Source organism: Paraburkholderia podalyriae (assembly GCF_014397785.1).
In the GTDB taxonomy this organism is placed as follows: domain Bacteria; phylum Pseudomonadota; class Gammaproteobacteria; order Burkholderiales; family Burkholderiaceae; genus Paraburkholderia; species Paraburkholderia podalyriae.
Map to the genome: position 1 here is coordinate 1 of NZ_VZQQ01000002.1, position 57,671 is coordinate 57,671.

47 protein-coding genes and 4 pseudogenes (1 of these 51 running past the window's edge) are annotated in these 57,671 nt (G+C 60.5%); 13 read left to right on the forward strand and 38 right to left on the reverse strand.

The genetic code is table 11. The features are described 5' to 3' along the window. Positions 1–566 precede the first annotated feature (566 nt). Positions 567–945 (reverse strand): annotated as a pseudogene (locus tag F6X42_RS46370) (transposase); the annotation flags it as partial. 61 nt (positions 946–1,006) lie between these two features. Here F6X42_RS46370 and F6X42_RS02330 point away from each other — a divergent pair. The 3 genes and pseudogenes from F6X42_RS02330 to F6X42_RS02340 form a co-directional block, all read left to right on the forward strand. After that, positions 1,007–1,297 (forward strand): annotated as a pseudogene (locus F6X42_RS02330) (IS1634 family transposase); the annotation flags it as partial. An 873-nt stretch (positions 1,298–2,170) separates the two neighbouring features. After that, positions 2,171–3,328: an iron-containing alcohol dehydrogenase gene (locus F6X42_RS02335; RefSeq protein ID WP_187632669.1), complete on the forward strand. Its 1,158-nt coding sequence runs from the start codon at positions 2,171–2,173 to the stop codon at positions 3,326–3,328. A gap of 155 nt (positions 3,329–3,483) precedes the next feature. Then, the gene (locus F6X42_RS02340) at positions 3,484–4,995 is read left to right on the forward strand and encodes a CoA-acylating methylmalonate-semialdehyde dehydrogenase (RefSeq protein ID WP_187632933.1); all 1,512 of its coding nucleotides are present in this window, start codon (positions 3,484–3,486) and stop codon (positions 4,993–4,995) included. A gap of 113 nt (positions 4,996–5,108) precedes the next feature. Here F6X42_RS02340 and acuI read toward each other — a convergent pair whose 3' ends face one another. The 8 genes and pseudogenes from acuI to F6X42_RS02380 all read right to left on the reverse strand — a co-directional run. Next, positions 5,109–6,050 carry an acrylyl-CoA reductase (NADPH) gene (gene acuI, locus F6X42_RS02345; protein WP_281393909.1) on the reverse strand — a complete coding sequence of 314 codons (942 nt, stop codon included), beginning with the start codon at positions 6,048–6,050 and terminating at the stop codon, positions 5,109–5,111. A gap of 212 nt (positions 6,051–6,262) precedes the next feature. After that, positions 6,263–7,102, reverse strand: a complete 840-nt coding sequence (locus F6X42_RS02350; protein ID WP_187632671.1) for an ABC transporter permease — start codon at positions 7,100–7,102, stop codon at positions 6,263–6,265. A 4-nt stretch (positions 7,103–7,106) separates the two neighbouring features. After that, positions 7,107–8,369, reverse strand: a complete 1,263-nt coding sequence (locus F6X42_RS02355) for an ABC transporter permease (protein WP_187632672.1) — start codon at positions 8,367–8,369, stop codon at positions 7,107–7,109. 52 nt (positions 8,370–8,421) lie between these two features. Then, positions 8,422–9,459: a polyamine ABC transporter substrate-binding protein gene (locus F6X42_RS02360; RefSeq protein WP_187632673.1), complete on the reverse strand. Its 1,038-nt coding sequence runs from the start codon at positions 9,457–9,459 to the stop codon at positions 8,422–8,424. Positions 9,460–9,498: 39 nt separating this feature from the next. Further along, positions 9,499–10,590 (reverse strand): ABC transporter ATP-binding protein, encoded by a 1,092-nt coding sequence (locus F6X42_RS02365; RefSeq protein ID WP_187632674.1) that lies wholly within the window; start codon positions 10,588–10,590, stop codon positions 9,499–9,501. Positions 10,591–10,967: 377 nt separating this feature from the next. Then, positions 10,968–13,466, reverse strand: coding sequence for a CoA transferase (locus tag F6X42_RS02370; RefSeq protein ID WP_187632675.1), 2,499 nt, complete (start codon positions 13,464–13,466; stop codon positions 10,968–10,970). Positions 13,467–13,753: 287 nt separating this feature from the next. Then, positions 13,754–14,662, reverse strand: coding sequence for a transcriptional regulator GcvA (gene gcvA / locus F6X42_RS02375; protein ID WP_184010116.1), 909 nt, complete (start codon positions 14,660–14,662; stop codon positions 13,754–13,756). Between the two features lie 286 nt (positions 14,663–14,948). After that, positions 14,949–15,259, reverse strand: a pseudogene (locus F6X42_RS02380) (IS66 family transposase); the annotation flags it as partial. Between the two features lie 508 nt (positions 15,260–15,767). Here F6X42_RS02380 and F6X42_RS02385 point away from each other — a divergent pair. From F6X42_RS02385 to F6X42_RS02395, 3 genes are read left to right on the forward strand one after another with little or no spacing between them, the layout of a single operon-like run. Beyond that, on the forward strand, positions 15,768–16,634 hold the full coding sequence (locus F6X42_RS02385) for a DUF932 domain-containing protein (protein ID WP_187632676.1): 867 nt from the start codon (positions 15,768–15,770) through the stop codon (positions 16,632–16,634). After that, the gene (locus F6X42_RS02390) at positions 16,571–18,571 is read left to right on the forward strand and encodes a ParB/RepB/Spo0J family partition protein (RefSeq protein ID WP_187632677.1); all 2,001 of its coding nucleotides are present in this window, start codon (positions 16,571–16,573) and stop codon (positions 18,569–18,571) included. The genes F6X42_RS02385 and F6X42_RS02390 overlap by 64 nt, the downstream gene beginning before the upstream one ends. Continuing rightward, entirely contained in the window at positions 18,568–18,813 is a 246-nt protein-coding gene (locus F6X42_RS02395; RefSeq protein WP_187632678.1) for a hypothetical protein, read from the forward strand. The genes F6X42_RS02390 and F6X42_RS02395 overlap by 4 nt, the downstream gene beginning before the upstream one ends. Here the strand turns inward: F6X42_RS02395 and F6X42_RS02400 are convergent. The 17 genes from F6X42_RS02400 to F6X42_RS02480 all read right to left on the reverse strand — a co-directional run bounded on the left by F6X42_RS02400 (position 18,714) and on the right by F6X42_RS02480 (position 38,553). Beyond that, complete coding sequence (locus F6X42_RS02400) at positions 18,714–19,487, reverse strand: hypothetical protein (RefSeq protein ID WP_187632679.1); 774 nt, start codon at positions 19,485–19,487, stop codon at positions 18,714–18,716. The genes F6X42_RS02395 and F6X42_RS02400 overlap by 100 nt on opposite strands. Continuing rightward, entirely contained in the window at positions 19,480–20,172 is a 693-nt protein-coding gene (locus tag F6X42_RS02405) for a nucleotide-binding protein (protein ID WP_187632680.1), read from the reverse strand. The genes F6X42_RS02400 and F6X42_RS02405 overlap by 8 nt, the downstream gene beginning before the upstream one ends. Positions 20,173–20,181: 9 nt before the next feature. After that, the gene (locus tag F6X42_RS02410) at positions 20,182–20,646 is read right to left on the reverse strand and encodes a hypothetical protein (protein ID WP_187632681.1); all 465 of its coding nucleotides are present in this window, start codon (positions 20,644–20,646) and stop codon (positions 20,182–20,184) included. Between the two features lie 1,371 nt (positions 20,647–22,017). Then, entirely contained in the window at positions 22,018–23,349 is a 1,332-nt protein-coding gene (locus F6X42_RS02415) for an MFS transporter (protein ID WP_187632682.1), read from the reverse strand. Positions 23,350–23,399: 50 nt separating this feature from the next. After that, positions 23,400–23,927: a heme-degrading domain-containing protein gene (locus F6X42_RS02420; protein ID WP_187632683.1), complete on the reverse strand. Its 528-nt coding sequence runs from the start codon at positions 23,925–23,927 to the stop codon at positions 23,400–23,402. Positions 23,928–23,974: 47 nt separating this feature from the next. Continuing rightward, positions 23,975–25,147 carry a dihydrodipicolinate synthase family protein gene (locus F6X42_RS02425; RefSeq protein ID WP_187632684.1) on the reverse strand — a complete coding sequence of 391 codons (1,173 nt, stop codon included), beginning with the start codon at positions 25,145–25,147 and terminating at the stop codon, positions 23,975–23,977. A gap of 9 nt (positions 25,148–25,156) precedes the next feature. After that, the gene (locus F6X42_RS02430) at positions 25,157–26,839 is read right to left on the reverse strand and encodes a GMC family oxidoreductase (protein WP_187632685.1); all 1,683 of its coding nucleotides are present in this window, start codon (positions 26,837–26,839) and stop codon (positions 25,157–25,159) included. Between the two features lie 11 nt (positions 26,840–26,850). Beyond that, entirely contained in the window at positions 26,851–27,630 is a 780-nt protein-coding gene (locus tag F6X42_RS02435) for a 3-ketoacyl-ACP reductase (protein ID WP_187632686.1), read from the reverse strand. Then, the gene (locus F6X42_RS02440; protein ID WP_187632687.1) at positions 27,623–29,176 is read right to left on the reverse strand and encodes an FAD-dependent oxidoreductase; all 1,554 of its coding nucleotides are present in this window, start codon (positions 29,174–29,176) and stop codon (positions 27,623–27,625) included. The genes F6X42_RS02435 and F6X42_RS02440 overlap by 8 nt, the downstream gene beginning before the upstream one ends. Next, on the reverse strand, positions 29,176–30,282 hold the full coding sequence (locus tag F6X42_RS02445; protein WP_187632688.1) for an ABC transporter ATP-binding protein: 1,107 nt from the start codon (positions 30,280–30,282) through the stop codon (positions 29,176–29,178). The genes F6X42_RS02440 and F6X42_RS02445 overlap by 1 nt, the downstream gene beginning before the upstream one ends. 4 nt (positions 30,283–30,286) lie before the next feature. Then, on the reverse strand, positions 30,287–31,144 hold the full coding sequence (locus F6X42_RS02450) for a carbohydrate ABC transporter permease (RefSeq protein ID WP_376776311.1): 858 nt from the start codon (positions 31,142–31,144) through the stop codon (positions 30,287–30,289). A 54-nt stretch (positions 31,145–31,198) separates the two neighbouring features. After that, the gene (locus tag F6X42_RS02455) at positions 31,199–32,167 is read right to left on the reverse strand and encodes a carbohydrate ABC transporter permease (RefSeq protein WP_187632690.1); all 969 of its coding nucleotides are present in this window, start codon (positions 32,165–32,167) and stop codon (positions 31,199–31,201) included. An 83-nt stretch (positions 32,168–32,250) separates the two neighbouring features. Then, a complete protein-coding gene (locus F6X42_RS02460) occupies positions 32,251–33,507 on the reverse strand; it encodes an ABC transporter substrate-binding protein (RefSeq protein WP_187632691.1) in 1,257 nt (418 codons plus the stop codon). 91 nt (positions 33,508–33,598) lie between these two features. Continuing rightward, positions 33,599–35,125 (reverse strand): aldehyde dehydrogenase family protein, encoded by a 1,527-nt coding sequence (locus F6X42_RS02465; RefSeq protein ID WP_187632692.1) that lies wholly within the window; start codon positions 35,123–35,125, stop codon positions 33,599–33,601. Positions 35,126–35,141: 16 nt separating this feature from the next. Continuing rightward, positions 35,142–35,924: an enoyl-CoA hydratase/isomerase family protein gene (locus F6X42_RS02470; RefSeq protein WP_187632693.1), complete on the reverse strand. Its 783-nt coding sequence runs from the start codon at positions 35,922–35,924 to the stop codon at positions 35,142–35,144. Beyond that, positions 35,917–37,488 (reverse strand): acyl CoA:acetate/3-ketoacid CoA transferase, encoded by a 1,572-nt coding sequence (locus F6X42_RS02475; RefSeq protein WP_187632934.1) that lies wholly within the window; start codon positions 37,486–37,488, stop codon positions 35,917–35,919. Before F6X42_RS02475 ends, F6X42_RS02470 begins: the two co-directional genes overlap by 8 nt. Positions 37,489–37,533: 45 nt before the next feature. Then, positions 37,534–38,553 (reverse strand): Gfo/Idh/MocA family protein, encoded by a 1,020-nt coding sequence (locus tag F6X42_RS02480; protein ID WP_187632694.1) that lies wholly within the window; start codon positions 38,551–38,553, stop codon positions 37,534–37,536. A 117-nt stretch (positions 38,554–38,670) separates the two neighbouring features. Between F6X42_RS02480 and F6X42_RS02485 the strand changes: the two genes are divergently transcribed. Next, positions 38,671–39,756, forward strand: coding sequence for a LacI family DNA-binding transcriptional regulator (locus F6X42_RS02485; RefSeq protein ID WP_187632695.1), 1,086 nt, complete (start codon positions 38,671–38,673; stop codon positions 39,754–39,756). A gap of 138 nt (positions 39,757–39,894) precedes the next feature. Here F6X42_RS02485 and F6X42_RS02490 read toward each other — a convergent pair whose 3' ends face one another. Further along, entirely contained in the window at positions 39,895–41,142 is a 1,248-nt protein-coding gene (locus F6X42_RS02490) for a DUF1479 domain-containing protein (RefSeq protein ID WP_187632696.1), read from the reverse strand. A 95-nt stretch (positions 41,143–41,237) separates the two neighbouring features. On the opposite strand from F6X42_RS02490, the gene F6X42_RS02495 reads away from it, so the two are divergent. Further along, positions 41,238–42,170, forward strand: a complete 933-nt coding sequence (locus F6X42_RS02495) for a helix-turn-helix domain-containing protein (RefSeq protein ID WP_187632697.1) — start codon at positions 41,238–41,240, stop codon at positions 42,168–42,170. 21 nt (positions 42,171–42,191) lie between these two features. Here the strand turns inward: F6X42_RS02495 and F6X42_RS02500 are convergent, their stop codons facing one another. After that, positions 42,192–43,004 (reverse strand): IclR family transcriptional regulator, encoded by an 813-nt coding sequence (locus F6X42_RS02500; protein WP_187632698.1) that lies wholly within the window; start codon positions 43,002–43,004, stop codon positions 42,192–42,194. A gap of 43 nt (positions 43,005–43,047) precedes the next feature. Next, positions 43,048–43,614, reverse strand: coding sequence for a VOC family protein (locus F6X42_RS02505; RefSeq protein WP_187632699.1), 567 nt, complete (start codon positions 43,612–43,614; stop codon positions 43,048–43,050). Positions 43,615–43,760: 146 nt separating this feature from the next. On the opposite strand from F6X42_RS02505, the gene F6X42_RS02510 reads away from it, so the two are divergent. The 4 genes from F6X42_RS02510 (at position 43,761) to F6X42_RS02525 (ending at position 48,132) form a co-directional block, all read left to right on the forward strand. Continuing rightward, a complete protein-coding gene (locus F6X42_RS02510) occupies positions 43,761–44,609 on the forward strand; it encodes a fumarylacetoacetate hydrolase family protein (RefSeq protein WP_187632700.1) in 849 nt (282 codons plus the stop codon). A gap of 58 nt (positions 44,610–44,667) precedes the next feature. Continuing rightward, positions 44,668–46,191 (forward strand): bifunctional 3-(3-hydroxy-phenyl)propionate/3-hydroxycinnamic acid hydroxylase MhpA, encoded by a 1,524-nt coding sequence (gene mhpA / locus F6X42_RS02515; protein ID WP_187632935.1) that lies wholly within the window; start codon positions 44,668–44,670, stop codon positions 46,189–46,191. A gap of 96 nt (positions 46,192–46,287) precedes the next feature. Next, positions 46,288–47,634: an MFS transporter gene (locus F6X42_RS02520; RefSeq protein WP_187632701.1), complete on the forward strand. Its 1,347-nt coding sequence runs from the start codon at positions 46,288–46,290 to the stop codon at positions 47,632–47,634. Between the two features lie 111 nt (positions 47,635–47,745). Beyond that, positions 47,746–48,132, forward strand: coding sequence for a nuclear transport factor 2 family protein (locus tag F6X42_RS02525; RefSeq protein WP_187632702.1), 387 nt, complete (start codon positions 47,746–47,748; stop codon positions 48,130–48,132). 158 nt (positions 48,133–48,290) lie between these two features. Here F6X42_RS02525 and F6X42_RS43755 read toward each other — a convergent pair. The 7 genes and pseudogenes from F6X42_RS43755 to F6X42_RS02560 all read right to left on the reverse strand — a co-directional run. Further along, positions 48,291–48,473: pseudogene (locus F6X42_RS43755) on the reverse strand (TetR/AcrR family transcriptional regulator C-terminal domain-containing protein); the annotation flags it as partial. Positions 48,474–48,727: 254 nt separating this feature from the next. Further along, positions 48,728–49,633, reverse strand: coding sequence for an NAD(P)-dependent oxidoreductase (locus F6X42_RS02535; protein WP_187632703.1), 906 nt, complete (start codon positions 49,631–49,633; stop codon positions 48,728–48,730). Positions 49,634–49,674: 41 nt separating this feature from the next. Next, positions 49,675–50,829 carry an alcohol dehydrogenase gene (yqhD, locus tag F6X42_RS02540; protein ID WP_187632704.1) on the reverse strand — a complete coding sequence of 385 codons (1,155 nt, stop codon included), beginning with the start codon at positions 50,827–50,829 and terminating at the stop codon, positions 49,675–49,677. Between the two features lie 106 nt (positions 50,830–50,935). Further along, positions 50,936–51,532 (reverse strand): TetR/AcrR family transcriptional regulator, encoded by a 597-nt coding sequence (locus F6X42_RS02545; protein WP_187632705.1) that lies wholly within the window; start codon positions 51,530–51,532, stop codon positions 50,936–50,938. A gap of 21 nt (positions 51,533–51,553) precedes the next feature. After that, positions 51,554–52,555 carry a 4-hydroxythreonine-4-phosphate dehydrogenase PdxA gene (pdxA, locus tag F6X42_RS02550; protein ID WP_187632706.1) on the reverse strand — a complete coding sequence of 334 codons (1,002 nt, stop codon included), beginning with the start codon at positions 52,553–52,555 and terminating at the stop codon, positions 51,554–51,556. Beyond that, positions 52,552–53,889, reverse strand: coding sequence for a four-carbon acid sugar kinase family protein (locus tag F6X42_RS02555; protein WP_187632707.1), 1,338 nt, complete (start codon positions 53,887–53,889; stop codon positions 52,552–52,554). Before F6X42_RS02555 ends, pdxA begins: the two co-directional genes overlap by 4 nt. Positions 53,890–53,891: 2 nt before the next feature. Further along, positions 53,892–54,884: a 2-keto-3-deoxygluconate permease gene (locus F6X42_RS02560; protein WP_187632936.1), complete on the reverse strand. Its 993-nt coding sequence runs from the start codon at positions 54,882–54,884 to the stop codon at positions 53,892–53,894. A 334-nt stretch (positions 54,885–55,218) separates the two neighbouring features. Here F6X42_RS02560 and F6X42_RS02565 point away from each other — a divergent pair, with 334 nt between their 5' ends. Beyond that, positions 55,219–55,983 carry a DeoR/GlpR family DNA-binding transcription regulator gene (locus F6X42_RS02565; protein ID WP_187632708.1) on the forward strand — a complete coding sequence of 255 codons (765 nt, stop codon included), beginning with the start codon at positions 55,219–55,221 and terminating at the stop codon, positions 55,981–55,983. Between the two features lie 47 nt (positions 55,984–56,030). On the opposite strand, the gene F6X42_RS02570 is transcribed toward F6X42_RS02565, so the two are convergent. Then, positions 56,031–56,432 carry a RidA family protein gene (locus F6X42_RS02570; RefSeq protein WP_187632709.1) on the reverse strand — a complete coding sequence of 134 codons (402 nt, stop codon included), beginning with the start codon at positions 56,430–56,432 and terminating at the stop codon, positions 56,031–56,033. Positions 56,433–56,509: 77 nt separating this feature from the next. Beyond that, positions 56,510–57,671 carry the final stretch of an acetamidase/formamidase family protein gene (locus F6X42_RS02575; protein WP_187632710.1) on the reverse strand. The gene runs 1,220 nt beyond the window's last position, so only the last 1,162 of its 2,382 coding nucleotides appear in the window; the start codon falls outside the window, past its right edge; its stop codon occupies positions 56,510–56,512.

Genomic DNA, 57,671 nt, shown 5'->3' on the forward strand with positions numbered 1-57,671 from the left:
ACTCCTGCTGGAGGACGAGGCGGATTGCCTCAACCACCAACATAAGCACCGGCGCCACTCGCCTCCCATTCGCCGCCAGAGTCGGGCCGTAGCCCCCTACCGCGCGAGCGGTTTAGTCCGTTCGGCCTTTGCCGACATTGGGGCGGGCTCGGCTCTACGTCAGCAATGTGGGGATTGCTGACGGTCGCGACATCGAGCAGCCGGACGTCAGCTTCCCGCATCAGCGAACTCACACGTTGTTCGACGCCTGCCCTTGTCTGCTGCCGTGTGAGTACATGACGACGCATGCGGGCAGGCGTTGGACAACGCTCGAGGGAGGAAACCGCGGAGTGTACCGAGGCGGCTATGGGGATTGAACTGATGCCCTGACCCACGGGATCACGCGATGATGGGTTGAAGCTGAGGCTGGGTTGATGCCGATGCGGTCCCGATGCCGTCGCACAGCGCGTTTGTCTGATCTTGCAAAGGCGGCAACGTCTGCCTGGTGCCATGCACGCAAACGTCTCCTGTTGGCGCTCGTTGCCGAAGAGCCGACAGTTGGATTGAACATCCCGGATCATTCAGGTTCATGCATTACCTCTGACCCCAGGCGGCGCGCGAATCGGCTGGCTGCGCAGCAGGATATCGATGATGACCATCGGTGCGCCGCAGTGCCGGGCATACGAAGGTCGGTGCCGTGACGTGTGGTGACACGTCTTCGCTGGCCTCAATGATTGTCGGAGCGTGCAGCAGCGTGCGTATCGTCGCCAGGTTCTGCCGCCGCACCGGGTTGGCGAGCAGGCCACAGTGACGGATGCGGTGGAAGCCGCCAGGCAGCACATGCAGCAGGAAGCGCCGCATGAATTCCTGTGGCTCAAGCGTCATGGTCTTCTGGCGTGTGCGGCCGCTGGCACGATAGTCCTTCCAGCGGAAGGTCAGGCTGCGGTCGTCGAGCGCGATGAGCCGCTGTGGGCGGCGACAATTATCACGACCGACCATGCTGCTTGACGCTGTCTACGCTGGTTGGAGATGGCTAAAGCCGATGCTCTTTGACGATGAATACGTCGAGCAGGCGCGTGCGGCGCGGCCTTCACCGGTGGCCTGGGCTCAGCGTTCGGAACAGGCGAAAGCCAAGGACGCCACCAGGCGCACGGAGGATGGGTTGCCGGTCCATAGCTTCCGCACCTTGCTCGATGACCTGGCCACGCTCACGTACAACGTCTGCCACACGCCCCGCAATCCGGACGCCAGGATCATCATGCCGACCCGGCCCACACCCATTGAGGAACAGGCGTTCCGCCTTCTGAAAGTGAATCCTGTACCCAGTACCCGTCCCGCCCGCGCACGCATAACAGCGAAAAAATCAACAGCTTGTCTTGGCGGCCTGGTCAAAGTTCGGGCTAAAGCAATCCCTCGACGAGCAGCCCGGACCGAAGGATGGCAAGAACAGCAGTCGTGACCTCGACTTGCAATACGCCTTGCGGGAGTTCGATTCCCGATGTGGAGAATAAACCGGTCGGCAATTTTTGCTGCAGTACACCCCTCAAAGCCAAGCCTGACAGCGGTTTTCGGACGATTTCAGATTTCGGGGGATGGGCAAAAATAGCCTTCCACCTCGCCCCCGACGGCCAAAGCCATAAGTAAAGCGAACCCATTATCGTCTTTTTTATTGCTTTACCCGCTCCTCGTTCTACCCGACAGTAACCTCAGCGCGCCGCCACGGCAGCTTGCAGCCGAAACGCGATTGATCAGTGCTGACGGCTACCTATGGCAATGATGACCTGCATTGCAGAAAATCTGCGGGTCCGGGAGACGAGTCGATGAGTCATATGGACAGAAGCTTAATCAACTACCGGCTTACGAAGTCAGGGGCCATTCACTTCGGCCAACACACGGCCGGCCCGGCCATGGGCATATCACCTTGCTGCTATCTCTATTAATGACGCGGGATTTATTGCGTCATCGCGATGCACGCCTGCAGGGACCTCTCGAACAGGTGATGCCTAACTGGGAATTAAGGAACACCGAAAACCATACCGCTCCGGAAAGTTTCACCATTCCCAATATCAAAGATATCGATGCTTTATTATCTAAATTATCAAAAAGACAAGGCATCGAGACGAAGACTTCAATTAATGATTAGATCCCGGATAGCTTTTTATATTTAACCGACATTAATACTGGATTCGATATGTCTAACCAAGTGATTTTGCCGCGCATCCTTCAGGTCGGCGCCAACGCCAGCGAGACAGTTTCCACGGTTCTGGCGACTCTCGGCTGCAGTCGACCTCTGATCATCACCGACAAGATGATGGTGCAGCTGGGCTATGCCGGGCGCATTCAGGAAAATCTCGCCGCCAATGGCATGACAGCCGAAATTTTCGCTGATACGGTCCCCGAGCCCACGGTTGACTCGATTCGAGCTGGCGTGGAAAAGGCTCGCGCAGGAGACTACGACAGCATCATTGCACTGGGCGGCGGCAGTCCGATCGACAGCGCCAAGGCGATTGGCATTCTTGCCAAGCATGGTGGAGAAATGCGCGACTACAAATTTCCGCGCATTGTTACCGAGGTTGGGTTGCCCATTGTCGCGGTGCCCACCACTGCGGGAACCGGCTCGGAAGTGACCCGTTTCACGATCATCACTGACGAGCAGAACGACGAAAAAATGCTTTGTGTGGGCATCGGTTTCATGCCCGTGGCAGCCTTGGTTGACTATAACCTTACCCTCAGCCTGCCGCCGCGCGTCACCGCCGATACGGGTATTGATGCGCTGACCCACGCGATCGAGGCCTACGTCAGCCAGAAAGCCAACCTGTACAGCGACAGTCAGGCTTTGGCGGCCATGCGCTTGATTGGCCCCAATCTGCGTAAAGCCTATCGATCCGGCCAGGATACAGCCGCCCGCGAAGCCCTGATGCTCGGTTCGACGCTCGCCGGTGTGGCGTTTTCCGCTGCGTCCGTGGCGCTGGTACACGGCATGAGTCGACCGATCGGCGCCCTTTTCCACGTTCCCCATGGGCTGTCCAACGCCATGCTGCTGCCCAGTGTGACCGCGTTCTCGATCCCGGCGGCGGAAGAACGCTACGGTGATTGCGCTCGTGCCATAGGCGTGGCCGACAGGCAGGACAGTACGCAGGCCGCCAACGCCAGGTTGCTCGCTGAATTGCGGTCGATCAACGATGACCTTCAGGTGCCGACGCCCGAACAATTTGGTATCGACCGCGAGCGCTTCTTCAGCTTAATGCCGACCATGGCACGGCAGGCTCTGGCCTCCGGCTCGCCTGGCAATAACCCACGCGTGCCCTCGGTCGAGGAAATGGTCGAGCTCTACCGCGGTCTCTGGTAAGCAAATTCCCACCTCAAAAAAACCGCATCTGATCTATCGAAGTGAAGGTCATTCAGATGCGACAACAACTCTTGGCATCGGGAAGCAGAACCCTATTCCCATCGCCCATTTTTGTGGCCCTTAGAGCCTGTTCCGATCCCAGCAAGGAGTATGAAATGCAGCCCTTCAACGACGACGCAGACGTGGTTCACTTCATCAACGGTCGCCGCGTGCCAGGCACAGGCACTCGAAAGCAGCCGATATTCAACCCCGCGACCGGTTCTCCGGCACGCATGCTGCACCTCGGCGACGCGTCCGACGTAAGTGCCGCCGTAGCGTCGGGGAAACAGGCGTTCCAGGGATGGAGTAATACGCCACCCATCCGTCGCGCGCGCGTCATGCGCCGCTTTCTCGAACTGATGAACCAGCACAAGGACGAACTGGCAGCGATCATGACCGCCGAGCACGGAAAAGTGTTCAGCGATGCGCAAGGCGAAGTGGCACGGGGCATCGATGTGATCGAGTTTGCCTGCGGCATTCCGCAATTGCTGAAGGGTGACCATACGGAACAGGTGTCGACCGACATCGACAACTGGACGACCCGGCAACCACTCGGCGTTGTCGCGGGAATCACGCCTTTCAACTTTCCGTGCATGGTTCCTTGCTGGATGTTTCCGATTGCGATTGCCGCAGGCAATGCGTTCATTCTGAAGCCCAGCGAGCGTGATCCCTCAGCGTCGCTCTACATGGCCCGCCTGCTGCAGGAAGCCGGGTTGCCTGACGGAGTGTTCAACGTCGTGCAGGGGGACAAGGTAGTCGTGGATGCGCTACTCGAGCATCCTGACGTAAAAGCGATCAGTTTCGTCGGTTCGACGCCGATCGCCAACTACATCTACGAGACGGGGGCAAAGCACGGAAAACGGATCCAGGCGCTTGGCGGAGCGAAGAATCACATGGTTGTGATGCCCGACGCTGACATTGATCAAGCCGTCGACGCTTTGGTCGGCGCAGGCTACGGCTCCGCGGGGGAACGGTGCATGGCGATCTCGGTCGCAGTCCTCGTAGGCGACGTTGCGGACAAGCTGATTCCGCGGCTCGCTGATCGAGCACGCTCCGTAGTAGTAAAGAACGGCACGGAGCCCGACGCCGAGATGGGGCCGATCGTCACACGTCAGGCGCTGGAACGCATTGAAAACTACATCGCGATTGGCGTCGAAGAAGGCGCGTCGCTGGTTGTCGATGGACGTGGCCTCAAAGTTCCGGGGCACGAGGAAGGCTTTTTTACCGGTGCCACGTTGTTCGACCACGTCACGCCCGAGATGCGAATCTATCAAGAGGAAATCTTCGGACCGGTGCTGTCATGCGTCCGTGCGAAGGACTTTACAGAGGCCGTCGACCTGGTCAACGCGCACGAATTCGGCAATGGCGTCGCCTGTTACACTCGCGACGGACACATCGCGCGCGAGTTCGGCCGGAGAATTGAGGTGGGAATGGTTGGCATCAACGTACCGATCCCGGTACCGATGGCGTGGCACGGATTTGGCGGCTGGAAGCGCAGCTTGTTCGGTGACACGCACGCGTATGGCGAGGAAGGCGTCCGGTTCTATACGCGTCAGAAGTCAATCATGCAACGCTGGCCGGAGAGTATCGAGCAAGGTGCAGAATTCGCGATGCCGACGGCGAGGTAGTCTTTCCACTGCAAAACCCGCTGCTGCTCCCGTGCTGTCACATCCCGGCACGGGAGAGCACACCACCGGTCCTGAAGTCGCAGGCCTTCAAATCCGAACGGAAGCGCCCAACATCATGCGCTGCGGCAAATGTCGACAACCGTTCGACCCCTCAGCTTTCCATCCATCCTTTGCACGGCTGCCTCCGGCACGTCGTGCAACGCTATTCGGTGCGTGAGTTCGGCGAGCTTTGCTCGATCCAGATCCGCAGCGAGCCGATTCCACGCTGTCTGACGATGAGCGATCGGACACATGACCGAGTCGATGCCCAGCAGTTTGATACCGCGCAGAATGAACGGCGCAACGTTCGCCGGGAACTCCGTGCCTTGCGCGAGACCACACGCCGTCACGACGCCGCCATATTTCGTCTGTGCGCATGCGTTGGCAAGCGTATGCGAGCCGACAGAATCCACAACCGCCGCCCAGCGTTCTTTCTGCAACGGCTTGCCGGCTGCCGACAGCGTGTCCCGATCGACCACATCGGCGGCGCCGATACGCTTCAGAAAATGCGCCTGCTCCGGCTTGCCCGTCGACGCCACGACCGTAAATCCCCAACTGCTCAATAGCGCGATTGCCACGCTGCCCACACCGCCACTCGCGCCGGTCACTAGCACTTCACCGTCGGCCGGCTTGACACCGGCCTGTTCCAGCGCAAGGCAGGATAGCATCGCCGTGTAGCCGGCCGTCCCGATTGCCATGCTTTCGGCCGTTGATAGTCCCCGCGGTACCGCAATCAGCCAGTCGGCCTTCAGGCGGGCTTTCTCTGCGAGGTACCCCCAGTGTGTTTCGCCGAGGCCCCATCCGTTGACGAGGACAATATCGCCCGCTTTCCAGCGAGAATCTGTCGATGTCACCACCTCACCGGCGCCATCGATACCCGCGACCATTGGCCAGGCGCGTACGACCGGACCGCGGTTCGTGACCGCTAGCGCGTCCTTGTAGTTAAGCGTCGAGTGCGCGATACGAATGAGCACTTCGCCGGCTGCGAGGGGATGCTCGTCGAGGGGTTCGGTCATCGAGGCTGGTAACCCCGGCCGAAAAACCGCTGTCATTCTGCTGCAGATAAAGGGCTGAAAAAGCCATGCTTGTCCTCTCTGACGGTGAACGCAGGCGGGCAGGCAAGGCGAAATGGTACATCCGGACACCATAAACCATTCAAGGATGTACCACTACGCCATGCCCGACGGCTTCCACGGGCATAAGGCGACAGGTGCCACGGCAAGCAATGTCACGTCGCTATCTGTCGCGCCGCGCTTCTGGACCTCAGCCACTCCATCGTCACCAGAAGCAGGCTGGAAAATACAATCAGAATTGTCGCAAGGGCAGCAATCGTCGGAGTAATGTTTTCCCGGAGGCCGATGAACATCTGCAACGGCAGTGTACCTTGTGTCGGACCCGCGATGAACATCGTGATGACGACATCATCGAGCGACGTGGCGAATGCAAACAGGGCTCCAGAAATAACGCCCGGCGCAATGATGGGCAGGGTGACGGAGAAGAACGTCGTGACGGGCGACGCACCGAGGCTCAGGCTCGCGCGCACGTAATTCTGGTTGAACCCGGCAAGGGTGGCGTTGACAGTGACCACCACGAATGGAGCAGCGATAGCGGTATGACCGAAAATCAGGCCAAGGTACGACCCGGCTAAGCCCCACTTCGCAAAGAACAGATACATCCCGACGGCAGTGACGATCACCGGCACGATCATCGGCGAGATCAAAATGCCGATCAGCGCGCCCTTGCCTTTGAACGTCGCCTTGTTGAGGCCTAACGCGGCCAACGTCCCGAGGACAGTGGCCAGGATCGTGGCAAGCGGGGTTATGATGAAGCTGTTTTTTCCGGCACGAAGCCAGTCAATCGACGTAAACAGATTGTGGTACCACTTGAACGAGAACTTGTGTATCGGATAGACCAGGAATGTATTGTCCGTGAAAGAAAGCGGGATGATCACCAGTATCGGCAAGACCAGAAACAGCAGGATCATGACATTGGTCGATCGCAAAAAGTAGTGCCACGCGATCTCGGGAGCCGATGTATAAGGTGCAAAACGCGATACGGTCGTTTTCATGGTCCTAACCTACCTTCAGTTCGTTGCCGACGATCTTTCGATAAACACCGAAAAGAATCAACGTCACGAGAAGCAGAACCGCTCCCAGTGCGCACGCCATCCCCCAGTTCAAGGCCACATTCGTGAAATACGCGATGTAGTAGCTCACCATCTGGTCGCCGGCTCCGCCCAGCAATGCGGGAGTGATGTAGTAGCCCAACGCCGTGATGAATACCAGCAGTCCGCCGGCGCCGACTCCCGGCAGTGTTTGCGGAAAGTAGACCTTCCAGAACGCGCCGAACGGGTGACTACCCAGCGAGATCGCTGCCTTCGTATAGCTGGCTGGCACCGATTTCATGACGCTGTACAACGGCAGGATCATGAACGGCAGGAGGATATGAGTCATCGAGACCAGCACCCCCGTCCGGTTGAACAGCAGTGTCAATGGAGACGATATCAGGTCCAGCGACAGCAACGCCTTGTTGACGAGGCCGGATCCTTGAAGGATGACGATCCAGGCGGAGATCCGCACAAGGATCGAAGTCCAGAAGGGAAGGAGCACCAGAATCATCAGCAGATTTGCCTTACTCGCCGGCAGACTGGAGATCCAGTATGCCAGGGGGTAGCCGAGGAGCAGCGCGGCGAGCGTTACCAGGCCGCTAATCACGAACGTTCGCTTGAATACCTCCTGATATGCCGAGGCGCCTGGATCAACCGGAACGATGTCACCGGCAGAATTGCGACGGTAGTCCGTCGTCGCGAGGAGATACTGGCTTGTGTATCGGGATGAATCTTTAGCGATTGCCTGCCAGTAACCGGGATCTTCCCAACGCCTGTCGATTTCGATCAGCTTTTGTCGAACCTCGTGCGCAGGCAGCGCTGAATCATCGTCGCCGAACGGAAGTGCGCTCGAAGTCTTGTAAAACAACGAACGGAAACCCTCCTTCTGCCCGTTCAGTCGACCGGCAGCGGTACCCGAACTGTTGTTCCCGCCGTTGCGCTCGATATCCAGCATCAGTCCGCGAAAAGCGTCATCCGGAACTGCCGATTTCCGATCCCAGTTTCGCAGCGCCGCCGTCGTGTCTGGCAACGCGTCAACGACTTCCGGACTCTGAATCGACCGCGAAATCATCGACGCAACGGGCATCACGAATACCAGAAAAATGAAAATAGCGAGAGGAGCGACCAGCGCCAGCGCCGCCATCTGCTTACGTAAATTGACGTTCCTGAGCGATCGCTTGAGCTCACGCAAATGCCAATCCTGCTGCTGAGTAGTTACCGCACTCATGTCTCTCTCCTTCGCGTACCCATGCGTTCGAGCGATGGGTACGCGATTCGCGTTATTTCGCTGCCCACGCGGTGAAACGCTGTTCCAGCGCGTCGCCGTGGTCGGTCCAGAACTCTACGTCGTTGGGGATAGCGTCTTTGCCGTTCTTCGGCGAGTTAGGCAGGTTTGCAAGAGTGGTTGCATCAAGCAACTTTAAAGCGCCCTTGTTGGTTGGTCCGTACGGGATGTGCTGCGCGAACGTAGCTTGAGCCTGAGGTTCGAGCACGTAGGCAAGGTACTTCTCGGCTGCATCCTTATTTTTTGAGCCCTTCGGAATCACGAAGAAGTCCAGCTCATAGACGCTTTGGTCCCACGAGATACCCAGGTTCTTGTTCCCTGCCCGCATTGCGGCGTCGATGCGGCCGTTATACGCGGTGGACATCGAAACGTCACCGGCGACCAGGAACTGCGGCGGCTGTGCGCCAGCCTCCCACCACTGAATGTGTGGCTTGAGTTCGTCCATCTTCTTGAACGCCCGATTGACGCCAGCCTCCGTGCCCAGCACGGTGTACACGTCTTTCGCCGGAACGCCATCTGCCATCAGTGCGAATTCGAGGTTATAACGCGCCTCCTTCTTCATGCCACGCTTGCCAGGAAATTTCTTGATGTCCCAAAAATCCTTCCAGCCCTGTGGCGTGCCCTTCGTCAGCGTCGGGTTGTATGCCAGCACGGTCGACCAGACGAATGTGCCGGCAGCGCAGGGAGTCACCGATCCAGGCAACAGATCACCCTTTTTCGCGATCCTCGACCAGTCGAGCTTCTCGAAGAGTCCGTCCTGACAGCCGCGTCCGATGTCTGCCGACTCGACTTCAACGACATCCCACGTGACATCTTTGACGTCGACCATCGCTTTGACTTTGGCCATTTCGCCCGTGTACTCAATCGCATTCGTCGGAATACCGCTCGCTTTCGAGAACGGTTCAACCCAGGCAGCCTTCTCGGCGTTCCCCACGGCGCCACCGTAATTGACCGTCGTAAGGCCGTCCGCCAATGCGAAAGCGGAACAACACATCATGGCAGCCACGCCGACCGTATTTCTAAAGAACCTCATTTCGTTCTCCTTGGCACAAGGTGATTTCGCTACGCGTGGTCAATTGAAAACTCTCAGATGATCTTCATGAAACGACAACGCGATTCGATTTCCCGGTTGGACATGGGCCGCCCCGTCCTGCCCGAGCGGAACCTTCACGAAACACTCTGTTTCTCCGGGGCAGCGGCAGCGTAGCCGGACGTGATCGCCGAAGTAGATCATCCCAAGCGTTTCGCTGTTGATGACATTGCGCTGCTGTTCGGATTGCCGTCCAATCGAGAGCCGCTCGGGACGGATCACCCCTGTGGCGTGGCTACCGACATTGAGCCCGGCAACATTCAGCGCACGTACGGTCGTACCGTCTGCAATGCGCAACTCGCAATAATTACCATCCCGGCTTACGACGGTGCCTTCCACCCGGTTACTGTCACCAATGAAGTTGGCTACAAACAGATTCGTCGGCGATTCGTAGAGCGAGTCGACCTGGTCGAGCTGTTGAATCACCCCCTGATCAAAGACCGCTACTCGATCTGACATCGTGAGCGCCTCACCTTGATCGTGTGTGACGTACACAAAGGTCAGGCCAAGGGATTCGTGCAATGCCTTGAGTTCTATCTGCATGTGCTCGCGCAACTGTTTGTCCAGCGCGCCAAGCGGTTCGTCCATCAGCACAAGCTTTGGGTTGAACACCAACGCACGCGCAAGCGCCACTCGCTGTTGTTGACCGCCTGATAGCTGACCTGGCATTCGCTTACCCAGCTTTTCCATGTGGACCATCTCGAGCGCCCGCTTGACGCGCGCGGCCCGCTCGTCTGGCGGCATCTTGCGAACCTTGAGGGGATACTCGAGGTTCTGTCCGACGGTCAGGTGTGGGAAGAGTGCATAGTTCTGAAATACCATTCCGATGTCGCGTTTATGCGGCGGAATACGATTGAGCAACTGACCGTCCAGCCAGATTTCTCCATCGGTTGGGTATTCAAACCCGGCGAGCATCATGAGACAGGTGGTCTTTCCCGAGCCGGACGGACCGAGCAAAGTGAGAAACTCCCCCTTCTGGATGTCGAGATTCAGGTCTTTGACGACGAGTGTTTCTCCGTCGTATGTCTTCCGAACATGGCGGAAGCTCACAAATGTGTTGCCCTGGTTTTGCATGATCGTTACCCTCAATGTCTTTCGGTGCGGAAGGCACCTGGCAGCGCAGGCGGTAGCGCTGTGTCTGCAGCTCGGCTGCGGCGACAGGGAGGCGCACAGGGCACCTCCTTCCCCGTGCCTCGCCATGGGCGTCTTCGCGCCATGTGCTGCGTCGCTCGGTTGAGGTTCTCGATAACGATTCCTGCGCCTCGCCGGGTGTTTTCGGTACCCGCGAGCGTGTGGTGTCGTACATGCATCTTCGTCTCCAATCTTATAAATATTCGAACACCCCTTCGCTACAGCCTTTTTTCTTCTCGGGTGCTTGCTGCTATCGGCCGCGTCCACACATCAGCGGAACGGTCGCGATTTGTTCCGGCTTGCCCGCAACGGTGACGTGTTCAGCTGGGCAGGTACTCTTCGCACCAGCTTTCGCCGACCGCCCCTCGCGCAATCAACGTCGCAATCTGGGTATCGCTGTAGCCCATCTTGCGCAAAACCCCTCGGGACGAGGCACCAAACTTTTGTGCTGGCGCCAGTGCGCAGATCGGAGCAACGTGAGGGCGAATCGCAAAAGGATCGAGTTGGGTGACGCGTCGTCCACTCGGATGCTCGGCATACACACTGAAGGAATAGCTGCCGTTATCGATGCCCGGACGATTGTCTGCAGGGCGGCTGTAGCGTTCGCGCAAGTTGTCGATATTGTCCGGAACGGCTGCCGCCACATTGGCCGCTTGCAACCGCGTCTGCCAGATTTCGGCTGAGGCCGTGGCGAGCGCGGAGCTGAGAAACGCTGCGGGATCCGCCGCGCCGCGGATGCCCGTCAGCCCCTCTACGGCGTCTAGCTTGTCCAGTTCCTTTGCGCTGGCGTCCACATACAACCAGTCATCCGCGGCCCGAAAGAAGCGTGACAGGTTGCCAAAGCCCTGGGCGCTACGGCCGGAAGGCTCATCGAACGGGGCCCGCCCTGGGTAGTCGTAGCAGAAGGGAATCTGCACCAGGTTGCCGAGCGATGCCAGGGAGGTCCGGGCACGGCTGATCTGGCCGGTTCTGGCTTTGCGATATAAAGCGGCGGCAACGCCGAGCGCTGCAGCGAACCCGCAATTCACGTCAATGGTTCCGACGTGAGCGTGTTCCTCTGGCGTTGCCATGCCGCCGCCGAAGCGCAGCATGATGCCGGTGCCGGCCTGGATCAAGTCGTCGTAACCGAGATAATCGGTCCGCGGGCCGCGACGCGGTCCCCCAAAGCAATCCAGTTGACAGAAGATCACGCCAGGGTTGACGGCCTGGAGATTGGCTTCGTCAAGACCCAAAGGTGCCAGTTGACGATCCGGTGCATTCATCACGATCACATCAACCGAACGAACCAATTGGTTAAACACCTCGCGTCCGTCAGGGTGGTTCAGGTCGACCAGGACGCTTTGCTTGCCGCGGCCCGAAGACATGCCAAAGACCACTGTGTTCCAGGGATCATAGTTGGGCGTTACGGGGTCGAGCTTGATAACGTCGGCGCCGAACCGGCCGAGGTAGGAGGTCGAATGCGGACCCGCGATGACATTGGTCAGATCGAGGACACGCACACCGTCAAGCCAGCCGCCAACATGCTGTTCGGATGGGGGCGGCAGTGCCGTGGGCGCGCACTCATCCAGGATGGCCAGGGCTTCTTTGAGACTCACCGTGCGGCGTGCGTCGGGTGAGAGCATCAGTTCGGCACTGTCTTCCAGCCAGGCGATCGCGCCAGGCTGTTTCATGTTGCCGTACTGGTGGTCGTCGACATCGACCACCAGACCAGCGGCGTTGGCGTGCTCGTCGTGCAACCACTCCTGAGTCGAGAGGTGGGGTGCCCCGGGAAAACGGCCTTCGCCGAAAATTTTTTCCCACTCGGTCGCTGTCTTGGTCAGGAACACCTCCTTCATGCGTGCCGAAATGCGCCGGGCCCAATGGTCAGGCAACGGGTAGACACCGAGTGAGGCATCCCCCTCCCACTGACAGAGAGGAAGGTATGGGTCGCTCACTGTCGGCAGCCCGGCAGATAGCATTTCCTCGTACAACCCCATCGCCTGAAGGCAACGCCTGGCGTGCGAGCGGTGTGACGGGCATACCGCATAGAACTTGCGACCGTCCGCGCACTCGTACGTGCGGTAAAAGGGATCGAGATATTCTTGCAGTTCTTCGTAGCTGAGGTTCATCGGAAGATTTTCCGACCGCCGCCGCTCAATTTCCTTTTCACGCAAGGTCTTGTAGCGTTCGGGATAACCTTCGATCTTGATCGAGTTGTAAGACAGCCCCTCCATCACCGCCGCGGCCAGAGGTACCTCGATTTGATCACCCACTCCCGTGCGCTCCCGCGCTTGCAGAGCGAGTGCCACCGCGGAGACAGCCAGCATGGTGCCGTAGGACGATGCTAGCGGCAGCGGCGAAAAGCTCGGGTTTATCCCCATCAGTACGCGGTTCTGACCCATATCGGTGAATACCCCGGAGGCCGACGCAATAATTGGCTCGAGGGCGCGCCAGTGACGACGCAACTGGTCGTTGCTGGCGAAGCCAGGGATGGACAGCGTAATGAGCTCGGGCCTTTGACGACGCAGCTCGGCAAAGTCCAGGCCCAACCGGGTCATGACATCCGGCCGGAAGTTCTCGATCACGATATCGGCACGCGCGATGAATGCTATGGCCGCCTCGAGCCCCTGCGCGGACTTCAGGTCAAGCTGCAAGCAATACTTGTTGCGGTTCAGTACGGCATTGGCCGGGCTGTCCCAAAGCGGCCCGGCAGGGGGATCGATGTGAATGACGGTGGCGCCGAGATCCGCCAGGATCATCGCCACGGCCGGGCCGGCGATGTACTGGCCAAAGTCGATGACTTTCACGCCGCTAAAAGGCAGTTGATTATGCTTTCCCATGGCTCACCGACTCATCTCCAGGACCTGCAGATCTTCCGAAACGCAGGTCATCATTGTGGTGGGTCGCCGCCAGCACCAATCAACCGCATTTCGAATGTGAGGCGAGTGGCCTTGGCGACGAACTCGGGATCACTGTCGGATACAACGGGGAGCCGGTAAAGCAATAAAAAAAACGAGGATGGGGTTGTTTTATTTATGGCTCAGGCCGCTGGAGTGAACGCGCAGGAAAATGGCCAGTCGATCACTGGCAGCCCGGCGAAATGGACGTGCGATGTCAACCTGCCTGATCAGTTCCGCGCACGCCCCTCCTGGGCCTTCGCACTCAACCAGGCCACAAACGCCGCGGCATCAGGGTTGACGATGCTGTGCGGAGAATAGACCAGGTAGAAAGCTTCACTGGTCGTAAGCCGGGATTTGAAAGGCGCTATCAGTTGCCCGGTGTCCAGCATCGACTGGACCAGCGACGAGCGCGCCAAGGCCACCCCTTGACCAAGCTCGGCCATTCTCAAAGCAGAGATCAAGGTATCGAACTGCATTCCCTTCGAAGAGTCGACCTGTCCCGCGCCTGCTTTCTTCAACCAGTATCCCCAGCCCTCCTCGTAGCCCAGGACGTGGAGTAGTTCGTGGTGACGGAGATCCTTCGGAGTAGCCAGTGGCGCCTGTTCGGAGGGCAAGAATGGGGCGCAGACCGGCAGCAACGTATCCCAGGTCAGCCGCTCGGCCTTGAGTCCCGTCCATTCTCCATGTCCATAGCGGATTTCCATATCGGCTTCGACGTCGGTCACGCTCGAATCGCCCCCCCATATGTTGCTGGTGATACGCAGATTGACCTCGGGGTGGCGTTCACGAAAGTCGGGTAAGCGCATTGCCAGCCAATGGGTAAAAAACACCAGGCTGACCCGAACGGTAAGGACTCTGCCGTGACCTTGCCCGAAGATCTCTTCAGTTGCGGCCGCCAGTCGCTCTACGGCCTCGTGGACAACCGGCAAATAGGCTAGCCCGGCCTCAGTGAGCTCGAGTCCTCTTGGCAAGCGCTTAAAGAGGACTGCCCCCAACTGCGACTCGAGTCCCTTCACCTGTTGGCTTACCGCCGCCTGGGTCAGGCTCAACTCTGTCGCCGCATGGGTGAAACTGAGATGCCGGGCAGAGGATTCAAATGCGCGCAACCAGTTAAGCGGAGGTAATCGTTTTCTCATTCTGCAGGCCGTTTGACTAAAGCTGTCCGACTTCGTGGATTAGTTGGGTGTTGCGGCAACTCAGGATCCACTAGACCCGCGGACGCTGCGGCGTTCCCAGGCGTCGACGAGTGCGTGCTCACTCCAATTGGGCAATCGAACATATGTTAGCGCGGAATTTCGAACACTCTGAAATGACAAGCCTGTCGTCGAAGTACGATACGGCCAAGGCGATCAACTACTCGCTTAACCCAGTGGAGCGCACTGACACTGTATTGCGAAGACGGTACGCTCGAGTCAGTCCTCAGGCTTCGTAGATTTGAAGCAGGGGTCTGGCTTTCTCCTGGCGTATTCGCAGCCGTTCGGCCGCAGGCTTGCCGCGAATGGATGCCTCGATGTCATAGAGACCGCCAATATATTCGAGCGCCTTTTGCGTCGTGTCGGACGGCGTTCGCACATGGATGTCGTAGAACTTTCTCCTTGCGTGGGCATGGCATGCCGCCTCACGTATCGAGCCATCGCGAAACAGCTCGTCGAAGCCCGCTTAAGCGTCCGCTTGCAGGATCCCCTGAAGCTGGCGAGATGCGTTTGAGGATGGATGCCCTTTCTACCCGGTGAGTCTCTTGAACAGCCGCAGATCCTGCGGCGCCCCTAACGACGGCAGATGGACTGCAGGGATGATTGAAGACAGCGAGCTGTCGCAGTATGAACCGGGCCGCGTGCCTCGTTCAATCCCGTCTCGGTCACCAAGCCGCGGCACGGCCATACCCCACTGTCTATTTCGGTATCACGATCAATCACATCGCCGCGGGTCCTGCGCCAAACCCTGCCCGGTCAACCCGAGGCACGGCATGCACCCGGCTCCCAGCTCCCCGCCCTTGACCCGCGACCGTAGCCGATAGCGGCCACGCATCAAGGGGCGAGGGACCGTGTTGCCCGCACCCCTCCCTCGCCTTTTTCCTTGACGCCTGCCCGCTATCGGCTCCTCGAGTCGCACGGGCGGGAACCAGGGAGCCAGGCGGCAGCAAAGCCAACCCCGAGTTCCACCGGAACGTGTCCAGCCGCAACGGCAAACCACATTCCATCGCCAGGTTCAGGTCCTCAACCTTGACTTGTGGAGACTGCCATGCAACTCGCTTCCTCTTTCCATTACGGCTCCCCGATGCTGCGCGCTGACTCGCCGCTTTCAGACGATCAGATCCGGCGCGTCGCCCCGTCCATCTTCGCTGATGGCAAGCACGAAAGCCGTTCGGAACGTTATACCTATATTCCGACCATCGACGTCCTGCGCGGTCTTCGGAACGAAGGCTTCCAACCGTTCATGATCTGCCAGACCCGCGTGCGCGATCAGGGCAAGCCCGAATTCACGAAGCACATGCTGCGGCTTCGCCATGCTGATCAGATCACTGGCGAGGAAGCCGATGAGATCGTGCTGCTGAATTCTCATGACGGCACCAGCAGCTACCAGATGCTCGCAGGCACGTTCCGCTTTGTCTGTCAGAACGGCATGGTCGCGGGCGAGAACATCGCCGATATTCGCGTACCGCACAAAGGCAACGTCGTACAGAACGTGATTAACGGCGCGTTCGATGTGCTCGACGGCTTCGACCTGATCCGCGAGCAGAAGGAAGGTATGCGAGCCGTCGAACTGAACCTCGACGAACAGCATGCGTTCGCCCGCTCCGCCCTCGCCCTGCGCTACGACCCGACCGACGCCGAGGCAGCCGCCCCGGTCATCGAAAGTCAGCTACTGGTGCCGCGCCGTTTCGAAGATCGCCACGACGATCTCTGGACGGTCTTTAACCGGGTGCAGGAAAACCTCACCAAAGGCGGCCTGCACGGGCGCTCTCGCAGCGGGCGCGCCATGGCGTCTGCGCGGGCCAGCGCCGGGAAGCCGCGCTCGACCTGCTGTTCGAACAGAAGCATATCGTGGCCGATTATCCGGTGCCGGTGCGAATCGTCAGCGAAGGCGAAGCCCTCGCCATTTCGCTGATCGAGAACAGCGAACGCGAAGCACTCGACCCGTTCGACGTGCTGCGCGCATACCGGATGCTGGCCGAGGAAGGGCATAGCGTCGATTACATCGCGGCGCTTTTCTCCGCCTCGCCGCTCACGGTCAAGCGGCGCATGAAGCTCGCCAACGTATCGCCCAAGCTGCTCGCCAAGCTGCGCGAGGACGCGATCACGCTCGAACAGCTTGCCGCACTCGCCCTCGCAGACGACCACGAAACGCAGGAACACATCTGGTCCGACGCGAACGAGTGGCAGCGCCAGCCGAACTACCTGCGACAGGCGATCACGCGCGCCGAAATCGATGCGAGCCGCAGCCGCCTCGTCCGATTCGTCGGCCTCGCCGCCTATGAAGCAGCGGGCGGCTACATTCGCCGCGATCCGTTCAGCGACGACGAAAACTCGGGCTACATCGCCGACGCCGAACTGGTGCAGAAGCTCGACGCTGCCGCCGCCGAAGTGCGGGCCGAGGGATGGGGCTGGACGGAAACGCTCATCGAACGCGATTTTGTCGAACTGAACCGCCACGGCAGGTTGCGCCCGGTGCAGCGCCCGTACAACGAGGACGAGCAGCGCGAAATGGACGCCCTCACCGCGCAGCAGGACGAACTCGCCGAAAAAATCGAAGCACTGGCGGAGGACGACGAAAGCGCCTATGAGGAAGCCGACCGGCTCAACGACGAAATTGAGCGGGTCAATGCGATGCTCATCGCACTCGAAAACCGAGCGCTCGCATGGGACACGCATCAGATGGCCGAGACGGGCGCATTCGTGTTTGTCGGGCCGCAGGGTGAGTTCGTCATCGAGCGCGGCCTCGTGCGGCGCGAGAACAGCGCGGCACTGGACGCGGCAGGGGCAACCGTCACCGGCATCGCCGCAGCCGAAGGCCCGGACGCGCCGTCCACCAAGGCTCCGAAGATCAAACCCGTCCACAGCGCGAAGCTCTGCCAGCGGCTGACGGCGCACCGTACCGCTGCCGTCCACGCGGAACTGGTCGCCCAGCCCGCCATGGCGCTCGTCGCCCTGCTGCACTACCTGACCCCGAAGGCACTGCCCGAGCACTTCGGGCACACGTCTGCGCCCAGCTATCTCACACTGTCCGGCGAGAACAACCACGACAGTCTGCTGCGCGCGGCCGACGACCTGCCCGCCAGCCCCGCGTGGAACGCCATCGAGACGCAGCGGACGCGCTGGATCGATGAACTGCCTGCCAGACGAGCGGACCTGCTGCCGTGGCTGATCGAACAGGACCCCGTCACGACGCTGCTCGACCTGCTTGCATTCTGCACCGGCACCCTGCTCGACGGCATCGCGGGCGAGGAAAAACCGCATGCGATCAACACGCTTGCGGGTGCGCTGAACCTCGACATGACCCGGTACTGGACGCCGACGCGTGCGACGTATTTCGATCACGTCAGCAAGGCACGCATCGCGGACGTTGTCTCCGCTGCCGTGTCACCGAAAGCCGCCACCGACCTCAACAAGATGAAGAAGACCGACGCGGCAGCCGCCGCCGAGCTTCGGCTCGCAAAGGTGGCATGGCTCCCGGAAATACTCACCGATCGCGAAGCCCCGGCCACGCCGTCACGGGAAAACCGTGACGAGGATGAAGACGGCGCCGATGCGGGCGATACCGGCAACGGCGCGGACGACACACCGGAAGACGAAGACGTCGATGCTGAGCCGGATGCCGGTAACGGCACGGAACACGTCAACGATACGCCCGCCGGCGCAGAAGCCGCCCCTGTCGCCAGTAGCCCGCTGACGTCGTGGCCGTACCCGACTTCGGACAGCATGAACAGCGCGCAATCCGGCCCCCCTCGTAGCGTGATTTCACCTTTCGCCCCGGCAACGGGACGAGGCAGGCGGCAAGCCCGAATGCGCCGCCTGCCAGACTTGAACCGGTGGAACACATCATGACCAACCGCATCCGCATGGCCGTGCTCACCATCAATGCCGAAGGCTCGCCCGACCTCTCCCTGACTTTCGTTGAAGCCACCGATCTGCAATACAACGAAGGCAAGCACTACGAGATGGCCCTTGCCCGCGCCGAAGATGAAGGCTACCGGGCACCGATGATCGCCTTCGACCAAAACGACGCGGCTGCAGACGTGCTCCGCCACGCCGCTGAATTCATGGAGGGTGACACCGACGAGGTATAACCCATGCTGGCAGACGGCGAGCCGTCTGCCCGTATCCAATGGACGCCAGCCCACCATCCGGCCAGCCCGCCTGCGCCCGCGGCCAGCAGCATCACAATCAGTCCGCCGACGACCAGCCCATAGCACGCCCGCACGAGCCGCCGTAGGGCGACGCGCTCGAATGACGTGAGCGTCGTATCGATCCGTTTCTGTTGGTCACGTACGGCGACAGCCGTCGCCCCCACGAGCCGGTTACCGGCAACGCGGGCAATGTGATTCGCCGCCCGCTGCGTGAGTGTAGCCAGCGCCTCATCGTTCAGCGCCGCAAGCGCGGCCCGGTAGCGCGCCTCATGTTCATCGATCATCTGCCCGGCCAGTTCAATCGTGGCCTTGCAGCGCGCGAGCGCGTCACGTTGCTGCGTCATCAACGCATCCGTCGCTGCCCGCGCCTCCGTCCGCACGACATCCAGACTGCCCGCGCCTGCCTGCCGGATGCGCTCCGGCATGGCCTCGTAGAGTCGCCCGTAGTGCTCGAGCATGACCAGCACAGACCACAGCGCATCGTTGTCGCGGAGGTTGAGCGCACTCGATACCCGACGCATTCGCAGCACACTGGCATCGTCGGGCAATTCGCCCGCGACGTCGAGAAACAGACAGGCGAGCTCGTCCACCGGCCTGCCCTGCCTGCTATCCATCGACCGTTACTTTGGCGAACATGGCATCGCACAACGAACGCCAACGCAATAGCTCGACCCGTTCACCGATATGCATCGTCTCCGCTGCCTTGCGAATCGACATGCGCTGACTGCGAAGCTCGTCCGCGACCCGATCCGCAAGATCAGGAAAATCCAGTGAGTGACCGCGCGATTCGATGGAACGGCGAAGCTGCGACCCCTGATACAGCGTGAACTTGTCCGCCGGACCGAAGTAGCCATTGCGTACGACGTTCATCACCGCGTCCGGGAACGTCTCGTTGAAAGCGCTCAACAATTCAAGGCTGTCGCGTTGCCGGTTGATCACCCACAGGACAACAAGCCGGCGCCGAAGCTCGCCAAGCGCGCCGGCCAGTGTCGCCCCGAACTGCTCAACACCCGTCTGGCTCCGCGCCGCCGTGTTGACAACGATCGCTGCGTCTCGTTGCTCGTCGCAGAAATTGACAAGGCCGATCCAGCCGTCTGCATCGTCCAGGTTATAGGCAATGCAGCGCATATCATCCTGGACTGCTTTCATCACGTCTGGGTTGGAGGTATCCGTTTCCACAAGCGCCGCATGAATATCCCGCCGTAGCAGATAATCGACCAGCGCGAGCGCAACAAAACTCTTGCCTACGCCGCCCTTGCTGCCACCAACGAGATAGATGGGGTAAGTCGTCATGTCCATTTGAATCCTCTAAAGGTTCTCGGTGTCAGGCCTGATCTCGAATGAGAACGCGTCACGCATCACCATGCTTCCCGGCCTACTGACAATCTCTCCCGCATCCTGCTTTGGATTTTCTCTGACAGCCTCCGCGCGCGGTACATCGTCCTTGCTTACCTTCTTCGTACGAGGCGATGGCGCGGCATTGTCTCGTGCCGATTCCTTTGCAGACTGTCGAGCTGGTTTGTCTTTCTTCGATGGGTATAACGCGTACTTGACAGAGCCAACGCTAAAATCAACGCCCTTCTTCCGTGCATGTTCAACGATTTCTTCCAGCGTATATCCCTTCTTCCTCACCGCACCGATTACCAGACGCATCTCTTTCATCGCATCGGTAATAGAGACGCGCTGCTCGGCCTCTGGCTTGACCGGCAGTGATTCCAGAGCGCGGACAAGCTCATCCCATTGCGCCCTGGTATAGCTTTTCGCAACTGGCATGGCTCGCTCCGTCGTGCTCTCTTTATCCCATCTTGTTCACTCGGGAAGACCTCGTCAACACCTGTTTTTGGCCGGATTTTCGCTATCGGAACATCATGGAATCAGATGGATCGCGTTGGAATAAAAGAAATATTTTGGACACGTCTGGCACGAGCAACGGACCGGGCCGATGTCCGGAAAGACGTAGCGAAGGGATTCCGGGCAAACTTCACGACGGCGCAGGCGCAGAACGATCACAGGCAACGGGCTGAATCGTTCTGGCCATCAGGATTCACACAATGGAACTGCGAGCCGATAGAGACACGACAGTCCCGCAGACTGTATCCCTTACTCTACGAACTCCCGATAGCCCTGCCTGCATATCTTTGGGAAAGACCGGCGAGATTTTAGGAGATCAACAGCCGCCCGAAGCTGAATCGACGTTGCCGATTCAGCGCGTGCGATCACCGACTCCAGCCGCGGCCCTCGCAGACATCTGACATTCGGGTAGCGGCAGTGGACCGGATCACTACGCCGAAATCCGCCTGCCCAGTATGCAGACTCGTTCAATCGACATCCCGCACCATGAGATACGGTGTGCCGTCGAGCAAAAGAAGAACAGCGGATTCATGGGGTGCATCCCGCGGACGCATCTGGCCACCTTACGGAAATTCCCGGCCAACCTCGCTGAAAGCGCTTAGCCGGGAGATAAAAACGGACATTGAAACGAGGTATGGCAGGATAGCCTATCGCCGGTTTCGGGCGCCCAAGGGGCCAACGCTCGAATTCCAGAGTTTCATCCGCGCCGCTTCCGAGTCGTCATAGTGCTCGTCGCAGTTGCATTCGTCGCCGACGCACTGAACTGAATGCCCAACACTGAGCCCTACACAAAACACGACAATAGGATATAGCCGCTACAACCAAAATTTTTGCTCATTTCTTTTATGTAAAATCACACAGGCGGCGACCAAGCAACCAACTTCCGGATCCAACGCAGTGCTCGCACGTAAAGTTCCCATGTGAGCCCACCGAATTGCGTCCGAACGATCACAAAGCTCGTTTTTGCAAATTGCGGATGGCTTTAGGTAGATTCGCGTACCAGATGTTGCAAGCGCTTTGTCCTGATCACGCGCAGACGCCGTACCGGATCCCGCCGGCGCGTCAGTGACGCTACCAAGCGGGACAACTGTTCGAACGCTGGCGGCGACTGGGCGACACTACCGCCGGTTCCAGGATATAAAACGTTCATCGCCAGCGAGAAAGACGGTCGCGCTCTGGCGCTTCATATGCGAGACAGAACTGTGAGCGGAGGCGCCGAGTCCTGAGCGGACGTCCTTAACGTTCTCCTTGCAACTCCCGACGTGTGTCGACCTGCAGCACAACAGCAGAACACTAGCTGTTCAGATCGACCCCGCGCGTTTCCGGTGCAAAAAATGTCGCAACGAACGTGATGCCCGCCAGAACCATGACATACAGCGCTATCGGCCAATAGGCACCGTGTGACCAGCCAATCAATGCAGCGGCAATGAAGGGTGCCACGCCACCCGACGCGACGGCAGCGAACTCCTTGCTCACGGCAACACCTGTATAGCGGAAACGCGCGCTGAACAACTCCGGAAAGTACGCTCCCTGGATACCGTACATCCCGAAAACGCCAACGCCTATCGCCAGAGCCATACTTACGATGATCAACAACGGATCCTTTGTCTCGAACAGCCAGAAGGCGGGAAAGGCCCAGGCACAGGTGAACAGCGCCGCAAGCCGGTACATCAAGCGACGTCCAAACCGATCCGACAACCAGCCCATCAGCGGAATCGTCACAATCGCCAAGCCTGCTGCAACCGTAATCCCGAGCGTTCCAATCGACTTGTCAACAAGCAGTATCTTCGTGAGATAACTGAGGGCGAACACCTGGTACAGATAGGATGAACCATTCTCCCCAACGCGTAGCCCGAATGCGACGAGCAGCGTTCGAGGCGACTCGGAAAGCAAGTCCCTCACCGGACGTTCGCTTACCTGGCCAGATCGGCGGATTTCCTGGAACACGGGACTCTCTTTCACCCGCATCCGGATAATGATGCCGGCGAACACCACCAGAGCACTAAACAGGAAGGGAATCCGCCAGCCGTACAACATGAACTCATCCTTCGGCAAGCGCTGTACGAGTGTGAACATCGCGCCAGCAAGCAATATTCCAAGAATGCAGCCGGCGAATGGCAGGGCTGCGTAGAAGCCGCGCCGGGCTGGCGGCGCAAACTCCGACACGATTAGTGAAGCGCCCGCCTGCTCCGCTCCCGCGCCAAACCCCTGAAGCAGCCGTAGTGCCACAAGCAGCACGGTTGACCATACGCCCGCTGTTGCATACGTCGGCAACAACCCGATAAAAAACGTTGATCCGCCCATCAGCAGAACCGTAGCAACAAGTACGACTTTCCGTCCCAGTTTGTCGCCCAGCCATCCGAAGAATAATCCTCCAAAGGGACGTGCGAAGAAGCCCGCCGCATACGCGCCAAAGATGGCCAGGAGCCCGGCCGCCTTGCTTAGCCCAGGGAAAAACAGGTCAGCAAAAATCAATGCGGATGCCGTACCGTAAATGCTGAAGTCGTACCATTCCATTGCACTACCGGCTGTGCTCGCAGCGATCACACGGCGAAGATCCGCCATACCGCTTGTCTGCGCGGCATGCGGGCCGGCAGCCACCAAGCCCATCGTGTCAGTTTTCATAAGGGCGTCTCCTTTACAGTTTTTCTCTCAACAGTCAAGCCTGCGTTGGCTCACTCGATTGCATGCGGGGCGGGGCGTGGATATGACAGCACGCAATCTATATGCGGAATTCCGAGGTGCCAGCACAAAGCTTCGATGACCAGTTCATGATCCTTAACGTGATCCAGTCCGGACACTGACATGGCGCCGACGACACCCACATTGGCCACGCGAAGAGGTACGCCCCCGCCGAATAGCGTGTAATCCTGCCCGGACAACCCATGCGATGGCAGCGACCACCCCTCGTGCGCGAACATCAGGCCCACCTCAAGAGAACTCCTTCCGAAGTGGAAGACAGTATTCTCCTTGCGGCGAATCCATTGGCCGTTGTCTGCACAGCTTCCTTCCAGCGCGCAATAGAAGAGCGCACTGCGCGGATGAACCACACTCACGGCGACAGGAAGGCTGCGACGGGAGGCGATATTCACAACGATCTCTCCAAGCTTGCGCGCGACTTCCGCGTTGAAAGCAGGCAACATCGTTCGCATCGCCTGTTGATCGAATGTCTCATCTTTCAAACTCAAGGCTCTACTCGGCATCTCACCCTCTCACCGCGCAATCCGGTCCGCAGCCATTGCGATCCAGTTCATTGGACGATTCCTGCCCGCACCTGCAAGAAGGCTTTCATTCGCTGCGTGGCGAGTTCGGGCCTGATCAGCACTCCACTGGCGTCCGCTTTCCGGAACACTTCGGCGAAATGCAGCACCGACCGCGCCGACTCCATGCCGCCGGCCATCGAGAAATGGTCCTGATGTCCGTTCAGCCACGCGAGGAAGACAACCCCCGCCTTGTAGTACTGTGTCGGCGAACTGAAGAGCTCACGCGACAGCGCCACCGTGGGTCGCATCGTGTTGTGGTAGGCCGCAATATCGTTTCTGGCCAACTGGCCCAGCGCTTTCGCCGCGACTGGTGCAATCGGATCAAATATGCCCAGTAACGCGTGTGATATGCCCGTGCTGTCACCTGCGATCAGATCGCCGTAGTTGAAATCGTCACCGGTATACATCCGCACGCCGTCCGGCAACTGGGCGCGAAGCTCGCACTCGTATTCGGCATTCAGCAACGAAATCTTGATGCCTTCGATCTTGCGAGAATGCAGGCGGATGATGTCGAGTACAGTTGCCATTGCGGCGCGAACGTCACCACTGCCCCAGTATCCTGCGAGCGAAGCGTCGAATGCTTCGCCCAGCCAGTGAAGCACGACCTTGTTGCGACTTTCGGCAAGTACAGCGTCATACACCTTCTTGTAGTCATCAGGCGATCGGGCTGCGGCGCACAATGCACGACTCGCCATCATGATGGCCCGGCCACCGGACGCTTCCACGACTTCGAATTGCTCCTTGTACGCCTGGATCACATCCGACAGGCTATGCCGCTGCCGGTCGTCCAGATGATCGGTGCCAGCACCGCAGGCTAGATCCGCTCCTGGGATAGTTCTCGCGTGCGCGATGCTTCGGCGAATGAGTTCGGATGCCGTCTTCCAGCCCAGACCCATGCCTCTTTGCGCGGTGTCCATGGCTTCGGCAACCTTGAAACCTAGGCCGTACAGATAGGTCCGAAACGCGAGCGTCCTGTCCCAATCGATCACCGGCGCGTCCGACCACGGCTCATAGCCGAGCGCGGGATCAACCACGACATGCGCTGCAGCGTATGCCACGCGATTGAACTCACATTTCGACTCCAGCGTGATGTTCTCCTCCAAGGTCTTCAACGTATACGGATTCAATTCGCCATTACGAGTTGGCAGAAGGATTTTCATGGCTATCTCTCAGAAGGCGGTCGATGTCGGGATCTCGTTCGCACCTCGTTTGGCACGCACAGCGTTCGGCGCCGGGATGCGACCGAGGATATGATCGGCTGCCTTCTCCGCGACCATGATGGTCGGTGCATTGGTGTTACACGACGGAATGAGCGGCATCACGGAGGCATCGACAACGCGAAGTCCGTCAATGCCAATCACTCGCAGGTCAGGTGTGACTACGCTATGTTCGTCCTCAGGGCGCCCCATCCTGCACGTACCGACCGGATGGTGGTCGGTCTTGGCATTGGCACACGCATAATCAAACAACTCGTCGTCCGTGTTGACACGCGGACCGGGCAGGACTTCCGTCTGCACAAAACGCTTCAACGCGGGCTGATTCATTAACTCGCGCGCAAGGCGCAGGCCCTTGAGCGCTGCATGGCGGTCTTCCGGCTCCGACCAGTAGTTCGGGTCGATCAGCGGCGCTGTCGCAGGATCGGCACTTGCCAGACGTACGCTGCCGCGCGATTTGGGCCGAAGATATGCGGTATTCAAGGTGACGCCGCCATGGCGAAGTTTCGCCATGCCCGCTTCGATTCCTGAACCCAGGCCGAGATGGAACTGGATGTCGGGCGACCGGGCGTGTGTCGCAGCGATTCCGTCCGCATACCAGAAGCCGCCCGTCTCGAACAGGCTCGAAGCAACCGGGCCCTTCTTCAGGAGCAGGTACTGCAGGGCTGCCCACGCTGCATGCTGGAGTTTGTTGTACTTGTCGTACGTATGATCGCCAGTACATTCAGCGATGACAAACAGGTCGAGATGGTCCTGCAGATTTGAGCCGATGCCCGGCATGTCATGCACGACGGGTACACCCGTTGACCTCAAATGATCAGCCGGGCCGATGCCTGATTGCATTAGCAGCTTGGGGGATCCAATGGCCCCGGAAGACACGATCACTTCGCGCCTCGCTCGCACGACAACTGGCGAGCGGTCGGTTCCACTGACCAGTTCTACGCCGACTGCGCGTCCTCCTTCGACGATCACGCGTAGCGCCTGTGCCTGTAACCTGACCGAGAGGTTAGGCCGTCCGAGGATCGGGTCAAGGAACCCGACGGATGCCGATGCGCGCCGCGCGTTGAACTGCGTCAGCTGATAGTAGCCGAGCCCCTCCTGTTGAGCGCCGTTGAAGTCGGCGTTGAAAGGCATGCCCATCTCCTGACCCGCCTGGAAGAACGCTTCGCAGATCGGCAGAGGACTGATCGGGTTTGACACGCCTAGCGGACCACCGTACGCATGGTATTCATTTGCGAAGCGCTGATTGTTCTCCGATCGTTTGAAATAAGGCAGTACATCGCGGTAACTCCAGCCCGTTGCGCCACTCATGCTCTCCCATTCGTCGTAGTCCGCCGGCACGCCGCGCGTATAGATCTGCGCGTTGATCGACGAGCCGCCACCGATGACCTTCGCTTGTGTGAAGCGCAAGACACGGTCCTTCAGATGCTTTTGGGGCACGGTATGCCAGCCCCATGAACCGATGCCTTTGGTCATCTTCGCGAAACCAGCGGGCATGTGGAAAAGCGGGTTCCGGTCGCCGCCGCCAGCCTCAAGCAGCAAAACCGTCACGGAAGGATCGGCGCTCAGGCGATTCGCCAGTACGCAACCGGCCGACCCTCCGCCCGTAATGATGTAGTCGTAGCTATCGGTCTTCATGCTGCTCACCTTCAAAAGGCAGAAATGGAGAGGCCACCATCAACCTGGAGCACGCTGCCTGTGGCAAACTGCAACGCACCGCCCGCAAGCTGGCCGACCGCCTTCGCGACATCGTCGGCCTCGCCCCAACGGTTCATGGGAACGAGCCCTTCCTTGAAACGCGCTTCATACTTCTGCGCAACCGCTTCGGTCATCGGCGTCCGGATAATCCCCGGCCGCACCTCAAAAACCGGGATGCCTGCATGAGCAAGCCGTAGTGCGAACAGTTTTGTCATCATCGGCAAAGCGGACTTCGAGAGGCAATACTCGGCCCTCTCAGGTGACGCCATCGTGGCTGATACCGACGAGACCGTGATAATCGCGCGCGGGCGATCTGGCTCTGCGCTCAACATATGGCGAGCAACCGCCTGAGTCATGAAGAAGGTTCCGCGCAGATTCACTCCAAGCACGGTGTCGAACGCCTCGGGAGTCACATCCAGCAGATCACCACGCGCGGGCGAGCCGATTCCCGCGTTGTTCACCAGGCAATCCAGATCGCCGCACCACGCCAGCACCCGTTCGAGCACTCGCGTGTGTGACGCTACGTCCTGCAAATTCGCCTGGACAAAGAGAGACCGCCGTCCCTGGTCCTCAATCGCCCTTAGCGTCAGAGCGGTATCTTCGTCATCGACGACGTCGGTAATGGCCACGTCGTAGCCGCGCGACGCGAGTTCCACAGCGATCGCGCGCCCGATTCCGCGGCGGCCGCCCGTGACGAGCGCTGCGAGAGGTTGCATTGCGTCATCAAGCATGTCGGCCTCCGTCAAAAGCGTGGTCTCCGCTAGCCGTGCGGCTGCGCGTCAGCTCCGAACGAAGGTGTTCGCCGACCCGTAGAGCCTGCGCTGCCACTGTCAGTGCTGGATTGACCGCAGCAGACGATGGGAAAAAGCTCGCATCAACGACGTACAGGTTCTGGTGGTCATACGCCTTGCAGAACGGATCGAGCGGCGCGGCGCCAGCGTCATTGCCGAACCGGACCGTCCCACATTGATGGGACGGCGTGTCCTCGCCAAAGCGTCTGCTGACCACCAGCGGATAGCCCGCGTCCTTGAGCAGACGCTTCACTTTTCGAACAAAACGTTCATGCGGTTTTAGGTTGGTGCGATTCCACGTAAGCCGGATATCACCGGACGACGTTAGCTCTACGCGACTATCTGCGCTCGGCAAGTCTTCCGACATCGCGTAAAGATCGACACTGTGACGGCTGACGTATTCCAGAAGCTTCCTCGGCACGTACGGAAGCGCGCCACGAAGCATCGGTTCGCGGATCTTTCCCAGCATTTGCAGATTGCCCAGCGGCCACCGGTCATGCACGCCGCCAAAGTAGAAGTCGTTGACTGAAAGCGTCTTCGGAAAACGGGTGTCGTTGACCGTCCTCGGGTCGATTGCCAGAATCGCGGTGCAGTTATGGTTCATGTAGTACCGCCCGACCGCTCCGGACGTGTTCGCAAGCCCGTTCGGAAATTTGTCGTTAGCCGAGGCGAGTAACAGAACAGCACTATTGATCGCGCCTGCCGACAGCACAAACGTGTCGCCAGTGACCGTAAGCGAACCGTCCCGCGTCTGAACTTCGAGGCTCGAAATTCTTCGCCCTGTCGGGTCGGTCACAAGTCGTGTCGCGCGTGCGCCCGTCAGCAGCGACACGCCTCCTTGTTTCAGCGCGGGGCGCAACAGGCACATCTCGGCGTCTCCTTTTGCGTCAATGCGACAAGGAAAGGCGTCACATGTGCCGCAGCGCACGCAGGTACCGCCGTCGCCAAAATTGACCGAAGCCGGCATGAAGAACGGATGCAGGCCCTGCTGCCGAAGCTTCTCCCGGAGCTGGCCAATCACGGGTTCGTCAGGTATCGGTCCGTGACGATAATTGGCGGATCTCGGAGGCTCGGTAGGATCCTGACCTGCGGACCCTCTTACGCCGAAGAGCTCCTCGGCCAGGTCATAGTATTTTTCGAGGTCCCGGTACGCGACGGGCCACGCTGGCGACACACCCTCCTCGTGCGCGAGCTCTTCGAAGTCGGCTTCACGCAGCCGGAACATGGCGGCGCCGAAGAACTTCGTATGTCCGCCGACAAAGTAATACTGGCCGGGACGATAGCGCTCGCCAGCGCCGTTGAGCCAAGTGTCGCGCGTGCGATACCGGAGCTGGCCGAATACGGCTTCCGCGTCCCAGTTCTGCAGTTCGCGGGGAAGATTGTCGCCCCGCTCGATCACAATGACACTAGCACCCGTACCGGCCAGCTGCAGGGCAATCGCGCTGCCGCCGACGCCCGAACCAATGATGACGACATCGGCATGCATCACGCTATCCTTTCTTCCGTTTGCGCATCGAAGAGGACCAGCTTCGACAGATCGACCCGCAGGTTGCAGTGCTCGCCCGGGCTATGCGGAATGTCGGCGCCCAATCGGGCCGCGACTTCGACCCCTCCCATTTCAAGCGCCGCCAGCGTGTCCGGTCCCGTGGGCTCCATGACCAGCACCTTCACCGCTACCTCGCGCACCGCATCCGGGACCCGCGAGGATTCCACACCAATCGCTTCTGGCCGAAGGCCGGCGATCACCTTCTTGCCAGCGTATCGCGCGACCGCGGCGGACTGGGCCGGCAGATCAAGGCGAACCGCTGCACTGCCCTCGCCCATCGTCAAAACGAGTGTGTCGCTCCGGGTTGTGAGCACTGCCGGAATGAGGTTCATCGACGGCGAGCCCATAAACGTCGCGACAAAGGTATTGGCCGGCGTACTGTAGATTTCGGCCGGCGTGCCGAACTGCTGGATCACGCCCCCCTTCATCACCGCGATCCGGGTCGCGAGTGTCATCGCTTCGATCTGATCGTGAGTCACGTACACGATGGTCGCGCCGAGCCGTTGATGCAGCTTCTTGATTTCGGTGCGCATGTCAACGCGCAGTTTTGCGTCAAGATTGGACAGCGGCTCGTCGAACAGGAAGATTTTCGGGTCCCGCACCAGCGCCCGTCCCATGGCGACACGCTGCCGTTGACCGCCCGAGAGTTGGCCCGGGCGGCGCTTGATCAGGTGCTCGATCTGAAGCAGTCTTGCAGCGTCCGCGACGGCCTTATCCCTCTCCACTTTCGACACTTTGCGCATCTCGAGACCGAAGCTGATGTTCTGGCCGACCGTCATGTTCGGATAAAGCGCGTAGCTCTGAAAGACCATCGCGATATCCCGCTCGCTGGGATGCAGGTCGTTCACACGGTCGTTGTCGATCCGGATCTCCCCACCGGAGATAGTGTCGAGTCCCGCGATCAGCGACAGCAGGGTCGATTTTCCGCAACCGGACGGCCCGACAAGTACAAGGAAATCGCCATCGGTCACATCGATGTTGATGTTCTTCAGGATTTCCGTCGGGCCGTAGGCCTTGCGGACATTTGAAATATGCAGAGAAGCCATTTCCTTACCCCTTTACCGAACCGGCCATCATGCCGCGCACGAAATAGCGGCCGCCGATCACATAGACCAGAAGAGTGGGCAGCGCGGTAATCACGGCGGCTGCCATCTGAACGTTGTACTCACGCACGCCCGTCGACGTATTCACGATGTTGTTCAGTGCGACCGTAATAGGCGCCGTGCTTCCCGTCGTAAATGAAGCACCGAAGAGGAAGTCGTTCCAGATATTGGTGAACTGCCAGATCACCGTTACAGTGATGATGGCGCCGGAACACGGCAACAGGATGCGCAGGAAGATCCTGAAGAAGCGCGCGCCATCGATCATCGCGGCCTTCACCAGTTCATCGGGAAACGCGACGTAGAAGTTACGGAAGTACAAAGTCGTAAAGCACAGACCGTAGACAATGTGCACGAACACGAGACCCGTAATGGACTGGGCCAGCCCGATTTTCCCGAGGAAGGTAGCCATCGGAATGAGCACGATCTGGAAGGGGATGAAGCATCCGAACAGAACGAGCCCAAACAGGATGTTGTCGCCCTTGAATCTCCATTTGGTCAGCACGTAACCGTTGAGCGCGCCAAGGAAGGTAGAAATCGCAACGGCGGAAATGACCATCCGCGTCGAGTTCCAAAAAAACCCCTTCACGCCGGAACAATCGAGGCCAACGCACGCTTCCCCCCAGGCTTTAAGCCACGGCTCCAGTGTCCACGCACGTGGCAACGCGAGAATGTTTCCGCTGTACACCTCCGAAAGAGGTTTGAACGACGTCAGCATCATTACCGCGAGCGGGATCAGATAGACGACCGCAAAAAGCGCCAGCAGTCCATAGATCACAATCCTTGATACGTAGTTATGCTTACCCATCACCATTTGCGGCGAGTCCCAGCCTTTTTTCAACATGACGATCTCCTGACTGGACTAATGCGAGCCGCTGCCGCTGCGCGGACGAAGCTCTGAATAGAGATACGGGACCATGATCGCCGCGACCGTGCACAGCATCATGACCGCACTCGCGGCTCCCATTCCCAACTCGTTTCGCGTGAAGGTGAATGAGTACATGAACGTCGAGGGCAACTCCGTCGAATAGCCGGGACCTGCGCCTGTCAAGGCCACCACCAGTTCATAGCTCTTGACTGCGAGGTGAACGAGGATGACGAACGCGGAAACGAAAGCCGGCCGCAGTTGCGGGATGATGATGCGTCGATAGATAGCCGGCATTCTTGCCCCATCGATCGACGCGGCCTTGACCATATCCTGATCGATACCCCGCAAGCCTGCGAGGAACATCGCCATGACGAAGCCGGACGCCTGCCACACCGCGGCGATGACCACGGTGTAAATGGCCATTCGATCATCGATGATCCAGTCGAACCTGAAACCGGTCCAACCCCAGTCGTGGAAAAGCTTCGTCAGCCCGAGACCGGGATTCAGTATCCATTTCCAGGCTGTGCCCGTTACGATGAAAGAGATCGCCATCGGATAAAGAAAGATCGCGCGCAGACCGCCTTCCGCCCTGATGCGCTGGTCGAGAAGAATGGCGAGGCCCAGCCCGATCCCCATGCACAGGACGACATACAGCGATGCATAGATTCCCAGGTTGGTGACCGCAACGTGCCAGCGCGGATGTGCCCAGACACGTCCATACTGCATCAGGCCGCCCCAGTGCAGATTGGCAAACGCGCGTGAGCGCGTGAACGACAGGACCGTGGTCCAGACGATAAAACCGTAGACGAAGATCAGCGTCGTAATCAACGTGGGCGACAACACGAGCTTTGGCAATACCTGCTCGAACCGGTTTCTCAGGCTTGACCGGCGTTTGTCGTGAAGCTGGGATTCGTCCGTAGTACCTCGTGACGAGGTATGGACGGTCCGGTGTGTAGTGTGCATGGCAACCACCTCTACTTCGGGAGCATCGGGTCTTCGCAGGGGCACGCTGGATCGCCCCCGTGAGTTCTAAGACGGTGTACGGCCTACTTGGCGTTGTTGACAGCGTCGACCAGCTGTTTCACCGCATCGGCAGATGACTCGTTGGTGTTGAAGAAATGCGTGACGACGTCATAGACCGCGTTCTTCGGCCCATCGGGCATTGCGTGTCCGTGCGCGAAGCTGCCCACCATCGTGCCGCTCTTCAGCGCAGTGCGAAGATCGGCCATCGATTTCTGGCCGCACTCGTCGAACCCATCGGAAGGCACATCGAGACGCGCCGGAATCGCTCCCTTGATCTGATTGAATTTCGCCTGCACGCCCTTGTCCATCACAGTCGACGCGAACGCATTTTCACCAGGCACGCTGGCATCGCTCTTTTTGAACGTCGCAAACTGGTCAGTATTGAAGATGAAGTCGCCCTGGGTGCCGGGATACTGGAAGCACAGGTAGTCGACATTGGCCTTCTTGCCGGCGTTCACGAACTCACCCTTCGCCCAGTCGCCCATGATCTGCATCGCGGCCTTGCCGTTGATGACCATCGATGTTGCCAAGTTCCAGTCACGACCCGGGAAATTCGGATCGACCATACCGCGGAGCGCGCGCATCTGGTCAAATGCCTTTTCCATCGTCTTTGAGCCGAGCGCGGCAGGATCGAGATTGACGAGCGCCTGGCTATAAAATTTCGGGCCGCCGGCAGACATGACGGCGCTATCGAAAATCGTCGCTTCCTGCCACGGCTGCCCGCCGTGGGCGAGCGGCGTGTAGCCAGCCTTGCGAATCACGGCGGCATCGGCAACCAGCTGGTCGAACGTCTGCGGCGGAGTCAGATGCAACTGATCGAAAATCTTCTTGTTCGCCCAGATCCAGTTGGTCCGGTGAACGTCGACCGGCACCGCTACCCAATGACCATCGACCTTCGAGAAACGTTGAATCGGACCGGGCACGAGCTTGTCCCATCCTTCCTTTGCCGCGATCGAATCGAGGTTGGTCAGAAAGTCCTGCGACGCATATTCAGGGATGGTAAAGCCGAGCATCTGGATGGCGTCAGGCGGATTGCCGGATGCAACGCGAGCTTTCAGCACCGTGCGCGCTGCTTCGCCGCCGCCGCCTGCAATCGGTGCGTCCTTCCAGGCGTATCCGCGCTGCTTCAAACCGTCCTTTAATACCTCCAGCGCACGGGCTTCGCCGCCCGAGGTCCACCAGTGCATCACTTCGACGGATTTGGTGTCGGCCGCCGATACCGCGCTACTGCCACTGACGGCGATGGCTGCCACGAGTGCAAAAAGTGTCTTCCTCAACATGTCTCACTCCAGATGGGTTGCTCTCTCTGATGGAGAGGGTTTTCAGTCTTTTCCCGGCGGACCCTTCCGCCCGAGGCTTATTTCTTATCTGCTATTTCTTCGCCGGTAGCCAAAGGTTCTTGCGTTCTCCGATATGCAGTTGAATCGTCTTCGTCTCCGTATAGTCCTCGACCGCCTGCTTGCCGAGTTCGCGGCCGACGCCGCTCGCCTTGAATCCGCCAAACGGAAGTTCCGGATATCCGTCGAGGAAGGTGTTCACCCAGATCGTCCCTGCGTCGACACCGCGTGCGACCTTCAGGCAAGTATCGATATCGCTGCTCCACACCGCGGCTGACAAGCCGTACGCCGTGTCGTTTGCGATTTCGATGGCATGATCCAGATCGCGGAAAGCAATGACGCTCAAGACAGGGCCGAAAATTTCCTCTCTTGCGACACCCATGTCTGCGGTGACATCGGTCAGGACGGTCGGCTGAAGATAAAGGCCGTTAGCGCTTGCGTAACGCCCGCCGCCAAGACGCACCTTCGCACCTGCCGAGACACCGGTCTCGATATGACCAAGGATGTCGTTCATTTGCTGTTCGCTGACGATCGCGCCGACCTTCGCATCAGGATGAAGCGGGTCGCCGACAGGCACTTCGCGGGCACGCTCGATAACAGCAGCGGCAAACCGCTCCACGATGGACTCATGCACGAGAACCCGGCTACCGCTGTTGCAGCATTCGCCAGCGTTGAAGTACACGCCGAACACGACCGCGTCGACCATTGCATCCCAGTCGCAGTCCGGGAAAACGATCTGAGGATTCTTGCCGCCCAGTTCCAGGGCGACTTTCTTGAGTTTCTTTGAGGCCACCCCAGCAAGCATCGACCCCACATGGGTCGAACCCGTGAACGAGAGCATGTCGACCCGTGGACTCTCGGCGAGAGGCTGACCGACGCGCGAGCCCTTGCCCGTTACGACATTCGCGACCCCGGCTGGCACGCCTGCCTTTTCAAGGATCTCCATCAACATGACGGTCGTGCCGGACGTCAGTTCGCTAGGCTTGATCACGCATGTGCAGCCTGCCGCCATGGCGAATGGCAGTTTCTGGCACAGAATCCACAGCGGAAAATTCCATGGCGTGATGATGCCGACCACACCAATCGGCTGACGCAACACCAGTCCAAGCATGTCCTCGCCCAAGGTGTTGTAGGCGTCACCGCTGGTGGTGCGGGCGAGGCTCGCGGCGTACTGCCACAGATCGGCGCAACCGGCGACCTCCGCGCGCGCCTGGGTGAGTGGCTTGCCGTTCTCCAGCGATTCGATCAGCGCAAGACGCTCAATCTGGGCCTGGATGCCATCCGCGATCGCCAGCAGCACGCGGGCACGCTCCGCTCCCTTCATCTTCGGCCAGGGGCCGTGGTGAAATGCACGATGGGCCGCATCGATTGCCGCGTCGACGTCCTCGGGCGTCGCCACGGCATAGGTGCTGACCAGCTCGCCGTGAGCCGGACTGAGCCGCTCGACACGTTCGCCGCCACCCGCCTCGCGCCACTGCCCGTCGATGTAGAGGCGACCGTGATACACCTCGAAGTCAGTCTTATGAGACGCCACAAGCAAGGGCGCCAGTTCCGGATTCATGTTTGCAGTCGTCATGTCAGTTACCCTCAAAGTTCGCCGGCCGCTTTTCGCGAAAGCTCAGCATTCCCTCACGCGCATCCGCGGTGGTTGCCGCCAATGCACCCGCCATCGCCTCGAGAGTGGCCGCAGCACCCTCGCCATTTGCCGCGTTCACCAGTTGCTTGGTCAGTTGCACCGATACGGGCGCAAGACGTGCGATCTGTTCGGCCATCTCCAGCGCGGCGTTCAATGCACCGCCCGCTGACGCAAGCTCGTCGATCAGGCCAATCTCGTGAGCGCGCGCGGCGTCGATACGTCTGCCGGTGAGCGCGAGCATCTTGACCTTGCTCGCCCCAATGACCGAGACGAGCCGTTGTGTGCCCGACCAACCCGGACATGTCGCTATACCCGCCTCCGGGAGCGCGAAGGTCGCGGCAGGGTCCGCAATCCGGATATCCGCCACCGCGGCAAGCTCCAGCCCGCCTCCGAGTGCGTGTCCATTGATTGCGGCGATGACCGGTACGCGAAGCGCAGCCCAACGATCAAAGATCCTGTGTCCGCGCGGTACCCACTGACGCCACATATCAAGTGGCGTCAGCGCGGACCATTCATTGATGTCCGCACCCACGCAGAAAGCCTTCGTTCCCGAACCCGTCAGGACCACGGCGCGCACATCGGTCCACGTACCAAGCTCAGCGGCGACCGCCTCCAGACGCATCAGCATTGGTGGGGTCAAGGCATTGAGCTTCTCGGGGCGGTTCAACGTGACAACAGCGACTGCGCCGCTGCGCTCAAACTGGATTCCATCGATATCAGCCACGACGTGCCTCCCTGAGTTGCAGGCCGTACGGCGATTCGCTGAAAATCGCGGCATTCATGGTCTTCAGATGCGGTGAAACAATCAAAGGAAAGTCCGCCTGCTCAAGCACGTCCCTGTTCAGGTCGATGCCGGGCGCCACCTCGATCACTTCAAGACCTTGCTTCGTAAGCTGCAACACACAGCGTTCAGTCACATACAGCACCTGCTGACCACGCTGCTGCGCCATGCGGCCGCTGAACGTGACGTGGTCGACGTCGCCGATGAACTTCTTCGATTTGCCTTCCTGAAGGATCGTCAGCCGTCCGTGACCGACCTCCAGCTTCGCGCCGGCCGTGAAAAATCCCGAGAAGACGAGCTTCTTCGCGTGCGTCGTAATGTCGATGAAACCGCCACATCCGGCAGTCAGGTACGGCTTGCTGGGCAGCTTCGACACGTTCACGTGGCCGTTGCGGTCGATCTGCAGGAACGACAGCAGCGAAACATCGAAGCCGCCTCCCTGGAAGTAGATGAACTGCGAAGGCGACGGCATGATCGCGTCGGCGTTTGCCGAGCAACCGAACGCGAAGCCGAGCAGCGGCATACCGCCCACCGCACCCTGCTCGATGGCCCACGTCACACGGCCGTTGAGTCCTTCTTCAAGGAGAATGCGCGGAACGTTGGCCGAAATGCCGAAGCCGAGATTCACCGCGTCTCCGTCCGCGATTTCCATCGCCGCGCGGCGCGCGATTACCTTTTCCGCGTTCCAGTCGGCAAATGCAAATTCGCTGTCCGGAACCTTGATTTCGCCGCTGATCTCCGGGTCGTATTCGATCTGCGTCGTCTGTTTCTGCTCGGGGTCCACGACCACGTAGTCAACGAGGTTGCACGGAATATGCACCTGCTGCGTACCGAGCGACCCTGCCTTCACGACTCGCTTGACCTGGGCGATGACAATGCCGCCGTTGTTACGCACTGCAAGCGCCTGGTCGCGGCCGCCGAGCAGCGCGCCTTCGTGTTCGTAAGACAGGTTGCCCCGCTCATCCGCTGTGGTGGCACGCACGATAGCGACGCGCGGCACGATATTCGGAAAGAAGAGCCACTCCTCGCCCGCGAACGTGACCTTGTCCACGATCGGCTCGGATTCCGAGAGACTGTTCATTGCGCCGCCCTGCCGGTCCGGATCGACGAAAGTGTCGAGCCCCACCTTGGTGAGGACACCTGGGCGCTTCGCAGCCGCGTCCCGATGCATGTCAAACATCACCCCGCTCGGGAGGTTGTATGCGCGGATTTCGTTGTCGACGACCATCCGCCAGATGTCGGGCATCGGTAGACTCGAAGGGCCGCTGGGAAACGAACCGGCGATGATCGACTTGATAAGACCGTGCTTCGCCAGATGATCAACGCCTTTGACGCCATACATGTCGCCAGCTGCTATCGGATGCAGTAGCGAAAGTTGACGGGGATGGCCTTCGGTTTCAAAGCGCGTCCCGATCGCCGCCAGCATGGCGTCGGGACAGCCAAGGCCACTCGACGAACTGACGGTCACAACGTCACCATCGTTGATCAGGCCTGCGGCAGTCGCCATCGAAATAACTTTGCTGGAACCCACAATAGATCTCCTCAAACTGACTCAGCGCGCGAACTGCTGCGGGACGGCGACGTGTGCACCGGTTGAAGCCGACTCTTCAAGCGCAAGCGCGGTGACCAGTGACCGGTATCCGTCCCGGCCGGTCGCAGCGGGATCCTCACCGAGCAGAACAGCGCGATGGAACTGGGCGACTGCGGTGACATAAAGGTCCTGGTGGACGACCTCGATGATTTCGAAACCTGCTGCTGAACGCAGCTCGATTTCCCCGACGGCGCGCTGGGTCATCACGTCGCGTGCGATGAGCGAGCCTTCGGTCCCGTGGACCTCGAGGCCGGTCGGCGCGTACGGCACGGTGAACGCGTCGTGAATCTGGGCAAGCACGCCGTTACTGAACCGGATGATTCCCATCACGCCGTCGGCGAGGCCGCGTGTACCCATGCTTCCGGACGAGGTCATCGCGCTCACTTCGACGGGTTCTGCATCCAGAATGAAGCGAAGGGTGTCGGCGTCGTGCACGGAGATGTCGAGCACGACGCCGCCGCCCGCATCAGGGCGCTCGATTCGCCAGCCGCGGAGGTGCGGAGGCAGGGAGACCGCGTGGAAGACACGCACGTAAAGCGGCGTGCCAACTGCACCGGAAAGGATGAGTTCACGCAGACGGCGGTGTGTCGCTGCGCACCGCAGGTGATGGTTCGTGCCAAGGACAACCTGGTGGGCGGCGCATGCCTCGATCATCTGGCTCGCATCAGCCTCTGAGAGCGCAAGCGGCTTTTCGCAGAGCACGTGTTTGCCGGCAGCGGCAGCCGCCAGTACCTGAGGCAGGTGTTTTTCGTTCGTGCTGCTGATGTAGACCGCGTCGATGTCGCGATCGGCGAGGATCTCATCGAGGTTCGTGCCGGACTTTGAAATCCGATGCTTGTCGGCGAACTCGCGGGCGCGCCCGGCGCTGCCGCTGACGACCGCTTCGATCGTGCCGTCCGGCTGCGACCGGATCGCGTTGACCATCCACTCGTCGGCTATCGTGCTGGCGCCGATTAGCGCCCAGCGAATCTTGGAAGTCATTGTCTCTCTCCATTGGAACGTTCCAACCAGCGTTTATTGGATCGTTCCAACAAACTGTAGTAGACTCATTTCACCGTGTCAAATACTTTTTGGAACGTTCCAATTGTGCAAAGCAACATGAAAACAGTTCCGACGATTCAGGACATTGCAGCGGCTGCGGGGGTATCCAAGTCGACGGTCTCGCTGGTCCTTCAGCAAAGCCCAAAAATCAAGGCGGAGACGGCCGACAAAGTGCGGGCGGCGGCACAGCTTCTCGGCTACGTCTACAACCGCGGCGCAGCAAATCTGCGCGGGACCCGAAGTACCATCGTCGGGATGGTCATTAATGATCTGACCAACCCCTTCTTTGTCGAGTTGCTCGTCGCCATCGAGCGGGTACTCGCGCAGTCCGGATACACGACGCTGATGGCGCACACTGCCGAAAACGTCGCGACCCAAACCCGTGTTCTGCAATCGATGCGTGAGCAGAATGTGGCCGGCCTGATCATGTCTCCTGCGCTGGGAACACCTGAGCAACTGCCGGACGAGATCAAGTCCTGGGGAATTCCACTTGTCCTCGTCATGCGACCGATGGGCACGGATGTCGACACGGTCGGAGTCGACAACAGCTTTGGATTCGCTCTCGCGACGGAACATCTGATTGCTCAGGGCCACACACGTATCGCATTCGCCGGCAATCGAACGGGGTATGCGGTTGCGAACCAGCGCAGGCAGGGCTACCTCACGGCGATGGCCAGTCATGCCCTGACTGTCGCCGACGAGTGGATCATCGACGTTGAACTGACTCCGGAGGGCGGTCGCAAGGCAGTCCGCTCCATCTTCGAGATGCGGCCTCGTCCGACGGCGGTGGTTTGCTATAACGACCAGGTTGCGTTTGGCGTGTTGCATGAGCTGGACCGAATGGGCAAACGTGCGGGCAAGGCGCTCGCGGTCGTTGGCTGTGACAATGTGGTGGCGGCAGAACATACCAATCCGCCGCTCACTACTCTTTCCGCCGGAGCGGACAAGCTCGGCACGATCGCGAGTGAGACGCTGCTGGCCAGGCTCGATCCAGCGGCGGACGGAAAAGAACCACCCGTGCAGTACTTCGCCATTCCGCAGCTAGTCGTCAGGGAATCAAGCGTGGGCTCCGCGGGGCGCCACCCGCATCTTTCCGTCGATGCCCCCCGCACCGAACGTCGCGTTGCAGGCCAGCGGCAGTAGACTTCTGTCCCCTTGATGCATCGCGCGTCAGCCAGAGAGCCTGGCCAGATCGTGGCGGGCCGTCTGGCTAACCCCGAACCGACCAGGCTACCCGCCTACGAATCGGTGGATTGCCTTTCAGCCCCCAGCGACGGCGTTTCACAGCGTAGAGCCCATCTGGTCCTTGCCGAGTTCAGTCAGGTCTGTCTCCGCCGCACGTCCGACAAAGTCGACTTCGAAATTGTCCGCAGGAAAGTCCGGCGGGCTATCTCCGTTGAGGAAGGTCGGCAACTGGCGTTTAAGGTAGGCGTCGTTCTTTGCACACGCTGGCGCAGCCGATATGTACATGACGTTGCTGTAACCCTTGCCACGATGGGCATCTTCGACCGCGTGAATCACGTCGCTATGCCAGAAGACGGTGTCCCCTGCCTGCATCAGTGGAATGGAGGACAACGCTTGTTGAAGCGGACCATGCCACTCCCGCTTGATCGAAAGTGCGCGGCCAGGTAATGCGCCGCACAGATCGTCGTCTGGCACGTCATCCTGGAGCGCGCGCAACAACACATACACCATGGCGTTGGCAATTGGCACAAGCTGAAGCGTGCCGTCTCCCGGACCTTGCGCAGTGAGCGCTGTCCAGCCCTGGAAAGTACGGAACATCGAACAGACAGTCGGTGACGGAATCTCTCTCGCCTCGGGGCGATACGCGGCGTCGAACGCGTCGTAGCGGCGCCAGTCGCCGCTAAACACGTGTCGATAGACACGCCGGAAATTGTCGTCAAGCCAACGTTCGACTGACCCACCGTCGCAATGAGCAGACAGCCCGAGCGACTCAGAGCCGGGGGGGCGACGCCGCAGCCGGTCCGCGTACACCGGAACGCGGTCCGGATCGAAATGAACGCGCCCTTCGCTGTCGTGTTTCCAGAGGCGGTTCAGAAAGACGCGCGTCTGAGTGAGTTCGGGCGCCTGGCGCGCTTCGACCTGAGGCTTCGACCAGTAAATGCCATAGATCTGGGGCTTGCTCGAAGCGAGGTTGCCGAAGTACTTGTCTTCTGCACGATGCGCGAGTTTTTCGTCGAGGTCATTGGACTCGACATACTCAGCGACCTGCGCGTCCCAGCGTTCAGCGCGCTCGCGGCTGAACACGCCCCGGACGACGCAGGCTCCTCGATCCTTGATCGATGCGATCTGCGCGGCGCTCACCCGGTCAGCCGCGATGTCCGCATACTGGATTTCAGGAATGACGGACTCACCGCGAGCACGCTGCGCCACGATGGTAGCGACCTTGCGCTGAATTTCAGCTTCGACCTGCTGGAATACCTCCTTATAGTTCGGAAGGCCGGCGCGCAACAGCTTTTTAACCGCCCGGATTGCGGTCGGCAAATCGTCGATGTGAAGGGATTCCATGGTGGCGTCTCCTGGTGTTCTTTGATGACTGAAGCTTAGCCTGGGCCACGATGGACGGGTGATACAATAAGGTCAACTTCTTTGCGATTCCAGCCATGAAGCCTCTATACGAACATGTCGAGATGAGCGCCGGATGCTCAGTGCGGGTTTATCACCGGAAGCTTCCGCGTATTCCGTTCGAATGGCACCATCACCCGGAATATGAACTCACCTTGACGATGAATAGCCGTGGCAAGTGCTACATCGGTGACTCGATCGCCGGGTACGAGGGCGATGACCTGGTGCTCGTCCCGCCGGACTTGCCTCATACCTGGTCGTCGAACCGTTCGATCGACGACAGCGCCCCGCAGGTCGCTATCGTCATCTGGTTCAAAGGCGACTGGGCGCGACGACTGGCAGATTGCTGCCCCGAGTACGAAGCACTTCATCGGCTTCTGCGACGCGCTGCCTGCGGCCTTGCGTTCAGAGCGGAAGCCGGGGCAACGGTGCGTAGCCGACTCGAGGGTCTTTTGTCAGTGTCTCCCAGAGAGAGACTCAGCGTTGCGCTGGACATCCTGTGCACATTGGCCGATGAGGAAGCACGGCCACTCGCGTCCCCCAACGCATTCGATCAGAGCAACGTCGGGCGGCCGTCCGGCCACGAGCCGGAGCGGATAAATCGGGCGTTAGCAGTTATCGAGGCACGGTTTGCCGAACGGCTGACACTTGCGGAATTAGCCGCCGCCGCGACCCTTTCAGAGCGCACACTCAATCGATACTTTGTTCAACATATCGGCGAAAGTGTCGGGAAGTATGTGAGCCGTGTGCGAATCGGTCACGCATGTCGAATGCTCGCAGACACCTCATGGCCCGTGTCGGTTATCGCGGCGCATTCGGGATTTCCCAACGTTGCCAATTTCAACCGTCAATTTCGCGCACTAAAAAAGACGACTCCCGCAGCCTATCGGAAAGAGTTTGCGGGTCGGCCACGACATCAACTGAATGCCCCGTTGACACTGGAGGCGAGGTCGCCATCCCTGGACCGCTGATGAATGGCCTTCAGCTTGTGACTAAGCGGAGCGCTTGGCTCGCGATATCGTGTGCGATGAAGCGACGGCTCCGATTCCCCTACTTTCGATGACCGCACGCGTGCGCTGGGAGGTTCGCGCGGCTGCCTCCCGGATCGATTCTACGAGCCGTTCCAGATTCGCAAATTCGAGGCGCTGCGTCGGTACGATCACCGCAAGCGATCCGACTGCTTCGCCCGAATCGTCCGTGAACAGCGGCGACGCCAGTGCAGAAACGCCGTTTTCCAGTTCGTCCCTCGACAGGTAAAAGCCCGCGCGTCGGATTTTGAGCAGCGACGCGCGGAACTCGTCGAGTGTCGCCCCCAAGCCGCTTTGCGCGATCTCTTCGGCATACTGATCGAACAGAACCGCCAGCTTGGCCTTCGGAAATGTGGACAGGATCGCTTTTGGAGCGGCGCCGAGAAACAGGGGCCGCGGACGGCCCCGGCCGTATCGGAGGTCAAGCGGCGCGTCGTGTGTCTCGCGATGCGTATCAACGAGCTCGCTTCCGTACCAGCGTGACATCACCACATCGAAGCCCGAGTGTTCGCTCAACTCGCGCATGATCGGCTGGCCGATCGCAAGCAGCGGATCCGACACGCGCAGATGGTAATCAAGCTTGATGATGCGAGGGCCGAGACCATAGTCCCCGCCTGCAAAGCGGATGAGCAAGCCGGCGTCCACGAGCTCGCGCACATAGCGGTAAGCCGTTGGAATCGAGCAGTCGAGTTCGGTGGCAACGTCTTCGACGGACAGGAACGGCTTCGCCTCCGAAAACAGCTCGAGTATGGATAACAGTCTCGTGATGCTCGACATCTCTGTGCTGGGCTCCTCGTGTGTGAACGGATTATATCCGCGCTTATGCAAGCCCCATCCGCTCGGCCATTTCTGCCTGCCAGACGCTGCGCGGCCTGAACCCCGATAGCGCGCGCGCATGGTGTTCAACGGCCGCGATCAGATCAGCATCGGGCAAGTTGAAGTCGACAGGCACCCGCATTGGCTGATCGACATACCACGGCGTGTCGATGAAGAGCTCGAGGCGGTTGCCTTCGGGATCGCGCGCATAGATCGAGATCGCATTGCCGTGAGTGACGGGGTTGATTTCCTCCAGGCCTTCCGCGACGAACCGCTGGTAAAACTGCCTCAGCGTGGCAAGGCTGTCCGCTTCGAACGAAATCTGGTTGATCGGATTGAACGTCAAGTGTTCGGGGCGGCCGCTCGCGAGCACGATCTGGTGATGCACCGCGGGATCGCGGCTCAAGAACACGAGTCGCACAGTGCCGTGCGGCGTCTGCAGCGTCCCCCGATCCGTCACGGTGAACTCCAGCACCCGGGAATAAAAGTCCTCCACCCGTGCCATGTCGCTCACATAAAAACCCATGTGACTCAGCGACAGGCCCGCTCGCGCTTGCTTCATACCGTTCATGCTTGTCTCCACGTAGTGATAAACCCTAACAAAAAAGACGTTGTGTCCTTTGTTAAATTTAGTTTATTCTCAAAATAAGATAAATGCACAACTTTTTGAAGGATCGAAGCGCTGATCGCATCGACTTTTTATCCACCGGAGCATCAATGAAACTCGCCAGCTTTTCTACCCATCAAGGCCCCTCGTTCGGCATCGTTCGCGACGCAACCGTATTCGACCTCGGCAAGCGTCTTGGCGGCCGCTATGCGGATCTGAAAGCGCTGATTGCCGCCGATGCATTCGGCGAGGCCGCCCAGGCGGCCGAAGGTACCCAGGGCGACTACCCGCTGTCGGAAGTCACGCTGTTGCCGGTCATTACGAACCCCGGGCAGATCTTCTGTATCGGGCTGAACTATGCCGAGCACGTCAAGGAAACCAATCGCGAGACCACCGAGCAGCCGGTCATCTTCATGCGCGTGCCGGCTTCGCAGGTTGGCCATGGCCAGCCGATGCTTCGTCCGCCGGAGTCGCAGCAGTTCGACTACGAGGGCGAAATTGCCGTCGTCATCGGTCGCGGCGGACGGCGCATTGCCGAAGCCGACGCGTGGAATCACATCGCTGGCTACGCCTGTTACAACGACGGCTCCGTGCGGGACTGGCAGCGCCATACGAGCCAGTGGGGGCCGGGTAAAAACTTTTATCGCACCGGCGCGTTCGGGCCGTGGATGGTGACGAGCGACGAGATCGAACCCAACGCGGTGATGACGCTCGTCACCCGCCTGAACGGCCAGGAAGTACAACGCGCGACGACGCAGATGCTGATCCACGGCATCGCCAAACAGATCGCCTACCTGTCGACCTTCACCCCGCTCGCTCCAGGAGATGTGATCGTGACCGGCACGCCCGGCGGCGTCGGCGCGAAGCGCAACCCGCCGCTCTTCATGAAGCCGGGCGACGTGACGGAAGTGGAGGTAGATCGAATCGGTGTGCTGTCCAACCCGGTCGCCGACGAGTAACACCCAGCGCCGGACTCACGCTGTGCGTGCGCCCGGCGTCTTCCAGACGGACTCAGACATGTCAGATAAAACCATTTCGACGCACGCGTGTGATTACGACGTGGCAGTCATCGGCCTCGGGCCCACCGGAGCGACGCTGGCCAACCTGCTCGCAATCGAAGGCTTGCGGGTGCTGGTGCTGGAGCGAGACAAGGACATTTTCGCGCTACCCCGCGCAGTGCACTTCGATGGCGAATGCATGCGCGTGTTCCAGACCGTCGGCATCGCGGACTCACTGCTTCCCAAGCTGTTTGTCGGTCCCGGCATGAAATTCGTGAACGCCGAGGGCAAGTTGCTGATCGACTGGCAGCGCCCCACTTGCATCGGGCCGCATGGCTGGTGCGCGAGTTACAAGTTTCATCAGCCCGATCTCGAGAACGCGTTACGTGAACGCCTGGCCGGCCAGCCGAATGTCGATGTGCGCCTGCGTCACGAAGTGTTCGCGCTAGACGAGACGAGCAATGGCGTCCGGCTCCGCTTCGAAGACACGAGTTGCGGCAAGCTCGGCCATGCCACTGCCCGTTACGTCGTCGGCTGCGACGGCGCGCGCTCGATTGCGCGGCGCTTCATGGGCACCGAACTCACTGATCTGAAATCGCATGAACGTTGGGTGGTCGTCGACGTATTGCTTGACGCCCCTCGGCCCGACCTCGGCGATTACTCGATTCAATACTGCGACCCGGCGCGCCCGACCACCTACACGCGCGGCCCCGGCAATCGCCGCCGCTGGGAGATCATGGTGATGCCCGGCGATGATGCGGCACAACTCGGTTCTCATGAGTGGCTGTGGGGCAAGCTCGCTCGCTGGATTTCGCCGGCCGACGCACGCCTCGAACGTTCCGCCATCTACACCTTTCACTCGGTGGTGGCCAACGGCTGGCGCCGTGGACGACTTCTGCTTTCCGGAGATGCAGCGCATCAGACGCCGCCCTTCATGGGCCAGGGAATGGCGGCCGGTATCCGCGACGCTTCGAATCTCGCATGGAAGCTGGGTGCCGTCATCCGCGCAGAGGCGCCTGATACCCTGCTCGATACCTACGAATCCGAGCGCTCGCCGCACGTGCGCGAATTTATCGAAACAGCGGTACAGCTCGGGTCCGTGATTCGGACGACCCGTCCGGAACTTGCCAGCAGCCGCGACAGCGAAATGAGCGCAGCGATTCGCAATTTCGTCACCCCGCAACCGAAGCTCGGCCCGGGAGCCTGTCTCGATGAACCATCAGGCGTTGTTGGACAAATCGCCCCCCAACCCCGTCTGGCGGACGGACGCCTGCTGGACGACGTGGTCGGCTATCGCTTTGCACTCGTCGTGCTACCGGAGTTGCTCGCTGAATGTAGCGACATTTCTAGTCGCGCCGCGCAGGCTGGCGTCGAGATCGTCGCCAGCGAAGGGGCTGCCGTCCGTGAGTGGTTAGCTTCAACCGGCGCTTCAGCTGTGCTTATACGTCCCGACCGGTATGTGTATGGCGTCGCTCAGGAGGCGGAATCCTTGTGCTGTCTGCTTGAACACGCATTACCTGGCCTGCAGACAGAGAGCGCATGACCTGGTAAGCCCGCAAAACGCGTTGAAGCGCGAGAGACATCGTTACCAACGCACACCCATCATTGGACAAAGAAGCCAACAATCACTGGAGGAGTCATGGAGACAACCCGTAATCCGGTCGGCGGCGCCGACCGCCCGCAGCCCCCCGGCCTGACATGGTCGCAGTGGAAGATGATTCTCATCGCGAGCCTTGGCGGCTCGCTGGAGTTTTACGATTTCATCGTCTACGGCTTCTTTGCGCATAACATTGCGGCCCAGTTTTTCCCGAATGCGTCGTCGCTGATCAGCATGCTCGCGACTTTCTCCGTGCTTGCGATCGGATACGTGATCCGGCCGCTCGGCGGGATTGTGCTCAGTAGCTGGGGCGACCGTTATGGCCGGCGTCCGGTATTCCTTGGCTCGATCATTGTGGTCACGACCGCGACCATCTGTCTGGGGCTGCTGCCCAACTACCAGAGCTGGGGCACGACCGCGTCGATCCTGTTGATCATGCTTCGCATGCTGCAGGGTTTTTGCGTCGGCGGAGAAATGCCCGGCGCCATCACCTATGCGGTGGAAGCGGCACCGCATCGCGCGGGCCTTGCCGCGGGCATCATCATCTGCGCGGTCAACGTTGGCGTGTTGCTGGCCACGTTCGTCAACCTCGGCATCCAGACTTACCTCTCCGCTGCGGATGCGGCGGCGTATGGCTGGCGGATCGCGTTTCTGTTCGGCGGGGTTTGCGGAATCGTCTCCTACTGGATGCGCCGCAATCTGGATGAGTCTCCCGAGTTCAAGAAGATGCATGGAGCCGTCGTCAAACAACCGTTTCGCGAGACGCTGCGACGTCATGGCAAGGCCGTTGCGGCGGGCGCGCTCACGATCGCGGTGATGGCCGGCGTCAACGGCATACTCTACGGCCATATGCCCGCTTATCTCGTGCAGCAGTTGCATTACGCACCCCGGACTGCGGCGATTGCCCAGAACGCTTATCTGATCGTCAGCTCTTTCGGCCTGCTCGCTGCGGGCTGGCTCGGCGACAAGATCCCGCGCCGGTATCTCCTGCGCACGTCCGCGGCGCTATTGCTCGTGTTGAGCTACCCGTTCTATCAAGCGCTCGTCAACCATACCGTCGATCCGGTCGTGCTATTTGTCCTCGCCGGCGTGGTTTTCTCACTTGCAAGCGGGACTTGGGCGTCGGTACTCGCCGATCAATTTCCTGTCCAGGTCAGATTCAGTGGAATCGCGCTTGCATACAACCTGTCGGTCGTCGTCTTCAGCGGCTTTGCGCCGTTGCTGGCGACTCTACTGATTCGCCAGACCGGTTCCCTCGCAGCGCCAGCCTACTACGTTTTGTGCGCATCCGCAGTCGCGCTGCTTGCAAGCTATGCATTGCCGATGGGAAGGTTCGCGGCCGAACCCATTTCGCAGGGAAATCGACTGAGCGGCGAATTATTGCGTTGACCGCGGCGAACGATTCGCCGCGCGGAAGATGCCCGCGAACACACAACTCAACAGGCTGCCGGTGCCGTTCCTGACGGGCCACGCGCATGCCACAGCCGCAGGAGAATCACGATGAAGCATGCGTTCGCTCAAACCGCCGTCGACGCAGCGGAAAAACAACGCTGCGACGCCACTGTGTCAGGGGACATGCTGACACTGGCCTCGCTTCTCGACGACGAGCTGATGTTCGTTCACTCATCCGGCTACGTTCATGGCAAGTCGGAGTATCTGACTTTCCTCGCCGAGAAGATCGAGACACGGCAGATTAAGCGTCCGCAGCCGCTCGCGTACAGGTTTCTGCGAGACATGGTGATCACGACGGGTCGTCTTGAGCAGTCACTGGTGCGCAGGGTGGATGGATCCGAGGTCGAGATTCGCGCGCTCGTCACGCAGATCTGGATCAAACGCGAAGCTGTCTGGAAGCTGTGGCACGTCCATTCGGGGCGCTTGCCGGACTGACGCGAATCGCTATCAGCCCGGCGACTGCGCGCATCCATAAGTGGCCAGGAACACGTCAACCGCTCTTTGAACGGTTTTCGTGACGTTGCCCGGCGTCGTGTCCGGCGGCAGCCCAGAAGGCAAAGCTCCACCAGCTCCGCCTGGCACAGCGCCCGAAGATGCGCTGCCGCGACGGTCGGGTCACACTTGCGCAACTGGCCGGCCTCGCAGGACTGCTGCAGGAACTCGGTCACCATTTGCCAGCCGAGCTTCAGTCCACGTTCGTAAAACAACGCTCCCACATGCGAGCGGCCGCCTTCATGATTGGACAGACGGCGTACCGCGAGCAACTGCGGCTGCACCGCGGTCAGGTAGTGCTTGCCGAAGCTGATCAGCTGTGGCGCGTTTCCGAGAGGCGTCTGAAAATTGCCATGCTGAGGCCACCGATGACATGACAATCTTCGCCGTGGGCCTCACATCCTCGTTCAGTGCAGACAGTCTCCGGCAAAGATTCGGATGGTAGCCCCTGGACGGCTTACTGCGGCCGCGGCTGGCCGCGGCAGCGCTCGTCATCGTGTGGCTCAGCGTGAAGACCGCCGAATCAGTCGCGAGGCGGCTAGGTCGGGAAGTGGATCGGCTTGCTCATGCCCGCATCGGACAACGCACACAACGCTACCGCCGACCAGTCGTGCGCGGCGCCCATCCCTTGCGAACGCAAGGTCAGGAAGCGGTCGCGCACGAGGCTCGCCAGCGGCAACGGCACACCCAGCGCCTCGGCGGCCGCCAGCATCAGACGGTTGTCCTTCTGGCCGAGCGGCAACGAAAAACCCGGCGGCTGGAACTGCTGGGACGCGATCAATGGGCCGTAGATCTTGTACGGCGGCGCGTTGAAGTTCGCGCTCGTCAGCAATTCGACGAGGCGCATCGGGTCGATGCCCGCCTTGCCGGCCACCGCACAGGCCTCGCCCAAAGTCTCGATGATCGCGGACAGCATGAAATTGCCGATCAGCTTCACAAGGTTCGCCTGCGAAGGATCCGTGCCGACGATGCCGACCGACTGTCCGAGTTGCTCAAGAAGCGGGACCGCGACGGTGAGATGCGTGTCCTCGCCCGCGGCCATGATGAAGAGCTTGCGCGCCGCAGCGGCGTCGGGCCGTCCGAATACCGGCGCGGACACGAAAGGGAGTTCCGCTTCGCGGTAGCGCGCCGCGTGATCCTGCGCGGCCGCCACGCTAATCGTGCTCATCGAGATATGCAGCGCGCCCGGTCGCAGCGCGTTAGCAATACCGGCCTCGCCGAACGTGACGGCGGCATGCGCGGCATCGTCGGCGACCATCGTGAACACGACATCAGCCGACTCCGCGGCGTGCGCCGGGCTTGCGGCGACCCGTGCGCCAGCGGCGCGCAAAGGCTCCGCCCTCGCGGCCGTGCGGTTGAAAACATGCACCTCATGCCCCGACTCGACCAGGTTCATCGCAATTGCGGCGCCCATCGAGCCAAGACCTACGAATCCAATCTTCATGGTGATAATCCAGGAGAACAGTCAAGCGGACACGGGATCGCTCAGACTGCAAGTTGATAGACCTGGCGGCTGACTTCGAGCGTCACGTCGCCGTGCTCGCCCAACGCCGTCATCCCGTGCTCTTCGAGCTTGTTGATCAGCGTGCCGATGGAGCTGCCGCCAATCTGATAGTCGCGCAACCGGGTCCCGAGCGACATGCGCTCGAAGAACACGCGGGTTGCCGTGATCGCCGCGCTGATGCGCTCGTCCTCGCTACCCTCGGTAATGTTCCAGACGCGCTCCGCGTATTGCAGCAGCTTGGCGTGCTTCTGTTGCCGTCGCACGCTCAGCATGGCCGGCAGCACGATCGCGAGCGTCTGCGCATGATCGAGCCCGTGCAGCGCGGTGATTTCGTGGCCGAGCATGTGAGTCGCCCAGTCCTGCGGCACGCCTGCGCCGATCAGGCCGTTGAGCGCGAGCGTCGCGGTCCACATGAGGTTGGCGCGCACCGCATAGTTGTGCGGCTCGGCAAGCGCCTGCGGGCCCACTTCGGTCAACGTGATCAACAGCCCTTCAGCAAAGCGGTCCTGCACTTTCGCATCGACCGGATAGGTCAGGTACTGCTCGACGACATGAACGAATGCGTCGACGACGCCGTTGGCGATCTGCCGCGGCGGCAGCGAGTAGGTCGTGACCGGATCGAGCACGGAAAATCGCGGATAGGTTGCATCGCTGCGAAACGGCAGCTTGTCGCCTTTCGCGCGATGGCTGATCACGCCGCCGTTGTTCATTTCGGAACCCGTGGCCGGCAACGTCAACACACTGCCGAACGGCATCGCGTCGCGCACTTCGACCTGTTTCGCGAGGATGTCCCACGGCTCGCCGTCGAACTTCAGTGCGGCCGCGATGAACTTCGTGCCGTCGATCACCGAGCCGCCGCCGACTGCGAGCAGAAAGTCGAGGTCGCGCTCACGTGCCAACTCGACCGCCTGCATCAAGGTTTCGTAGGTGGGATTGGGCTCGATGCCGCTGAACACGAAATAGGAGCGCTCGCCGAGCGCTGCCTGTACTTGCGCGAGCACGCCATTGCTCTTGACGCTGCCGCCGCCGCACGTGATCATCACGCGCGCGTTGGTCGGGACCTCGGTGTCGAGTGCGGCGATCTGGCCTTCGCCGAACAGAATGCGAGTTGGATTGTGGAAGATGAAGTTTTGCATGGGGACCTTGCTTTCCTGCATTGATATGACCGGTCGTCTCAACTGCGGACAAACCGCGCACCGCAGAGCGACTGCGCGCCGCCCGGCGCGCCGACCTCGCTTACTGTTATTGCCGGGACTTGAAAAACAGATCGAACATCGAATGCACACAGGCCTTCAAAGGTTCGACCGAGTCCTCCAGCTTCATCCGCAACAGGCTGCCTTCCCACATGTTCCAGAAAAGGTCTGCCATTGCTTCAGCCGGAAGATCGCGGCGCACCGAACCGAACTCCTGTCCTCGGCGCAGGTACTCCGCACAACGCATGCGCCATTCGTCGACCGTCAGGCGCGCCGCACGACGGCACAGATCGCTCGACTGCGCGATCTCGCCGGCAAAGTTGCCTAACAGGCATCCGCAACGATCTTCACAAGCCTCGTAGTCGGCCACCATGCGCTCGTAGATGCCGCGTAGCGCGAGCAGCGGATCAGGCGCATCCACTTCGATCGAATACTGCTGCCACTCTGCCGCCTGCTCGTCCGCGTAGTGACGCAGGATCGCCGCGCCAAACGCTTCCTTGCTGTCGAAGTAGTTGTAGAACGAACCCTTCGGCACGCCGGCGCGCGCAACGATGTCCTTCACGCCGGTGCCGTGATAGCCGGTTTCGGCAAACAGCGCGACGCCGGCCTCCAGCAGCTTCTGGTGAAAGTCCGCGGTTCTGCGCACAGGTGCTCCCATCGCCGCGTCTCAGGCTCGCCGCGTGGCGAGCTCGGCGCCCTGACGCAAGGCTTCGAGGAGACTGCGCTCATCGGCAATGCCCTTGCCGGCGATGTCGAACGCCGTGCCGTGATCGACCGAGGTGCGGATCACATCCAGACCGACCGTCACATTGACGCCCGCCTCCAGCCCAAGAACTTTGACCGGACCGTGACCCTGATCGTGATACATCGCGACCACCAGGTCGAAATCGCCGCGTCCGGCGCGGAAGAAAAGCGTGTCGGCAGGCAACGGACCTTCAATGTCCCAGCCTCGCTCGCGAAGACGCTGCACCGCGGGAACGATCTTTTCTTCTTCCTCGCCGTAACCGAACAGGCCGTTCTCGCCCGCATGCGGATTGATGCCGCACACGGCGATGCGCGGATTGGCGATGCCGGCCTTCACGAGCGTCGCATGACCGCGTTCGATCGTGCGCTGCACGAGGCCCGGCTCGATCTTGCGAATCGCATCGATGATGCCGATGTGCGTGGTCACGTGAATCACGCGCAATTTAGGCGCGACGAGCATCATCGAGACTTCGTCGATGCCGGTGAGATATGCGAGCATCTCGGTGTGGCCAGGATACTTGTGACCGCCTGCGTGAAGCGCCTCCTTGTTCAAGGGCGCCGTGCAGATCGCGTCGATCTCGCCGGCTTTTGCCAGCTCGACCGCGCGCGCAATGTAGCGGTAGGCGGCGTCGCCCGCGAGTGCCGACAGCTTGCCAAATGGCAGGTCGACGGGAATCAGCGCGAGGTCGATACACTCGATGGTCCCCGACTCATAGCGGGCCTCCGACGCGTTCTCGATACGACGCACCGTGGCGCTACCACCGAGAATCTCATCCGCGCGTTCGAGGCGTGCCGCATCGCCGATGACAAGCGGGCGGCACTGCTGATAGACCGACTCGTGCGTCAGGCTCTTGACCACGATCTCGGGACCCACGCCGGCTGCGTCGCCCATCGTGATGCCGATGACAGGAAGGTAGTTGCTCATAGTGTTTTGGCTGAATTCCGTGGGCTCGTGTTGCTAGCCGTTGAGGGTGTGGAGGGGCCGGCCGGGCTGCTGAGTTCCGGCCCGCCGCGCGCGGAGTCGGTCCTCGCGCTCCTCAGATGAAGGTAAGCGCCGTACAGCGCATGCGCGCTGCCGAATGCGCCGGCCTTGGTGACAATCCTGAGGTGCTCGCGGCCATGCGGACGCGCTACCGCGACGCCCGGCTCGATCTCCGACAGCAATTGCAAACTGGCGATACCGACCGCGCTCAGCATCGCGCGCGCAGTTTCGCCGCCGGTGGCGATCAGTCCGCTGAGATGCGCAAACGATGGCGCAACGAGCGCCGCCAGCGCCTTCGACAGATGCGCACCTTCGGCCGGATTGAACGCTTCGTCGCGCCCGATTCGCAGCAGCAGATCGGTGCGTTCGCCAAGGTGAGCGGCGACGCGGGCCTGCCAGACCGGCCATTGCGGATGCCGCTCGGCGTCTCGCAGCAAGGCGGGCGGCACCACGATCTCGGCGATGCCCGCACGCTCGCGCAGCATCGCGCATTGCTGCTCCGAGACCGCCGAGAGGCTGCCGACAAGAATCAGCACCGCGCCGTCCTGCCGGTACATCTGCCGCGGCGCCGCGTTTTGGTCCGGCGCGGGCGCGGACTGGCCGCTCACTAAAGCCAGCTCGCGAGCCAGTCCGCCGGAGCCGACCCAGAAGAACGCGCCGTCGAGCGACGCCGTGGCCTCGGCGAGCGCCCTGAGGTCCGCATCGGTTTGCGCATCGACGACCAGCGCCTGCATGCCGCCGCGCATCATTGTGCCGATGGTCTCGCGCAATGCCTGCCGATCGCCGCGCAGCGCCGCGACCCTCAGCAGCGCCGTGTTGAGGCCCGCGGACTCCAGCATCGTCGCGAGATCGGCAGAACGTTCAGCGTGTTCGAGCTGCCAGGTTTCGGTCTCTTCGAGCGGAATGCCGTGCACGAAGACCCGGCCGTCACACACAGTACGCCCGGTTGCCGGGTAAGCCGGCGCGACAATGGCAAGCCCCGCGAGCGGCTGCAAGCCGGCGACTTCGGCGGCCCAGTTGCCGCGCAAGGTGGAATCGATTTTTTTGTACAACCGGCAGGCCGGCGCGCCGTATACCTGCCACGCCGCGCCCGTGCAACGTGCCGCGTCAGCGGGCGACATACGGCGCGTGTCAGTATCCACCGCGATCACTTCGGAGTGCAGCGTCGCCTGCGCCGCCGTGAGGCTCACCGCCGTGCGCAGACCAGCAGCGGCGAAGGCAATCGCGCAATCGGCGGCGCCGGACAGGTCGTCGGCGACGATCACAAGTTTAGTCATGCTCAACGTGTCGCTCCGACGGTCGAGTCTCTCGCTTCCGTGCGCGTGGCGACACGCTTTGCGACAGCCGCGGTGAGTATGGGCGAGACGATGGCCGTCACGACCACGCACGCGGCAACCAGCAGCGTCGCACTTTTGGCGGCTTCAGCGTAGACCGGATTGGCCGCGGCGATCAGCGCGGGCACCGCCGCGCCGTTGCCCGCCGTGTTGGCGGCCGCCACCCCAGCGACACCCGTGCCGCCCGTCAGCCGATCGGTCAGGTAAAGGGGAATGCCCGTGACGATCACCACGGCAATGCCGAGGCCGATGCCCAGCAGGCCCGCTTGCCATACCTTGTGCAGGTCGAGGCTCGCACCGAGCGCCAACGCGAAGAACGGAATCATGACCGGCACGGCGCGGCCAAGAAAGGCGCGCATTTCCCGGTCGAGATTGCCCAGCAGCATGCCGGCCGCCAGCGGCAGGACGCTGCCGATCAGCGTCTGCCAGGGAAACGCCGAAAGCCCGGCCACGCCGAGCGTGACCATGGTGAGGAACGGGCCGGATTCGAGCGACATGATCGTGTACGCGCCGACGTCTTCAGATTTGCCATATTGCCCCATCAACGCCATGTAGAGGCCGCCGTTGGTGTCGTTCATCGCGGCGACCACCGCGAGCGTCGACATTCCGGCGAACAGTCCGGAGGAGACGGGCATCTCGCCAAGAAAATGGCCCAGCACGAAACCGACGACAATCGCCGTCCCCACCTTCGCGGCAAACAGCGCGCCGCCCTTTTTCAGCAGATAGGGCGTCGCCTTGATATCGATGGACGAGCCCATGCACACGTAGAACACAGCAAGGATAGGCAACGCACCCGTAAACAGCGCATTCGTGAAGGAACCGAAGAATTTCGGCATGCCCGGCAGAAAGGTGGCGATGACTGCGCCGAGCAGGAGCGGGACGATCATCATTCCGCCGGGTACGCGTTCGATTGCGCGCTTGATGGGTAGTTGGGCCATAGTTGTCTCAAGGTTGTTTGTGATCGATATGATCACTTTAATGATCGATTCAATCATTTATGAGTGTACGCCCGCCCTCCGCTTCGCGCAAATATTTCTGGAATAACCCTTTTTATAGCCGACATTTTGAAAATTTTGGGGCGATGGGCTTCCCGCCTGAATTGATCGATTCAATCAATTCAGTCAATTTAACGCAGCAGGCCTGCAGCCGCAGGCGGGCACATTCGCGCGGCGCACACCTGCCTGCCCCGCCCCATTGCCCCGCCAGCCCGTTTGATTACACTTACGCGATTCGACGCCTTTACACGGCGCACCACCCAGGCAAACCATCACCATGAAAGTTACGAACCGCCGCGAGGCAATGCTGCAGGCCGTCCTCTCCGGCATGACCGATGTCAGCGCGTTGTGCGAGCACTTCGGCATGTCCGAGGCGACGGTTCGCCGCGACCTGCGCGCGCTCGCCGACGAACGGCGCATCGTGCGCACCTACGGAGGCGCGGCCGCTTCGCTCGGTATTCACGAACCCGAGGAATCGCTCGATAGCCGCCGCGAGAGTTTTCGCGAGCAAAAGGAGGCCATCGCGCGCGTGGCCGTGAGCCATGTGCAGGATGGCGACGCCATCTTTCTCGACGGCGGCACCACCACCGCGGCAATGGCACGTTTGCTCGCCGGCCGTCGCGAGGTTCGCGTTGTGACCAACAATCTGTTGGCCGTCAACACGCTCGCTGCGAGCGAAGTGCCCGTCACGCTGATCGGCGGCGATCTGCGTCCCACCAGCATGAGCACGCTCGGCCCGCTTGCGCAGCTTGCCTTGAGCCGCCTGTCCGTCGACAAGGCATTTCTCGGCGCGGACGGCGTGGTGGCTGACCGAGGCCTCTGCGAGGCGTCAGCGGAGCAGGCCTACCTGAAGGAATGCGTCATCAGGCAGGCTGCCCAACTCTTCGTACTGGTCACCTCGCACAAGCTGGACCGCGCAAGCCAGCAACACTGGACACCGCTCGAACGCGAGTGGACGCTCGTGACCGATGCCCGTCGCGACGCACCTGAGATGACCTCATTCCTGTTGCACGGCGAGGTGACCGTCGAGACGGCGCGGTAGCATGGGCACATTGACTGCCAGGTATAACGGCTGCATCGAGTCGCTGTTCAACTCGGCCTGCGAGCAATGAAGTCAATTTCGACGAGCGCGTCACGCGCCAATCCAGTTACGCCGATACAGGTCCGCGCCGGCAATCTCCCGGTCGGAAAATAAGCTGCATAGACCGCGTTCATCGTCGCATAATCCCGTTTGAATTCGGTCAGGAAAATCCGCGCCGAAAGGACATGTTCTAGGCCCAGCCCCATCCCTTTCAACACCAGTATCAGATTGTCCATGACTCGCGTCGTCTGGGCGGCCACGCCTTCGGGAAGCGGTGCGTTGTCATCCTCCGGCGACGTTGGCATCTGGCCTGTGAGAAACACCCAGCCGTCGTGCTCGGTTGCATGGGAGAAAGGGCCTACCGGTGTCGGGCCGCCCTCGACCATCCAGAATTTTGTAGATACATCCATTCGAGGTAACTCCGGAAAAAGGAAAGCACCGTGCGCACCGCTTCGGCAGACCGATCGCGCACGCACGACAAGATGATTTATTCCGCGAACAAGGCTTTGCGGATGATCGCGTGCACACCCCAGTTGCCGTCGACGACCTGTGTCACACCAAAGTCGACTGCGACCGACATCAACGAGATTGCTTCGTCTTCGGTAAGGCCCTTGGTCGTCATCAGAAAGCGGCGCGTCTTGATGAACGCGTCACGCATCGCGAGATCCAGCGTCGACTTCTCGTAGACCTTGCTCTGCGCGTGCGTGCCGAATTCAGCCAGATAGTTAGCATGACTGAATCCATGCAGCACCCACTCGTCGGCGGTTTCGACGAGCGGATACGTGAGATCCGCATACGGTTGGCCGGCCAAAGTCGCTCTCTTGTGCAATATCAGTTGGAACTCGCCGGTCAGCGAGCATTCGATCGCCGTCCCACATAGCTCGGAATCGCCCTGCGATGCGTGCGGATCCCCGACCGACAGCAATGCGCCGGGAACACCCACTGGCAGATAGACGCTCGCCCCCTGCGCGACGCGCCAGTTGTCCAGGTTGCCGCCGAACGCGGACGGCGGAATCGAGTCGATGAGACCGTCCTGTTGCGGCGCGACCGCGATCAGACCGAAATGCGGGCGCACCGGAATCTTGACGCCCTTGAGAATTCCATAATTTTCCTCAACGGTGGAATGATCGACCGGAACGCCCGGATAGTCGATGGTCGGATGCACGACGCCGAACGGATCGCGTTGCGGCGTCCAGCGGTAGTTGTAGACCGCGCGCGCAAAGGGCGTGCCCTGGTCCGGCCGGGGCTCCGCGTCGAGTTCATAAATCGTGACGACTTCGCGCGGTTTAGGCTCGGTCAACAATTCACGGTAATGGAAACCCCACCACGCGGCCGCATTGCTGCCAAACGCCCGCCCGCTGAATTGCGGATTCGCGCAGCGCCGCGGATGCACCTCGAGGATCCTGACTTCCAGTATGTCGCCCGGCTCGGCGCCACGTACCGCAATCGGGCCGGTGCAGATATGCACCCCAAACCCTTCGCCTGCGCCTCGACCGTAGATCGATGCGTCGATCGGTCCGGCGCCGCGCCGGTTCACGTTTTTGCGCTCGGCGGTCCAGTGGAACACGCTTTCAGCGCCTGGATCGCCGGCCACCATACGCGCCCAGTCGTCCGACGCATGCTGCGTCAGTGTCTCGATCGTCACGCTA

Bases quoted from the DNA above. Each gene is read 5' to 3' on its own strand.
- yqhD (WP_187632704.1), bottom strand. From the start codon at position 50,829: ATGCAAAACTTCATCTTCCACAATCCAACTCGCATTCTGTTCGGCGAA.
- F6X42_RS02565 (WP_187632708.1), top strand. From the start codon at position 55,219: ATGAAAGTTACGAACCGCCGCGAGGCAATGCTGCAGGCCGTCCTCTCC.
- F6X42_RS02510 (WP_187632700.1), top strand. From the start codon at position 43,761: ATGAAACTCGCCAGCTTTTCTACCCATCAAGGCCCCTCGTTCGGCATC.
- F6X42_RS02395 (WP_187632678.1), top strand. From the start codon at position 18,568: ATGACCAACCGCATCCGCATGGCCGTGCTCACCATCAATGCCGAAGGC.
- F6X42_RS02455 (WP_187632690.1), bottom strand. From the start codon at position 32,167: ATGCACACTACACACCGGACCGTCCATACCTCGTCACGAGGTACTACG.
- F6X42_RS02505 (WP_187632699.1), bottom strand. From the start codon at position 43,614: ATGAACGGTATGAAGCAAGCGCGAGCGGGCCTGTCGCTGAGTCACATG.
- F6X42_RS02465 (WP_187632692.1), bottom strand. From the start codon at position 35,125: ATGAATCCGGAACTGGCGCCCTTGCTTGTGGCGTCTCATAAGACTGAC.
- acuI (WP_281393909.1), bottom strand. From the start codon at position 6,050: ATGACCGAACCCCTCGACGAGCATCCCCTCGCAGCCGGCGAAGTGCTC.
- F6X42_RS02365 (WP_187632674.1), bottom strand. From the start codon at position 10,590: ATGCAAAACCAGGGCAACACATTTGTGAGCTTCCGCCATGTTCGGAAG.
- F6X42_RS02410 (WP_187632681.1), bottom strand. From the start codon at position 20,646: ATGCCAGTTGCGAAAAGCTATACCAGGGCGCAATGGGATGAGCTTGTC.
- F6X42_RS02335 (WP_187632669.1), top strand. From the start codon at position 2,171: ATGTCTAACCAAGTGATTTTGCCGCGCATCCTTCAGGTCGGCGCCAAC.
- F6X42_RS02430 (WP_187632685.1), bottom strand. From the start codon at position 26,839: ATGAAGACCGATAGCTACGACTACATCATTACGGGCGGAGGGTCGGCC.
- F6X42_RS02370 (WP_187632675.1), bottom strand. From the start codon at position 13,466: ATGGGAAAGCATAATCAACTGCCTTTTAGCGGCGTGAAAGTCATCGAC.
- F6X42_RS02450 (WP_376776311.1), bottom strand. From the start codon at position 31,144: ATGGGTAAGCATAACTACGTATCAAGGATTGTGATCTATGGACTGCTG.
- F6X42_RS02350 (WP_187632671.1), bottom strand. From the start codon at position 7,102: ATGAAAACGACCGTATCGCGTTTTGCACCTTATACATCGGCTCCCGAG.
- F6X42_RS02535 (WP_187632703.1), bottom strand. From the start codon at position 49,633: ATGAAGATTGGATTCGTAGGTCTTGGCTCGATGGGCGCCGCAATTGCG.
- F6X42_RS02415 (WP_187632682.1), bottom strand. From the start codon at position 23,349: ATGAAAACTGACACGATGGGCTTGGTGGCTGCCGGCCCGCATGCCGCG.
- gcvA (WP_184010116.1), bottom strand. From the start codon at position 14,662: ATGAGAAAACGATTACCTCCGCTTAACTGGTTGCGCGCATTTGAATCC.
- F6X42_RS02400 (WP_187632679.1), bottom strand. From the start codon at position 19,487: ATGGATAGCAGGCAGGGCAGGCCGGTGGACGAGCTCGCCTGTCTGTTT.
- F6X42_RS02340 (WP_187632933.1), top strand. From the start codon at position 3,484: ATGCAGCCCTTCAACGACGACGCAGACGTGGTTCACTTCATCAACGGT.
- F6X42_RS02525 (WP_187632702.1), top strand. From the start codon at position 47,746: ATGAAGCATGCGTTCGCTCAAACCGCCGTCGACGCAGCGGAAAAACAA.
- F6X42_RS02560 (WP_187632936.1), bottom strand. From the start codon at position 54,884: ATGGCCCAACTACCCATCAAGCGCGCAATCGAACGCGTACCCGGCGGA.
- F6X42_RS02360 (WP_187632673.1), bottom strand. From the start codon at position 9,459: ATGAGGTTCTTTAGAAATACGGTCGGCGTGGCTGCCATGATGTGTTGT.
- F6X42_RS02425 (WP_187632684.1), bottom strand. From the start codon at position 25,147: ATGAAAATCCTTCTGCCAACTCGTAATGGCGAATTGAATCCGTATACG.
- F6X42_RS02480 (WP_187632694.1), bottom strand. From the start codon at position 38,553: ATGACTTCCAAGATTCGCTGGGCGCTAATCGGCGCCAGCACGATAGCC.
- F6X42_RS02445 (WP_187632688.1), bottom strand. From the start codon at position 30,282: ATGGCTTCTCTGCATATTTCAAATGTCCGCAAGGCCTACGGCCCGACG.
- F6X42_RS02520 (WP_187632701.1), top strand. From the start codon at position 46,288: ATGGAGACAACCCGTAATCCGGTCGGCGGCGCCGACCGCCCGCAGCCC.
- F6X42_RS02500 (WP_187632698.1), bottom strand. From the start codon at position 43,004: ATGTCGAGCATCACGAGACTGTTATCCATACTCGAGCTGTTTTCGGAG.
- F6X42_RS02570 (WP_187632709.1), bottom strand. From the start codon at position 56,432: ATGGATGTATCTACAAAATTCTGGATGGTCGAGGGCGGCCCGACACCG.
- F6X42_RS02405 (WP_187632680.1), bottom strand. From the start codon at position 20,172: ATGGACATGACGACTTACCCCATCTATCTCGTTGGTGGCAGCAAGGGC.
- F6X42_RS02495 (WP_187632697.1), top strand. From the start codon at position 41,238: ATGAAGCCTCTATACGAACATGTCGAGATGAGCGCCGGATGCTCAGTG.
- mhpA (WP_187632935.1), top strand. From the start codon at position 44,668: ATGTCAGATAAAACCATTTCGACGCACGCGTGTGATTACGACGTGGCA.
- F6X42_RS02355 (WP_187632672.1), bottom strand. From the start codon at position 8,369: ATGAGTGCGGTAACTACTCAGCAGCAGGATTGGCATTTGCGTGAGCTC.
- F6X42_RS02440 (WP_187632687.1), bottom strand. From the start codon at position 29,176: ATGCATGCCGATGTCGTCATCATTGGTTCGGGCGTCGGCGGCAGCGCG.
- F6X42_RS02385 (WP_187632676.1), top strand. From the start codon at position 15,768: ATGCAACTCGCTTCCTCTTTCCATTACGGCTCCCCGATGCTGCGCGCT.
- F6X42_RS02475 (WP_187632934.1), bottom strand. From the start codon at position 37,488: ATGGCGACTGCCGCAGGCCTGATCAACGATGGTGACGTTGTGACCGTC.
- F6X42_RS02485 (WP_187632695.1), top strand. From the start codon at position 38,671: ATGAAAACAGTTCCGACGATTCAGGACATTGCAGCGGCTGCGGGGGTA.
- F6X42_RS02435 (WP_187632686.1), bottom strand. From the start codon at position 27,630: ATGCTTGATGACGCAATGCAACCTCTCGCAGCGCTCGTCACGGGCGGC.
- F6X42_RS02420 (WP_187632683.1), bottom strand. From the start codon at position 23,927: ATGCCGAGTAGAGCCTTGAGTTTGAAAGATGAGACATTCGATCAACAG.
- F6X42_RS02555 (WP_187632707.1), bottom strand. From the start codon at position 53,889: ATGACTAAACTTGTGATCGTCGCCGACGACCTGTCCGGCGCCGCCGAT.
- F6X42_RS02460 (WP_187632691.1), bottom strand. From the start codon at position 33,507: ATGTTGAGGAAGACACTTTTTGCACTCGTGGCAGCCATCGCCGTCAGT.
- F6X42_RS02490 (WP_187632696.1), bottom strand. From the start codon at position 41,142: ATGGAATCCCTTCACATCGACGATTTGCCGACCGCAATCCGGGCGGTT.
- pdxA (WP_187632706.1), bottom strand. From the start codon at position 52,555: ATGAGCAACTACCTTCCTGTCATCGGCATCACGATGGGCGACGCAGCC.